Origin of the sequence: Enterococcus sp. 3H8_DIV0648 (assembly GCF_002140655.1) — a bacterium.
Taxonomy (GTDB): Bacteria; Bacillota; Bacilli; order Lactobacillales; family Enterococcaceae; genus Enterococcus_A; species Enterococcus_A hulanensis.
Map to the genome: position 1 here is coordinate 280,163 of NZ_NGLG01000001.1, position 57,671 is coordinate 337,833.

The window sequence follows — 57,671 nt, forward strand, 5'->3', positions numbered from 1 at the left end:
ATCCAGAAGAATACGATTCAGCAATAAAAATGAGAAGAATACTGAATCAAAAACTGGATTTTTATATTCCAGAAGGAGAGTTGAATTTTTTTACTTTATTTTTGCATTTGGCAAATAAGAATGAAGAAAAAAAAGTAGGAATAATTGCCCTCTCCCATGGTGAAAATATCGCTACTAGTATGTGCAAATTAGTTAATTCTTTTTTAAACACTGACTATGCTATTGGAATTGATGTCCCATTAGAAGAAAGCGTGGAAGCAGTATTGGATCAAACGATCGATCTCGTTCAAAAAATCGACAAAGGCAGAGGAGTATTGATTTTGTCGGACATGGGATCTTTGAGTCAATTTGCGGGGCTGGTTAAAGACAGAACAGGAATTGATACAAGAAATATTTCACCAATAAGCACACCATTGTTACTAGAAGCAACCAGCAAGATTATTAATACAAACATAGATTTAGAAACCTTATACAACTCACTTGATAGTGAGCTATCTAATAGTATGAATAGTGGAGAAGCAGTTCCTATGGATTATCGATTAATCGAGTATCTCCAACAGGTGCTGCTATTTCTTGATCCTAAAAAAACAGTAAATTTGTTGGATAAAGTATTCAGCCAAATATTGTTGGGGGCAGATATTATTGGTGACAACGGATTGTGGATTAAATTTATTTTTCATTGTTCTAGTATGATCGAACGAATAATGATGGGAGATGCATTGCCCTACAATGCGATAGAAACGTTAAAACAGACGCATAATAAACTGTTCACTATTATAAAGAAAGAATTTTACACCATTGAAGAAAGTTTCTTCATCACACTTCCTGATACAGAACTAGCTTATGTCTTAGAAATTTTTGATACACATTGATACACATCCTTCTGGTAGTTAAAAAAGAGTGATGAATCCTACGTTTTGGTACAAAAAGTAAATTGGCATGTCTTTTGCATTAGTAAAGGTAAGAAAGGAGGGACAGAGTTTGATTAGTATTATAGTTTTCACACATGGACCACTATCTGGGGCTTTAGTAGAGAGTTCAAAAATAATCTTAGGAGAGTTTGATAATGTTACCACCTTCTCTCTGTATTCAGGAGATAATATTTCTCAAATCAGTGAAGATGTGGAACAGGCTATTTCAGAAAAAGCATCAAATTCTAATGTCTTGTTACTAACTGATATCCCAGGAGGAAGTCCAACAAATATTTCTGCAGCAGTTTTGCAAAATGCCGACTTTGAATGTTTAACAGGAGTGAACTTGGCAATGCTGCTAGAAGCTATATTGTTAAAGGGAACGGTTTCTGATTTTAAGGAATACGTCAGTCAAGTGGAGGAAGCAGGAAAAAATGGAATACTAGATTTAAAAAAATTAATAGAAGCTACTTAATAAGAATTTAGTGTTGATTGAACCTCTGTTTCCAGACACTGCCTAAGTCGTGGATTAAAAGTTAGTAGTAACAAAGGGAGGACCAAACATGAAAGTAAAGACGGGAGTACTATTAGAAAAAAAGAATGCAGCCGTTCATGAAAGAGAATTGGGAGAAGTAGGAAGCAAGCAAGTCTTGGTCAAAATGGATACTTGTAACTTATGTACTACAGATTATCAACAATGGTTGGGGTTGAGGGAACATCAAGGGTATCCAATGGCAGGAGGACACGAGAACTCTGGAATAGTTGTAGAAATCGGTAGAGATGTGAAGAATGTTGCTATTGGAGACAGAGTGGCGTTTGGCTATAATTTTTGCGGTGAATGTCCGGAATGCCGAAAAGGAAATACTTATATGTGCTCAAATGCAAGTCCATTGGCAGAAACAGAAGATGGCTATCGCGGTTTCTTTGGCTATGCACAATACAAACTAGCCGAATCAAAGTACACCATCGTTTTGGATAAGGACGTAAAGCCTGAACATGCAGGTTTTGTGGAGCCTTTGGGGACAGTTTTACATGGATTAAACAAACTAGAATTGAAACCGCATTCAACTGTAGCGATCGTCGGCGCAGGAACAATGGGGTTGCTAAATGGGATTGCAGCTAAAACGTTTGGTGCAAGGGTCATTTTCAGTGAATTGAGTCAGAAAAAAATCCAACGAGCTCGAAATCTAGGTTTTGAGGTAGTTGATGCTACTGCCGTTGATCCAGCAGCTGAAATCATTAAGCTAACTAAAGGAAACGGTGCAGACATCGTCATTGGTGCAGTTGGTTCTACAAAAGCTTATGAACAATGTATTGCGATGTTGAAAAAACAAAAAGGGAAATTCTTAGTGTTTGCTGCGGGTTATCCCGAACCTGAATTAAAAGTCAGTCCTAATGAAGTCCACTATCGAGAAATTGAAATTATTGGAACAATGGGTGGAAACATTAGTGATTTTGAATTAGCAGCTGAGTATTTAAGTAAAGGAATTATTGACGTAAGCAGTTGTTTAGAAGACGTTAAAATCGGTTTAAAGGATATTCAAAAAGCTTTCGAAGTTGCTGCAACTCCAGACATGTATCGTGTAACGATTGATTGTCAGGATGTTTAAGAGCGAGTGAAATATTCACCGATTTCATTCAAAATACTGCTCCAATCAAAAAGAAAGGAGAGATTTATATGAGTAATGTGGCTTTGTTAAGGATTGATGATCGACTAGTTCATGGACAAGTCGTTACAAAATGGATTCAAGATTCAGGAGCAAATACAATCATTATTGTGGATGATTTTTTAGCTACGAATAGCTATTTAAGCAATGTATATAAGATGGCGGCACCAAAAGGCATAAATGTTTCTATCTATTCGGTGGAAGATTTCTGTACGAAAGAGGATGCAGGAGATTTTGCGGACTTAAAATTGTTGCTACTGTTTAAGAGTGTGGATTCTCTTGTTAAAACATTTGATTCAGGTTTTTTTACAGAAAAAGTTCAGATTGGCGGATTAGGAGCAAGTGCTGGGAAGAAGTTAGTTTATCGTACCATTGCATTATCAGAAGCCGAAGCAAAACAACTAGTTGATATTTTGAATAAAGGTGTGGAAATTTATTTCCAAGTTGTTCCAGACGATCGTCCTCAACCATTGGAAAGTATCGTTCAGAAAAAATTCAGCATCTTGAACTAGCGGAAAATAAAGTGATAAGGAGAATGAAAAATGAATTCTAATAGTATCACACTAATCCAAGCAATTCTCATTGGTTTATTTTACTGGTTTAAGGGAACCAGTTTAGGCTATACGTTTTCTGTTTTTCTTGGATTCTCTCCACTGCCTGCATCGTTATGGGTCGGAATTGTTTTAGGAGATATTCCTACAGCAATGATGGTGGGAGCTTCCTTACAGATGATGTATTTAGGACTATTGGCCCCAGGTGGAGCAGCGCCATCGGACCCTTGTATTGCTGCTTTGGTTGCCACGACGGTAACGATTGTGTCTGGAGTAGATATCAAAGCTGCAGTGGCTCTTGCTGTTCCAATCGGTTTATTGGGGATTCAACTGAATAATCTTGTGTTCATGATAAACGGCTTTTTTGCTCACTATACAGATAAGAAAGTAGAAGAAGCAGATACGAAGTCGTTGTTTAGAATAAATGTGATTTACTTGAATGCCATCAAGCTTTTATTCTATGCTCTTCCATTGACATTATTGTTATACCTAGGTGTTTCTAGCGTTTCTAATATCATGACAATCATTCCTGATTTCATACTGAAGGGATTAAGTTTAGCAGGCGCTATGTTACCAGCCTTGGGTTTTGCTATTATCGTTGGTCAAATCGGAAAGAAAAATTTATTGCCATATTTTTTAGCTGGATTTTTCCTAATTCAATATACAGGAATTCCAGTGATTGCGTTAGCTATGCTAGGGTTGTTTTTAACCTATTTACATGTCACTTTTACTGGGAATAAGACGGAGGAAGGAGTGTAAAAAATGGAGGAAACGACTGTAACACAGAAAGATAAAAAAATAATTACTCAAAAAGATTTAAATAAAGCTTGGTTAAAATGGTGGTGGACAGCAGAAACCTCCCATTCATTTGAAAGGTTAATGGGTGTGTCATTTGGTGTGAGTTTATCTTCGATCTTGAAAAAACTATACAAAAATAAAGATGATCTAATAAGTGCACTTAGGAGACATACACAGTTTTTCAATACTCAGGCAGTTTGGGGTTCTTTGATTCCCGGAATTGTAATTGCTATGGAAGAAAAAAAATCTCAAGGTTCTGATATTCCAGAAGAAATTATCATCGGGACTAAAACAGGCTTGATGGGAGCCATAGCCGGAATCGGCGATACGATTGATTGGGGAATGTGGCTGCCGATTATTTTGGGAATGTTTATTGGCGTAGCAGAGCAAGGAAGCTGGATTGGAGCCATTGCACCTTGGATTCTTTTCATGGTAATTACTTTGATAGAAAGTTACTTCTTCTTTATGCTAGGCTATCGCACAGGAGAATCATCGGTTGAGAAACTTCTATCTGGCGGTAGAATTCAAACGCTGATCACTGGAGCGAGTGTCATGGGTTTGTTTATTATGGGTGGATTGGCCGCTAGTTACATTAAAGTGACTACACCTATTGTGATCAATTCTGGCGGTGTGGAAAGTTTAAATATCCAGACAGCCATTTTAGATGCTATTTTACCAGGTATTATCCCTTTGCTGATTGTGACCGGTGTCTACTTATATCTGGAAAAAGTTAATCGAAATTTCACCTATGCCATGCTTTGGATCATTGGCATTTCAATAATCGCTGGAGGCTTCAATATACTGAAGTAAAGAAAGGGATGAGTGGTGGTAGTTATTTTAGGTGATACAGATGAAAAGTAAAGAAAGAATTTTACTATTGTTGGCGAATACGTTTTTATGGATGACCATTGGATTATACTTGCCGTTTTTAAGTGCCTATTTGTTATTACAAGGTTTGACGGCTCAAGAAGTTGGCTTAATTGTGGCACTGTTCCCGTTCATGTCTTTAATTGCTGTTCCCTTTTGGGGGAAGATTAGTGATAAAACAGAAAATTCCAAAAAGGTTATTATGTTTGCTTGCCTTGGCGTTGCCACATCAATCTGGTTGTTCTATTTAGCAGCTAATTTTTTTCAATATTTTTTATGTGCATCCCTAACGTCATTGTTTTTAGCCGCATTAACACCATTATTAGATTCACTTATTCTCTCCATTTGCAACGTAAAGGGAATGAATTTTTCACTTTTTCGAATCGGAGGGACGATTGGTTATGCAACGATTGTCTTGATTTATGGATTTGTTCTAAATCAGTTTCCAAAGCTTCAGTTTGTATCAATGTCTGTACTTTCATTGCTTTTATTGCTAACCGTGATGCAAATAACTGTTCCCGAAAAGAAAAGTATTTCTGTGCAACCAAAAAAGGGAAAGTTATTTACTTCAAACCAAGTTTATTTTGTCATCTTCGTTTCTACGCTTTCTATGTTTGGTGTGAATTATATCGGAAATTTTCTTGGGATTATTCTAATTGAAGCTAAAATATCTCGCTCTATGATTGGTGTATTAAATTTCGCTTCAGCATTTAGCGAGATACCAATTTTATTGACGATTGATAGTATTTTGAAGCGGATGGACACCAGGAAGATATTGGTCTTTTCGACTATCACGCTTGTGGTACGTTTGTTGCTGCTATCAACTGGAAATATCTTGTTCATGCTTCTCTCGCAGATTTTACAAAGTACGTCATACATGCTGGTATATTACTCAAGTATTCACTTTGTGATGCACCATACCTTCTCTGGAAAAGAGGCACAAGGAAACAGTTTACTATTCTCTATTCAAAACGGAGCGGGATCAATTTTTTCAAGCTTGATTGGTGGTTGGCTGATTGAGGCATTCAATGCAAGAGTAGGTACGATTATACTTGCCGCAGCAGTTTTTGTCATTTTGATAATATCTGTTTTGGTGAAAAAAGGAAGAACTAACACTTTTACTAGGAGGAATACTTAATGTTAATCAAAGTAAATGAATTACTAGATCATGCTACGAAAAATAAATACGGTGTTGCTGCAATTAATGTCATGAATTATGAAACAATTAAGTGTGCGATTAAAGCGGCGGAAATTGAAAGAGTTCCGATTATTATTCAGTTTTACCCAGGCTTTGACACATACATTCCTTTGACACATATTTCCTATATGGCAATTGATTTGGCTAAAAAAGCAACAGTTCCTGTAGCAGTTCATTTAGATCATTCTGCATCTTTTGAAATTGCAGTGGGGGGTATCAGGGACGGGTTTCCTTCGGTAATGGTTGATGGTTCATCATTGCCATTTGAGGAAAATGTGAAGCTGACAAGTGATGTAAAAAGAATTGCATCCGTTTTCGATATTGATATTGAAGCTGAGTTAGGTCATGTAGGAGATGCGAGCATTGAAGATGATATTATAAATGCCAACAAATATACAGATATTGACCAAGCCATTGAGTTTGTAGAAAGAACAAACTGTGATTCATTGGCTGTTGCAGTGGGTAATGCTCATGGTGCCTACATTACTGAACCTAATCTAGATTTTGACAGAATCAAAAAATTAAGAGATGTATTGGATATTCCCTTAGTTTTACATGGTGGTTCAGGTATTCCTGATGAACAAATGATGGAAGCAGTTAATTGCGGAATGAGTAAATTTAACATTGCGACAGAATATTTTAACGCTATGTTTGATACGCTTTCGGAAAAATCAAAGGAGACAGCTAATCGAGATGGTTTCAAACTGATGAATGATATAGAACAACCGATGATTGCTTTTGTAACAAAGAAAATCAAACTCTTAAATCCAAATAACGTCACAGTCTAAATAATAAATTTTGCTAAATCCGAAATTAAGTGAGGGAGATTATTGAATGAGATATAAAGAATTTAAAAATGCAGGATGTAAGGTCTCTGAATTAGCTGTAGGTACATGGGCGACTGGGGGACAGAATTACGGGAAAGTCAATTTTAAGGACAGCATCAGCGCAATTGTTGAAATGGTCGACAGAGGTGTAAACTTAATTGATACTGCACCAGTTTATGGGAATGGTACATCTGAAAAAGTAGTTGGAGAGGTTTTAAAATCTATTCAACGAGATAAAGTTCTTATTTCGACTAAAGCGGGTCTTATCACTGACATCTATACAAGAGACGCGGTGAAAGATGCAAGTTATCGAAATATCATGAGGGAAATTGATAGCTCGTTAAAGAATTTGAATACAGATTATATCGATTTTTACTTTGTTCATTGGCCAGATGCAACAACCCCAATATCTGAAACAATGGCAGCGTTAAATTATTTAAAGGATCAAGGATATATTAGATATATCGGCGTATCGAATTTTTCTCGGGAACAAATCATAGAAGCACAACAATATGCTCAAATCGATGTACAACAGCCGCCATTCTCAATGGTAAACATGAAAGAGATAGAACTTATTAAATGGGGACACGAGCAAGGAATCACTAGCATGTCATATGGATCACTGGGGGCAGGAATTCTGAGTGGTACTATTAGAGAAAATCCTAATTTGGCAAAAGATGACATTAGGATGACATTCTATGATTATTATCATGAGCCCAAATTTTCCAAGATACAACAACTACTTACTTTGCTTGATGAAATTGGTGAGAAGTATGGAAAATCAATTCCACAAATAGTGATTAATTGGTCAACACAACAGGAGTACATTGGGACTGCTCTAGTTGGTGTAAATACTGTTGAGCAAGCTATTGAAAATTGTTCAACATTTGACTGGAAACTAAATGAAGAGGATCTTAATAGGATTAGCCAGAAAATTCAAGAGTTAGAAATTTGATAATTTAGTATCTCTTTTTAGAAGGAAAACTATCAAGTTGCTCACCCAACTTTGTCAAAAACAATTAGTATAAGAACAGTCAGATTATAGAGAAGTCCAATTATGGGGTTATCAACAATCTGACTGTTTTTTTGTGACTACTTCTGCATTTTGTTGTTCGCAATTGTTGAAGTTTAATACTTTGAAAGAGCGTCTCTTTTTCCATATATATTTACAGAAAATTCTTGAAAATTAAAATGATTCTCTTTACATGCTCATGGAATTGTGGGAATATACTAATTAAATATTTATTATAAATTGAAGAGAGTTGGGTGAGGTTATGAATGGTGTTGTTCTATTAGTATTTGCTATTATTTGTTTTGTCGCGGCCTATTTTATTTATTCCCGTTGGTTGGAGAAAAAATGGGGGATTAATCCTAAGGCTGTAACGCCTGCGGTCGCTATGGAAGATGGCGATGATTATGTTCCTGAACCGGCTTTTGTGGTGTTTAGTCATCAGTTTTCATCGATCACTGGTGCAGGACCCGTGACAGGTCCGATCATCGCAGCGATGTTCGGCTGGTTGCCGGCATTTTTATGGATTTTATTTGGTGGAATTTTCTTCGGAGCTGTCCATGACTTTGGTGCGTTGTATGCTTCAGTCAAGAATGAAGGGAAATCAATCGGTCTGATTATTGAAAAATATATCGGAAAGCTTGGTAAAAAGCTGTTTCTATTGTTTTGCTGGTTATTTGCTCTTTTAGTTATCGCTGCGTTTGGCGATATCGTGGCGACAACTTTTAATGGTTTGACGCCAGATGTTCCGGCGGCAGTAAATACGGCAAATGCTTCAGCGGCTTCGATCTCGATGCTGTTCATCGTTTCTGCTGTGTTAGTCGGCTTTTTCATGAAAAAGGTTCATTTAAAAGGAATTGCTATGCATGTTTTTGGGATCGCGGTTTTATTAGTGACACTTGCTGTTGGCATTATGTTTCCGATTTTTGCAGATAAGCAGACTTGGTTATTGATCGTATTTGCTTATCTATTCTTAGCTTCGGTCATGCCGATTTGGTTATTGATGGCTCCTCGGGATTTTCTTAGTACTTATATGCTGCTGGGGATGATCATCGCTGCTGTTTTAGGGCTTTTAGTAGAAGCGCCTATGGTTGAGTTGAATGCCTTTAATGGTTTTGCTGTACAAGATGCGACTGGCAATGTGAAATATTTATTCCCGATTTTATTCATTACAGTTGCCTGCGGTGCGGTTTCTGGTTTCCATAGTTTGGTCTCTTCGGGAACATCATCAAAACAGGTAACGAATGAAAAGCATATGCGTCCGATTAGTTACGGAGCAATGATGTGTGAATGTGTGTTAGCGGTTGTAGCTTTGGTAGTTGCAGGTGCGGTTGCAAAAAATGGGCAATTGCCGGCAGGAACACCGTTTCAAATTTTTTCTGGTTCAGTTGCGGGCTTCTTAACAAAATTTGGTTTACCGTTGAACATTGCACAAGCCTTCATGACGATGTGTGTTTCAGCGTTGGCTTTGACTTCGCTGGATTCAGTTGCTCGTATCGGTCGGATGTCGCTGCAGGAATTCTTCTATGAAGAAGGCGTGGAGCAAAAAGGTTTGGCAAAATTACTAACGAATAAATATGTGGCGACCATAGTTACTTTAGGTGTAGGATTTGTTTTAGCGCTTGGCGGTTACAACAGCGTTTGGCCTTTATTCGGTTCAGCGAACCAATTGTTAGCTGCGATGGTGATGATCGCTGTAGCAGTGTATATGAAGACCTCTAAAAAATCTGGTGTCATGTTCTATATTCCGATGGGGATCATGTTAGCTGTGACCTTTACAGCGTTAGGGATGTCGATTTACGGATTAGTAACGAAGTTGATTAATGCAACGCAATATCTAGTAACCATTCCGGCAGTTCCAGCCGCAGGACAATTTGTCGTCTTATCAGATGGCTTGCAGCTAGTTTTCGCCTTCTTATTATTAGGTCTTGGACTAATGGTAGCGACTAAATGTTTACGTTCTTTATTTAATGTAGAAACTGAAAGTTCTGAAGAAGTTATCGCAGAATAAGCAATATAACGACTCTTAAAGGGGTCGTTTTTTTTGCCTTTTGACAAAGCGGGGAAAATATTTATGGAGCTTCTTGTTTATTCGAAACGGATGAAGGATACTAGATAAAAGTGCTTTAACGCTTACAAAAAAGGAAATGGAGAAAAGAATGAATATAGCTATCTGCGATGATAACCCCAAAATGGTCGGTCAAATTGAAAACCTATTATTATCGTTTTTTGAAAATGATCCCAATCAATTTAATTACGAAGCGTTTCTTTCTGGAGAATCACTAGTGGAACACTTAACTAACAGTGTGTCTTCGTTTCAAATCTATTTGTTAGATGTGGAAATGAAATCGTTAGATGGGTTTGATGTGGCGCGTGCGATTAGAGAAAAGGATCAGCAGGCAATCATCATCTTTATTACCAGTCATGTAGAGTTGATGCCTGAGGCTTTTGAAGTTAATGCTTTTCATTATCTGATCAAACCAGTAGACGAGATCAAGGTTAAACAAGTCTTAACAAAGGCCTTGGAGCAATTGACGTTACGGAAAATGATCCTCCAATTTACGATTCAGAAAAAAGTTCACACCGTTTATTTAGGAGAGGTCGAATATTTTGAGAGCATGAAGCGAAAAATGATCATTCATTTGAAGAGTGGGGAAGAATACGAATACTATGGAACGATGAAAGAGGTCATTGATAAAGTATCTCCGCAATTATTTACACAGATCCACAATTCTTTTGTGATCAACATGGATTATGTTCAAGTAAAGAGCGGAGAAACGATTGTGATGCAATCAGGACGAGAAATTGCCATCACTAAGAAATTCAATCAAACCTTTCAACGCGCCTATCGAAATTATGTATTGATGAGGACAAAATAATGACGTTTAGCGGATTATTCGAACTTATCAAATCAGTGAATGATATCTTTATTATGAGCGTGTTTTTTTCATGCTATTTGCCAGCACGATCCATTGACTATTGGCAGAAACACAAGTCAAAAGGTCTTTTCGCTGTATTAATTGTAATAACAGCATATCTAATAAGAAACATTAGTCCAATGTATTTGTCATTTGGCTCCTTTTATATGCTGGTTAACGTTGCGACATACATTTTTTTAATGTACAGCATTGGTTATTTCTTTTTTAAAGGACAAGCGGTGACAAAGCTATTATTGATTTTTCTTTCAATGATTCTGGTGCTGTTTTTTGATTTTCTGGTCTATTGGATCATTCAGAATCTTTTTGCGGTAAATTATTTTGCTTCGAATCAATTATCTTATGCTTATGGAGGAATATTTGCCAGTCAGTTTATCCAACTGATTGCGGTTTTTCTTTTACGGGCTAAACGGAAAGCTCCGATAGGTATCAACGGGAAAAACAGCTTCTATTTATTACAAGTTTTGATTCCTTTTATGACAAGCTTGTTCTTTATTATTTACCCGATTTTTGTTGAGCAGCAGGCACAAGATGATGATGTGCGTTTTTTCATGGTTGTCTTACTATTTACAGTGATCAATTTGGTTCATTTCCTCATTCTTGAAATTCACCAGAAGCTGGAAAAAGAAAACTACGAAAATCTTTTTCTAGTTCAGGAGTTTGCCCATCGCGAGGAATATTATCAGCAGATGGAAAATCATCAAACCAAAATACGTGCGATTCGTCATGATTTAAAGAATCAATTGCTGACACTGGTTGCTGACAGTCATGACTCGGAATCCCAGATCGAAAAATTATTAGGCGAAATTATCAAGGAAGAAGCCAGTCAGTTTACTCAAAATAGCGGCATCAATCAATTATTAAGCAATAAGTATCAGCGAGCACTGGAAAGTAATATCCAAACCAGCTTTGAAGTAAAGGTCCCCGCCGAGATGAATTTTGAAATGCGGGATTTAGGAGCGTTGATTGGAAATGCCATTGATAATGCGATCGAGGCTTGTCAAAGATCATCACAGGAACGGTGGATCGATTTGAAATTGATTTATTTTAATCATATGTTGTTGCTGGAAATCGAAAATAGTACGGCTGAACAGGTGACCGATTTTAAAACACAAAAGAAAAAGGCGTTTGAACATGGCTTTGGGGTTAAAAGTATTCAAGCGATCACAGAGAAATACCAAGGCGACATGCTTTATGAAGCAAAGAAAACCTCCTTTCGGTTAGAATTATCGATCTGGGAACCGAATTAGCTGCGAGTTGTTACACAAAAAAGGGTCATTCGTTACATTTTGCAAAGAAACTTCTTTTTTCCTCCTATACTAAAGTCAGTTAATAAATGACAGAAAAACAGGAGGAATAAAAACATGATGAAGAATACAGTATCAGTAGAAGAAAAAGGGTATAAGCCGGGGAAATTTTTTGGTTGGGTGTTTTTGATTACTTGGGGCAGTTGGTTGATTGCAGCATATCTAAGCTATAATCATCCTGATCCGAATTTTTACTCGATCTTTTTAATCCCGGGGTTGTTTGCACCAGTACTGGTTACGATCGCATTTATCGCGATGCCGAAAAATCGTTTGATTCGGAAAGATTTCTTTCAACGTCTTTTCGATATGAAGAAAATAAATCTAGCGCCATTAGTAAAAATTTGTTTGATCATGGGATCGTCTGTAGTAGCAGCTATTCTTATCTCAGTTCTATTCGGTGGTTCAATCAATCAGCTGCAATTGTCAGAGGACTTCAAGTTTTCAGCTGGCTCGATTCCCGTTTTGATGGTAATGATTATCGCGCCTGTACTAGAAGAAATTGGTTGGAGAGGTTACGGTGTTGATGCGTTGTTGAGTCGTTTTAATCTCCTTACTGGTTCTTTGATGTTCGGCTTCTTATGGTCAATTTGGCATTTGCCGCTAGTATTTGTTAAAAATTACTCGATGAATCTTTTGTTACAAGAAAATGTTTGGTTTGCAGTCAATTATTTTGTCAGTATCATTCCTTTGGGGATCATATTAAACTGGCTGTATGTTAAGAGCAACCGCAGCACGTTAGCGTTGATCATTTTCCATATCTTCTTGAATTTCATGCAGACATCAACGCAAATGACCGAATGGACGAGCTGTATTCAAACAGTGGTTATCATTAGTATTGCTGGCTTGATCGTTCTTACGAATACGGAACTCTTTTTCCCGAGCTTAAAGGTTTATTCAGAAATTGAAGCATAAGAAAAAAACATCGTCTGATTCCGACGATGATTTTTTTCTATGCAAGACTTTGGGCAAAATGCGCCATTGCAACTTTCACTTCATTTAATTTTTCAGGTTTGATCAGAGGGAATAGTTTTTCTTGGAGTTTTTTAAACTCTTGCAGACTCAGTGCCTCAGTTTCTTGATCCGCGAAACTTTTGACCAAAATCGCCTTTGCTTCCTCTTCTTTTCCTTCAATCGTGTTGTTTAGGAAAAAGTCTAAAAACTTTAATTGTCCTTCGAGCATGTTGTTCACTTCTTTCATTAGAATCATTTATTAGTATAAAAAATTAACGAGGAAGTTGCCATCAATAAGACTTGAAATCAGTGAGTTTGCTGTGTCGAATGATATTTCTCAGCGATTTCCTTCGTATTGCGGTGCACCAGCAGGTAATTAGTCAAAACCAATGCTGAGGTTGAGACAAAGACGCCGCGATAACCAAAGATCGATGAAACGCTGGAACCGATCATAGGACCAACAACATTTCCGGCTGCTTGGAAGGATTGATTATAGCTGAAAATTCTTCCGGCAGCTGCTTGCGGTGAATATTTTGTGATCAAGGCTTGAACAGCTGGTAAGAGACAAGCGTCAGAAATGCCGACTAAAAACCGTAAAAAGGCCAATTGCCAGACATTGGTCACAATTGCCATCGGCAAGAAGACCAGCATTGCAAAGATCAAACCGATACCTAAAACTTTTTCGCTGCCGATTCGGTCGCCGAGACGGCCAAAGCGTGGTGCCGCGATCAAGGTTGCAATACCAGGGATTGACGCGATGATGCCGCTGACTAACGTAATGTTGCCATGATTGTGCATCAATTGCCGGATATATAAGCTGATGATTGGACTAATCGAGTTATTCGAGGCTTGGATGATCAAGGTCGTAACGAACATACCGATGACTACGTGCGGATATTTTAAACTATGAAAAATTTCTTTTGCGGGAAGCATATCTTTCTTCTCAACAGGGGTAAACTCTTCGTGGACAAAGATCAAACTGAGCAGAAAAACTAAGAATAGAATACTGCCGGTGATAAAGAAAGTTAGACGGTAACCAAAAATCGAGGCGGTCACGCCGCCTACTAGAGGACCTAGCAAGTTGCCAGTTACTGCACCGGTCGCCAGAGTTCCGAGGACTTGTCCGCTTTTTTCTCGCGGGGTACCTGTCGCAACTAGAGCCGTCGCGTTGCTGATATAGCCGGAAAAAACACCTTGAAGCAAACGCAGACCAATCAATTGATACACATTTCCGACAGTGCCCATCAAACTAATAACAATCGCCATTCCAAGAGAAGCGCGCAGAAGCATCAGTTTGCGCCCTTTTTGATCGGCTAATCGACCCCATAAAGGAGAAACGATCGCGGTGATCAAGAAAGTGGAGGAAAAAGTAATCCCGCTCCAAAAGTTTAGCTGCTGATTACTGTAGCTGCCCAAAGTATCTATGTATAAGGACATAAATGGCATGACGAGACTAAAGCCGATACCAGCCATAAAAGTACCAAACCAAAGAACGATCAAATTCTTTTGCCAAGTGGGACGTGGTTGAAATAATTTATTCTTGATTTTACTCAAACTAAAAAAGGCCTTCTTTCAGAAAAAATGAAAATTTCAAAAAACAATTTTCATTATAACTCTCTTAAGGACCATGTAAAATTATGCCGCTTTGTGTTAGGATATTATTAAGAAAAAAGCAATATTTTTCTGCAAATTTTTTGCGGTTATCTAATTTTTTCTTGAACTTGTATCAGCCAGAAACAATTTTCTTGAATTTTTCTTTCATGATACTTATGATTGAGATGGAAAGAAGGGTAGCGGGATGTATCAAGTAATAACAATGTACGGTGATAATGAACCTTGGTGGTTCTTTGAAGAATGGCAAGACGATATCCAAGAGACCGCGGCTTTTGAAGATTTTGATGCGGCTGTAGCATATTATGAGCATCGTTGGAACGAGCTCCAAAAGACTAATACATATAGCAATGCAAAACATAACTATTTAAGCGCATTTTGGAAAGATCAGGATGAACGCTGGTGTGAAGAGTGTGATGACTATTTACAGCAGTATTGGGGTCTGGCGCTATTAAAGGACGAACAGCCGTTGACGGTTGACAGCAGAAAGGAATTTTATGAAACAGCTAATTATAGCGGAAAAGCCAAGCGTTGCAAGAGACTTGAGCAAGGTGCTTAACGCCAATCAAAAGAATAAAAATTATTTTGAAGGACCCAATGTTGTTGTGACTTGGGCCCTTGGTCATTTATTGAGCCTAAAAATGCCAGAGGATTTAAATAAGGAATGGCAGAGCTGGCAGATGGAAACATTGCCGATGATCCCAAAACACATCGGGATCAAACCGTTGCCAAAAACGCGCGGACAATTAAAATCGATTCAACAGTTAGCCAAACGCAAAGATATTTCAGAAGCGGTGATCGCGACAGATGCTGGGCGTGAAGGTGAATTAGTCGCACGTTGGATTTTAGAATATGTGAGATTTGAAAAGCCGGTCAAACGCTTATGGATCTCTTCGCAAACAAATAAGGCCATCAAAGACGGCTTCAAAAAGCTGAAGCCTGCCAAGGAGTATGACAATTTGTACTACTCTGCTTTGGCACGGGCAAAAGCTGACTGGCTTGTCGGCTTGAACGTTACTAGAGCGTTAACCGTAAAGTACGAAGACAGCTTATCCGCAGGCCGGGTGCAAACACCGACCCTTGCGATGGTACGTCAGCAAGAAAAGAAAATTGAAAAATTCCGTCCACAGAATTATTTCGTGATTTCTTTAGAAGTCGATGGACAAAAGGCCAAGCTGAATCAAAAAAATCCATATGGGATCACAGAGCGCGAGGCAGCTGAAAAATTAGTTAAAGAGCTGTCTCAGCAAAAAGGTACTGTGACTGAGATCACTGAAAAGGAAAAAACCGAACCAGCTCCGCTGCCTTATGATTTAACAGAAATTCAGCGAGAAGCCAATGCGCGTTATCAATTTTCAGCGAAGAAGACATTGTCGTTAGTCCAAAGCTTGTATGAAACGCACAAAATCGTCACGTATCCACGAACGGATAGTAAATATCTGACTAGTGATATGAAGGCGACTATGAAAGAGCGCCTGCAAGCCGTTAGTGATTTTGCACCAGAGGTAAAAACCTACATTAAAAATGGCGGGCAAGTAAAACAACAGCGGGTCTTCCAAGATAGTAAAGTGACGGATCACCATGCATTGATTCCAACTGAGCAACGGGCGCGCTTTGAAAAATTATCAACCGACGAACAACGCATCTACAATATGATCGTGACCCGTTTCTTAGGTTTATTTGCGGATGCTCACAAAGAAAGTCAGCAAAAAGTGACTGTGACATTCCAAAAGGAAACCTTTACCTTCCGTCAAAACAAGGTTCTAGTAGCCGGCTGGAAACCAGCTGAAGAAGCTAAAAAACCTGTTCAATGGTCAAATGGAATGAAGGTCGTACCGAATTTTACGATCGAAAAAGCTTTGACTTCGCCGCCGAAACCCTTGAATGAAGGAACATTGCTGGGTCAGATGGAAAAGCATAGTCTGGGAACACCGGCAACTCGTGCGGAGATTATCGAGAAATTGATCAAATCAGAATTGATGGAGCGGACGAATACAGGACTATTAGTTTCGCCAAAAGGCAAGCAATTACTAGAGCTGGTAAACCCATCGTTAGTGACCCCAGAATTAACAGAAAAATGGGAGAAGCAATTAGAAGCGATCGCCGATGGCAAATACAGCAGTAAACAATTCTTGCAAGAAATCGAAGCCGATACGAAGAAGCTAGTTAGCGAAGTCAAACATAGTGACAAAAAATATCAAGACTTCTCAATTACTGCCAAGAAATGTCCAGAGTGCGGCTCGCCATTACGAGAAAAGAATACGCGCGATGGTAAGATCTATATCTGTACCAATCCGGAATGTAACTATCGTCGTCGGAAAGATCCTAAAGTCTCAAATCACCGCTGTCCGCAATGCCACCGCAAGATGGAGATCATTGATGGAAAGAATGGATCTTACTTCCGTTGTAAATATGACGGGACAACAGAGAAGATGCTAGATAAGAAAGAACGTTCGAAAAAAATGACGAAGAACGAAGAACGTCGTCTATTGAAAAAAGTCAATTCTCAAGAAGAACCACAAGAAAGTCCTTTGGCTGCCGCACTCAAAGCAGCAATGGAAAACAAAGACTAATCCACAAGCCTGCTAAGATGTTCCGTCTTAGCAGGCTCTTTCATTTAGATCATTTATGAAGCTGAGGATGAAAGTCCTTGGCTTTTTTCATATTTCTCTTTAGCCGCCTGCAGCAACGAATCAAGTTTTGGACTTTTTTTGGTTTGATATTGTTCAAAATCAATGATTAATTGCTGCACTTCCTTGAAGTCCCCTTGAACCATTTGACTAATCGGTAGTCGATAATAGAGTGTGTAAAAAAGTTTGGAAAGTGCTGGATGCTGAAACAAAAAATTTTGTCCTTTAGGCAGTATTTCATGGCCGCTTGCTTCCAAACGTTCAGTACCTTCTTTTAATGCTTGCGGAAGCGTTGAAATTTCACCGCTTCTCCGAATGGCCTCAGCAGAAAAATCATAAAGGTATTCAAAAGAATTTTGTACCATGATCATAGTTGCATGGCTCTTCAGCCAATCGTCCATTTTTGCTTCATAGCGCCAGACATAATTTGTTCCATTAAATGCTGTATCTAGCATGTTTGTAATCTTAAAATCAGCTGTTAATGAACCAACCTTCAATTGTCCTTTCCCAAAACGTAAAATTGAGATTCCTTTGTCAGTTTTGATTCCGCCAGTCATTTGAAAGCCGAAATAGATAGCTTTTTGTTGTGTGCTTCTTTTCTGCAGCTCTTTTTCTAATCCAGCAGCGTTTAGCTGATTACCAATAAAGAGAATTGTTTGACTGCAGTTTTTTGCTAATGGTTCAATGATTGCTGGGAAATCGCTGTATTTCATCGTAACAAAAATCAAATCATACTTATCTTCCGGTCGAAGCTTCTCGATCACACGAATGTTGTCCTTGGTTAGTTTTCGCTGCAGCCTGTGGTACAATACGACACCGTCGCTCAACAGTTCTTCCTTTCTTTTTCCCCGTGCTAAGAGGGTGACTTGATTATCTCCCTTCATAAGCGAGTGGGCTAGATAGCTTCCCTGAATGCCTGCACCGTAAATTAGTATTCTCATAATGTCATTCCTTTCAAAATCAACAGGTGTTGATTAATCAACTTGTGTACAATATAATAAAGTGATATTTAATAAGTTTCAATCAACAAAAATGAGAGACTGTTGATAAATGAACAGTAATCAAATAATGATCGGAGCAGAGTGATGGATAGAAGAAAGCGAAAAACACAAACTACAATCACAGATGTGTTCTATCAACTTTTAAAGAGAAAAAGCTACGAAGAAATATCAGTGAGTCAGATTTGTCAGGTAGCCGATATTAATCGTGGGACCTTTTACCTTCATTTTATGGATAAAGATGATTTGCTGGAGAAAAGTATCGCTCATGAAATGCAGAAATTATTCAATTACTGCGATAGGTGTGAAGAATCGAGTGATCTAAAGAAGTTGGAAAAAACGTTTGAATATATTGCAGCGCATCGAGATCATTTGCGGCGATTGTTTCTTGCGGATAAGCAGGGATTCTTTGCCCGCTTCCAAATCAATTATTTAATGGAACAAATGACAGATCAACCACAGCTGACCAGTATCTTCTTCGCTCATGGATTTGTTGGTCTGTTGGAACATTACTTAGTGAATGATATTTCCGAAATAGAGATATCACAGGAAATAGAAAAAATTACTCATTCACTTCGTTAAAAAGGATTCGATTTTTTTCAAGAATATTTAGTAGAAATTCAAAAAGAAAAGGGTTACAATGTAAATGGTTTATACCAATTTCGGGAGGGATTTTTTTGAAATCAAGAAAAGACGAAGTATTAGAGGCATTGAGAGCAAATCCTAACGAACAGACGGCACAAGAACTGGCAGATCAGCTGGGGGTTGACCGCACAAACGTCAGCCGCTACTTGAATGAATTGACGAAAGACGGGACAGTCAAAAAAATTGATGGACGTCCGGTAAAGTTCCAAATCACTACTGTGTCAACAGAGGGACATATTAACTTTGATAATTTGATTGGCCGCGAGGATTCTCTGAAGAGTCAGATTCAAAAATCAAAAGCGGCTATTTTATATCCACCACGCGGATTACATACGATTATTTTTGGTGAGACCGGCACAGGGAAGACGATGTTTGCGGAATGTATGTATCGTTACGCTGTTTCGGCCAAAGTTTTAGATGAAAATGCGCCGTTCATCACATTCAACTGTGCAGATTATGCGCAAAATCCACAATTACTCTACGGACATATCTTTGGTGTGAAACGAGGCGCTTTTACTGGAGCTGAAGAGACACGCGCAGGATTAATGGAACAAGCGGACGGCGGTATTTTATTTCTGGATGAAATTCATCGCTTGCCTCCAGAAGGGCAGGAAATGCTTTTTACCTTCATCGATAAGGGAACTTTCCGTTCATTAGGGGATGGACAAGAAAAGCAGGCTTCGGTACAGATCATTGGAGCAACGACAGAGACTAGCTCTATGTTTTTATCGACCTTCAATCGGCGAATTCCGATGCAGATCGAACTGCCTTCTTTAGCGGAGCGTTCGTTGGATGAACGTTTAGCAATCATTAAGGAATTTCTTCAACAAGAGGCCAATCGGTTGATGCAGGAAATTGCGATTGATAAAAGAAGCCTGCTCGCGTTTCTTCTATATAATGCAGAAGGAAATATCGGGCAGTTAAAACGAGATTTAAAATTAGTTTGCGCTAAGGCGTTTCTTCATCACCAAACCAATAGCGAGTCAGAAAAATTAATGATTGTTGAAGAAGATCTGCCGTTAGTTGTGCAAAAGGGTTTATTACGGATGAATGAAGTCCAAGATAAATTAACCCCTTTTATGGATAAAAGAAATCTATATTTGACCTTAAAGCCCGGGACTGAAGAAGTGGTTTGGGGACAAGACCCGAATAAGGACATGGAGGTCTACCACTCAATCACTTATAAGTTAGAAAAATTAGGCCGTGAGAATTTATCGGAGATTGATTTGGAAGAATTGATTTCAGATGATGTGGATCAATATTTTGAGACATATGTTGAAGAGCTTTCCCACAGTAATGCGTATCGAGAAATTATTTCCGACGATCTATGGAAGCTGGTGAATGAACTTTATGATTTTGCTTCTGTTCAAATGAATCGAGAATACGACGAAAAGGTACGTTTCGCTTTTGCACTGCACATCAATTCAACGATCGAGCGAATTCGTGGCAATCAGTTTATTTCTCACCCTAATTTGAATGATATTCGCCGCAGCTACTCGAAGGAATTTCAGTTGGCGATTGAATTATCTAATCGAATCGAAGAAGCCTATAATATTATGATCCCGTTAGATGAGATCGGCTTTATCACGATGTTCTTGACGATGGATAATCAAGAACAACAAAAAGTAGATGAACGACAAGTCGCTGTTCTCGTTGTAATGCATGGAAAGTCAACGGCTTCAAGTATGTTAGAAACGGTGCAGGAACTCTTAGGAACCACTCATGGGATCGCCTTTAACATGCCCTTAACGTTGAATACTGAAAAGATGTATGGTCAGATCAAAAATTATATCCAAGGAAAACGGGAAGAGTTCTCAGAAGGGATCATTCTTTTGACGGATATGGGTTCACCAAATAATTTCGGTAATCTGATCTTCCATGAAATGGGCATCCGCACACGAGTAATCTCGATGACCAGTACGATGCTGGTGCTGGAAAGTATCCGTCTAGCAACGCTGGGCCGTTCATTAGAAGAAATCTACACTAGTGTGATTTCAATGTTCCAAACAATGGTCCGTCTAGAAGAACCGACGCAAAAGGATGAAAAGAAAGTAATCATCGTTGCCTGCTTTACCGGTGAAGGTGTCTCTAAACGTTTGAATGAAGTGGTCTCTCAGATCGTTAATTTGGATGAGTTCGAGGTCATTCAAATGCAATCATTAGAACGGGAAAGCTTCAAGCACCGCATCGACCAGCTAATCACACACAAGGATATCGTGGCGATCGTAGGAACTATGGAGATCCATTATCAAAAGATTCCGTTTATTCCGGCAATGAATTTATTCAAGCGGGATAAGATCTTAGAGTTTCAAGATTTATTAGGCAGTACGATTACGCTCCCTGAGATGGTCGATTCATTAACTAAGAACTTTTCACCTGAGCTAGATGTGAAAACACTCTTTTTACTGATTGATGATGTCTTGCAATTGATCCGTAAAGATCAAGAGCTGATTATCGAGAATACAGCGATGCAGGCGTTAAGTGTGCATATTGCTTTCTTGGTAGATAAAATCAAAAAAGGCGAAGAGCGGCCGGCATTTGAAAACGTGAAGTATTTCCATCAAGAGCATCTTCTACGTTTTAACCAAACCGCGGCCAGTCTATCATTGATTGAGAAACAGTTTGGTGTTCACTTTATCGAAGACGATATCGCTTACATCGTTAAAACACTTGAAGATAATCGAATTGAACTAGGATTGCACAGTGTGTAATCCTAGTTTTTTTGTGTGTAAGATGAAAACCTTATCACAACAGCTTCTGTGCGATGAAAAAGTTGGCACGGGACTTGCTTTATATAAAGTGTACAATAAAAAAATTAAGGAGTGTCAATTATGAAAAGAATTATGTTAGTTTGTGCAGCAGGAATGAGCACTAGTTTACTAGTAACAAAAATGGAAAAAGCAGCAGAAGCCCAAGGATTGGAATCAGATATCTTTGCAGTATCAGCATCAGAAGCAGATGCAAAATTAGAAGACGCAAGCAAACCAGTCGATGTTTTATTATTAGGCCCTCAAGTTCGTTTTATGAAAGGTCAATTTGAAACAAAATTAGCTGACAAAGGTATTCCAGTTGATGTAATCGACATGAAAGATTATGGCATGATGAACGGTGAAGCTGTTCTAAATACTGCACTTAATCTTATGAAATAAGAAGGAGAAGGGGAGCTAAGCAAATGAGCGAAACAATGAGTCAAGAACAATTGGAAGCGGTGATGGGGTTAATCATCAATGCCGGCAATGCAAAAAGCGATGCAATGGAAGCGATTCAGGCAGCTAAAGATGGCGACTTCGCCTTAGCTCAAGAAAAACTTGCTGCGGCAGATCAAGCTTTAGTGGAAGCACATCACTCTCAAACAGGGCTATTAACGGAAGAAGCAAGCGGCAACCCAATGACCGTGACACTTTTAGCGGTTCACAGTCAAGACCACTTGATGACTAGTATTACCTTTAACGATATGGCCAAAGAAGTAGTAGATGTTTACAAACGTTTGGGGAACGAATAGGAAGTGATCCCGTGAAATTAACTCGTGATCAAGAAACGTTGAAAGCGATCACAGGTTTAATTGAATACGCTTTTAGAAAGCAGCAAACAATCATCAATGATCCGCTCTTTTTATCTCGCTATGAACACGCAGATGTATACGGTGTTTATCAAGAAGATGAATTAACTAATTTAGTGATGGCGAATCATTTTGAGATTCAATTTTTTCAACAGAGAGTCAAAATGGCTGGTGTTGGTTATGTAGCCAGTTATCCAGAATATCGAGGTAAAGGCGGGGTCAGCAGCATCATGGCTGAACTTTTAACTGATCTTCATCAACAAGGAGTGGCGGTTTCACAACTTGCCCCTTTTTCCGAAGATTTTTATCGTCAATTTGGATACGAAGCTACTAGCCGAAGAAAAACATATCGCATTCCAGCACTAGCCTTTAATTATTTGACAAGTGAAAGAAGGGGGAATGTCAAACGTGGGACCTGGCAGCAGATGAAGCCAGTGATCCAATCAATTTATCAGCGCTTATTAAAACAGCAGCAAGTTGGCACGGTTGTTCGTGAAGATTGGTGGTGGGATCGTCTAAATGAGTATTATCCACACCGTTTTTACGCCGCAGCTTATGACGACACTGGTGAAGCGAAAGGATACATTATTTATCGAATGCAGGGCCGCGCATTAGTAGTAGATGAGCTTGCTTATGAAAACGAATTTGCACTGCGAAAATTATTAACGTACTTGAAATCCCATGTCTCATCATTTGAAGAATTTCTTTATCATGCGCCTGTCCATGAAATCATTGAAAAATGTTTTCGTGAACAAGAATATTTTACGATTACTTTAGAACCTTATATGATGAGTCGAATTATTGACATTGAGCAATTATTACCGAAACTTCCGCTTAACCAAAAAGAAATTATTATAGAAGTAACTGAAGATAAGGAATGTCCTTGGAATGTTGGTAGCTGGCTGATCAGTCAGGGGAATTGTCAAAAAGTACAACAAGCAGGCGATATTAAAGCTTCGATTCATGGGTGGAGCGAATTATTACTGGGAGAATTAACTTTAGCCGAAGGAATCTTCCTCGGAAAGGTCTCAACCTCAAAGGGTTTTGAGACAGAAATTTTCCTAAAAGGTCGACAAAGTTTTTACGATTATTTTTAAAATAGGGGGAACACAAAAAATGGATAAATTTATTGCTTTTATGGAAAAACACTTTATCCCGCATGCGTCAAAGATCGGTAACCAGCGTCATTTGATCGCAATTCGGGATGCCTTTACAGTAACTATGCCGTTAATGATTTTAGGGGCATTAGCGGTAATGATCAACAACTTACCGATTCCAGCTTTCCAAAATTTTATGAACGGAATTTTCGGTGGTGACAAATGGACAGGGTTCGGAGGAGCAGTCTGGAACGGAACATTTGGTGTCCTTTCAGTATTTATCGCTTTCTTAGTAGCCTATAACCTAGCGCATCACTATGGTAAAGATCCAATCGGAACAGGTGTTGTTTCCGTTGCTTCTTTCTTCACATTAGGTGCAGCAACTAGCGGAATGAACTCATCAGGTTTGTTCGTAGCTTTGATCGTAGGTATCGTAGTTGCAGAAATATTCACTCGTTTAGTTGGTAATGAAAAATTAATTGTTAAAATGCCAGATGGCGTACCGCCAGCAGTTGCGCGTTCATTCGCATCTTTATTCCCAGCAATGATCACTGTCTCACTCTTTGGTTTGATCGCAGCGATTATCGCCGGATTTGGTGTTGAAGATATGTTCGCTGAATTCTATGCACTAGTTCAAGAACCATTTATGGGATTAGCAAATTCTTACGGTTCAGCATTATTGATTGCCTTCATCACACCATTCCTATGGTTCTTTGGATTACATGGTGCCAACATGATCGACCCATTCATGCAAGCAATCAACGCACCAGCGATTGAAGCAAACAATGCGGCTCTTTCAGCTGGAAAAGCAGCTCCTTATATCGTTAACAAACCTTTCATTGATTCATTTGTAAATATGGGTGGTACTGGTGTAACGATTGGTTTAATCATCGCTATCTATTTAGTAGGACGTAAAAACAAACCATTTATGGTCGTAAACAACTTGGCTGCAGCTCCTGGTATCTTCAACATCAATGAACCATTGATGTTCGGATTGCCATTGGTATTGAACCCAATTATGTTTATCCCATTCATCTTGACACCAATGATTTGTGTTTCAACAGCGTACTTTGCAACGAGCGTTGGCTGGGTACCGGCAGCGACAGTTATGCCGCCATGGGTAACACCGCCAATCATCGGAGGATTCTTAGCAACTCAAAGCTTCTCGGGCGCAGTTTTAGCTGCTGTTAACGTAGTCATCTCAATCGCAATGTACGTACCATTCGTATCATTAGCGACTAGACAAGAACTGAAAAAAGTACAAGAGGCTTAAATAAACTAAAAGGGGGCTGAGACATTCCAATGTCCTAGCCCCCTTAAATATTTAATATGAATAGGGGATTCGATTTACAATGAAAACTTTTCCAAATAATTTCTGGTGGGGTGCAGCAACTTCTGGTCCACAAAGTGAAGGGCGCTTCAACAAAAAACACGCAAATGTCTTCGACTATCATTTTGAGATCGAACCGGAGAAATTCCATAATCAGGTAGGACCAGATGTCGCATCAAACTTTTACAACAGCTACAAAGAAGACATCCATATGATGCGCTCGATCGGCATGAACAGTTTACGGACGAGTATTCAATGGAGTCGTTTGATTGATGATTTGGAAACCAACACGGTCAATCAAGATGCGGTGGATTTTTATAATAATGTAATCGACACAATGCTGGCAGAAGGAATGACGCCGGTAATGAATCTGCACCATTTTGATTTACCTGTGGAATTGTATGACAAATACGGCGGCTGGGAATCGAAAAAGGTTGTGGAGCTATATGTTGGTTTTGCGGAAAAATGCTTTGAACTATTTGGCGATCGTGTAAAATTCTGGGCGACACACAATGAACCAATGGTTGTAGTAGAAGGTGAATACTTATTCCAATTCCATTATCCGAATATTGTAAATGGAAAAAAAGCGGTTCAAGTTGCCTATAATTTGAACTTGGCCTCTGCTAAAGCAATCCAAGCTTTCCGTAAATTGAATATCGCAGATGCGCAAATCGGTACAATTCTAAATCTAACTCCAACGTATGCTGCTTCTGATGCGCCTGAAGATCAAGAAGCTGCTCGGATTGCGGAGCTTTGGAACAACAAAATGTTCCTAGAACCGGCAGTTTATGGACATTTTCCTGCTGAATTGGAAGAGTTATTAACGAAAGACAAGGTTTTATGGGAAACAAGCGATGAGGAAAAAGAAATCTTGAAGAACAACACGGTTGATTTCTTAGGAGTGAATTTCTATCATCCAAATCGTGTGAAAGCACCAGATGTGGCACCAAATTCCGTTGGTGAATGGATGCCGGATCGTTATTATGATGCTTATGATATGCCAGGCCGTCGTGTGAATTTAGATCGCGGCTGGGAAATTTATCCTAAGGCACTTTATGATATTGCAGTTAACATCAAAGAAAATTACAAAAATATTCCATGGTACGTATCTGAAAATGGTATGGGTGTCTCAAATGAAGAGCGCTTCAAAAATTCTGCTGGAATGATCGAAGACGATTATCGTATTGATTTTGTGCAGGAGCATTTGGATTGGCTTCATAAGGGAATCGAAGAAGGTTCGAATTGCTTTGGCTACCATATGTGGACACCAATTGATTGCTGGTCTTGGTTGAATTCGTATAAGAACCGGTATGGTTTTATTTCAAACAATATCCACACTCAAATCAAAACGATTAAAAAATCTGGTTATTGGTTCAAAGAAGTAACTGAAAGAAATGGCTTAGAAGGTTAGTTCAGAAGGAGGAAAATCAGTGAAACGTGAATTAGGTATTTCGGTATATCCCGATCATAGTGATCCGCAGGCGGATCGTGATTACATCAAAAAGGCGGCAGAGCTTGGCTATACTAGAATTTTTATGAGTATGCTGGAGGTAACTGAGGGCAAAGAAAAGGTCGGCGAGAAATTTGGCAGTGTGATTCATTATGCAAAAGAGTTAGGCATGGAAACTGTGCTGGATATCGCGCCATCAATTTTTAACGACTTAGGGATTTCCTATGATGATCTAAGCTTTTTTGCGGAGCTGGGAGCTGAGGGAATTCGTTTGGATGAAGGGTTCGACGGAAACAAAGAAGCGATGTTGAGCTACAATCCTGAGGGGTTAGCGATTGAGTTGAATATGAGTAACAATGTTGCTTATCTTGATAATATCTTGTCCTACGAAGCCAATGAACCATTCATTTATGGCTGTCACAATTTCTATCCGCAAGAGGGTTCGGCTTTGCCTTATGACTTCTTTATCAGCTGCAGCGAACGCTTCAAAGGTCATGGAATCAAAACAGCAGCGTTTATTACAAGTCAAAGTGCTGAATACGGTCCGTGGGATGTGAATGATGGCTTGCCGACATTGGAAATGCACCGTCATTTGCCGATTGATTTACAGGCCCGCCATATGTTTGCGACGGGGTTGATTGATACGGTGATTATCGGAAATGCCTATGCTTCTGATGAAGAATTAGCAAAAGTCGCAGCAGTTGATCGTTATAAATTAAGCTTAGGAATCGAGTTTGTACCAGAAGCAACAGAAATCGAGCGGAAAATCGTCGCTGATAAAAAACATTTTCGTCGTGGAGATATTACATCAACCGCAGTACGTTCAACGATGGTTCGGGTGAAATATGCGGATGTTGCAAATCCTGTTCATGACAATACCCAAGAATTCCAAGTTGGGGATGTTGTCGTCGGCAATGATGATTTTGGCAAGTACAAAAATGAGCTGCAAGTTGTTTTAGAACCGCATAGTGATTCGCGGAAAAATTTAGTTGGTAAAATTCCGCAAGAAGAATTGATTATGTTAGACTTTTTGAAACCTTGGACGAAATTTCAGTTTGTTCCTAAAAACTAAATTTGAGACTGATGATAAAAAGATGAAGGTTCGTTATTGACAAACCCTTAAAAGGCGTGTAAAGTATGACTCAACTTAATCAAACGACAATGAAAAGAAGAGTAGCAGTTCATTTGTTCTCAGAGAGTCTCTGGTTGGTGAGAAGAGACAGCAATGATTTGTGAACCACATCTTTGAGTCGATCAGCTGAAATAAGTAGGCTGATCCGGGAGAGCCCGTTAGCGCAGAGGTCAGATTGACCAGTTGAGATCGTTCGTTGTGAGACGACGATGAAAAAAGGTGGAACCACGTAATTACGTCCTTTAGCCCTAGCGGCTAAAGGACTTTTTTTATTTCACTGATTGGACACTGACCCAAAGAGGTTCCTTTTGCGAGAAAGGAACAAAGATGAGGTGGAACCACGTATATAACGTCCTCTGGTAGAAATACCAGAGGGCTTTTTTTGCGAGTTACGCTTTTTGCAGTTTGTTTTGATGGGAGAATTGAGATTGGGGTTTTAAGAGAATCATGAATGGAGCTGTTTAGCGGAATCGTATGCGTACGAAAATAGAAATATTTTTCTCGTTTTTTAGAAAAATAATTTCCTTAACATTAAGTTAGCTGTCAGTTCTACTTCCTGCTTCAGCAGGTTAGTAGAATGATATGCGTGGCGAGAATCAAACAAACTTTTTCGTTTTTTGAAAAAGTTTGCTCCTAAGTACGAAATAGCAGCGAGTTACACTTTTCGCAGTTTATTTTGATGGGAGAATTGAGATGGGGGTTTGTTTAGCAGAATCATATGCCAAACTTATTTACCAAACGAACTAAGTCAAGATTAAGAACATTCGAAAGGCCGTACAACTTTCGATAACATGGAGGGATATTGGGATGAATTATTTGATCGAAGTCATGCCGCAATTATTACAAGGGGCAACGACAACACTGAAATTATTTGCTTATACGATATTAGGCTCATTGCCGCTGGGAATTTTACTCTCATTTGGTTTGTCGAGCCGTTTTAAACCACTGCAATGGATCTTGCGTTTTTACGTTTGGATCATGCGTGGCACACCGCTGCTGCTGCAATTGATTTTCGTTTTTTACGGGCTGCCGCTAGTCGGAATCATTTTTGACCGCTTCGAAGCTGCACTTTTCGCCTTTGTTTTGAACTATGCAGCGTACTATGCTGAAATTTTCCGCGGCGGAATTCAATCGATTCCATTAGGACAATATGAAGCATCGAAAGTTATTGGATTGACGCCTGTTCAAACGATTACGCGAATCATTATCCCGCAGGTTGTCAAAATCGTCTTGCCATCTGTTGGTAATGAAGTGATCAACTTGGTGAAGGATACATCGTTAGTATATATTCTTGGTCTATCCGATGTGATGCGGGCTGGTAAAATCGCGATGGAACGAGATACGACCTTACTGCCGTTATTCGGAGTAGCAATTATTTACTTGGCATTGACGGGGGTTACGTCAGTCATCTTGAAGCAATTAGAAAATCGTTTGAACTATTATCGTTAGGCAGGTGGAAAAAATGATCGAATTAAAAAATGTAAACAAATCTTTTGGCAATAAAAAAGTGATTGATAATTTAGACTTGGTAATTCCTGATGGACAAATCTTAGCGATCGTCGGACCATCCGGCGGCGGGAAAACCACATTGTTAAGAACCTTAGCTGGCTTAGAGACGTCAGATAGCGGGACGTTTTTATTAGATGGAAAACCTTTTGATCCGACGTCTTCGAAACAACAGGAACAAGTCGTCGGTGTGGTTTTCCAAGATTTTCAATTATTTCCACATTTGAGCGTATTGGATAATATCACGATCGGTCCGCGTTTAGTCTTAAAGCAAGACAAAGAAACCTATACGAACAAGGCAAAGCATTTAGCCAGCCTGTTAGGTATCGAAGAACTGCTGGATAACTATCCATACCAATTATCTGGTGGGCAAAAACAACGTCTGGCGATTGCTCGGGCGATGGCGATGAATCCTAAGGTGTTGGCGTATGATGAACCAACGAGTGCTTTAGACCCCGCGTTACGTCAACAAGTTGCTAGTTTAATTTTAGAGTTGAAGGCCGATGGTGTAACTCAGATCGTCGTGACCCATGATTTAGTTTTCGCGGAAGAAATTGGTGATCAGTTATTGAAGGTTGAACCTATCAAATAAAAAAAGAATACAGGAGGAGTAAGTATGAAATTGAAAAAAATTATTTTGGGAATGGCAGCTGTTTTAACTTTGGTAACGTTAACTGCCTGTGGTAAGAAAGAGGCCAGCGGTGACGACAGTTGGAAAACAATTGAGGAAGATAAAAAAGTAACGATTGGTTTAGATGATACGTTTGTTCCGATGGGCTTTAAGGATAAAGATGGAAAAATCGTTGGTTTTGACGTAGATCTTGCGAAAGCAGTCTTTAAAGAATATGGTATCAAAGCAGATTTTCAGCCAATCGACTGGTCAATGAAAGAAAATGAATTGGAAAATGGTACGATCGATTTGATTTGGAATGGTTACACAGTCACAAAATCTCGTGAGAAAAAAGTACTGTTTACTGATCCTTATGCTCAAAACGAACAAATTTTAGTCACTAAAAAGGACAGCGGGATTACGAGCTCTGAAGGTATGAAGGACAAAATTTTAGGTGCGCAGGAAGGTTCTTCCGGCTATGAAGCCTTCAACAACGAAACAAAAACTTTGAAGGATATCGTGAAGGAAAACGATGCGACTTTATATGCCAGCTTTAATGAAGCGATGATCGATTTGGAAAATGGACGGATCGATGGACTTTTGATCGATAAAGTATACGCAGATTACTATTTAAAGCAAGCAGGAAAATTAGATGCTTACAATATTTTTAGTGTCGGCTTCAAAAATGAAGACTTTGCGGTCGGTGCCCGCAAAGGCGATAAAGAGCTCGTTAAGAAGATCAATAGTGCCTTCAAAGAACTGCAAGACAACGGCAAATACGCTGAAATCTCGAAGAAATGGTTCGGCGAAGAATTATCGTTGCCAAAAGAGTAAGCAGCAGTTTTTATCCCTAAAAAATTTAAACTTTATTTAACCAAAAAGAAAAGGCGAGCAAAACTTTTGTTCGCCTTCTTTTTTTTGTATAATGGTACAGAATGGAAAGAGGGATAGTATGGCGCAGAAGAAGCGTACAAAGAAAAAAAGAAAAACAAAAAAACAAAAACAACTGCAAGAACAGCGCCTGATTATCGGGATTGGGCTTTTATTTATTTTATTTGCGGTCTTCGCCTTATTTAAACTGGGCTTTTTAGGAAATTTGATTGCTAACGTGCTGCGATTAGTTGGAGGAAATACCTACCAATTTCTAGCTGTACTTTTAGGATTATATGGTGGATTGCTTGTCGTAAAGAATACGAAGCTGCGTTTAACCAAACCGCGGCGCTGGGTCGGGATGGGTGTCTTTTATTTAGGGATTCTGCTGATTCTTCATGCACGCTTATTTGCGAATGTAGCAAATCAAGATCCGAATATCCTAAAAACGACATGGGACTTATTGATGACTGATTTCTTAGGCAATAGGATCACCCAAAATGTCGGCGGCGGGATGCTGGGCGGTATTCTTTATAGTTTGACGCACTTTTTAGTTTCCCAAGTCGGCAGCTATTTGATTGCCGGCCTGTTATTGATTCTCGGGGTCTTCTTGTTTAGTCTCCTAGAATTTAATCAAGTGGCCGATTATTTGGCAAATCTGATTGAAACAGCGCAAGAAAAATTCTCTGAATCAGACGAGAAAAAAGCTCTGCGGGCTGCAAAAAAAGAAGAACATCAGGCTCAAAAAGCGCAGGCTAAAGCTGAAAAACAAGCCGCCGAGAAAGCGAAGAAGGAAGCGGAACAGGCAGAGCGTGAAAAAAATAAGGTTCGTTCAATGACGCCAGGTGAGCAGTTGGCAAAAGAAAACCAAGAAAAACTGGTCAAAGAACCAGAGCAAATGACCTTAGTACCAATCGAAGGCTTTCAAGAAAATTTGGAGCCAACAGCGGTACCAGCACAAGCCAAAAAACCAGATCTTGATGAAGAAGAAATCGATGATCCCGGTGATTTGGAATTTGAGATCAATGCCGAACCGGAAGATCATGACTATCAATTACCACCTTCAACTTTATTAGACTCGATTCAAGCGGCGGATCAAAGTGATGAATACAAGAAAATCGAGCAAAACATCAAAGTGTTGGAAAAAACCTTCAACAGCTTTGGTGTAGATGCAAAAGTCGTCAAAGCCAGCTTGGGACCATCTGTTACTAAGTTTGAGGTCCAACCAGCAGTCGGCGTAAAGGTCAGCAAGATCGTTAACTTGACTGATGACATTGCCTTGGCGCTAGCGGCAAAAGACGTACGGATGGAAGCTCCAATTCCAGGGAAATCTTTGATCGGGATCGAAGTACCTAACAGCACCATCAGCACGGTTTCATTCCGAGACATCATTGAAGCTCAGCCAAATCATCCAGATAAATTACTGGAAGTACCTTTAGGTCGAGATATTTCAGGGATGGTCCAAACGGCTGATTTATCTAAAATGCCCCACTTGCTAGTTGCCGGTTCGACTGGGAGCGGGAAGTCCGTATCGATCAATGGGATCATCACCAGTATTTTGATGCGGGCAAAACCGAACGAAGTAAAACTAATGATGATCGACCCAAAAATGGTTGAATTGAATGTTTATAATGGGATACCCCATTTATTGACACCCGTTGTAACGAATCCGCGAAAAGCGGCGCAAGCCTTACAAAAGGTCGTTCAGGAAATGGAAGAACGTTACGAGAAATTTGCGGCTACGGGTGTACGGAATATTTCCGGCTTTAATGAATTAGTGATCCAGAAAAATCTGGAAGATGGACAAAATCGTCCGATCCTGCCATTTATCGTTGTGATCGTGGATGAATTAGCTGACTTGATGATGGTTGCCAGTAACGAGGTCGAAGATGCGATTACGCGTCTAGCGCAAATGGCTCGGGCAGCCGGAATCCATATGATTTTGGCTACCCAACGACCAAGTGTTGATGTTATCACCGGGATCATCAAAGCCAATGTACCATCGCGGATCGCCTTTGCGGTTTCGAGCGGGACAGACTCGCGAACGATTATCGACAGCAATGGTGCTGAAAAACTGCTAGGTCGCGGAGACATGCTGTTCTTACCGATGGGAGAAAATAAACCGATTCGTGTCCAAGGGGCCTTTATTTCGGACCATGAAGTCGAACGTGTCGTGGAATTTGTTTCGGATCAGCAAGAGGCTCATTACGAAGAAAAAATGATGCCGACAGAAGAAACAACCTCATCACCATCAGAAACACCGCAGGATGAGCTGTATGAGGAAGCCAAGGCCTTAGTGGTCGATATGCAGACAGCTAGTATTTCGCTGCTCCAGCGACGTTTCCGTATCGGATACAACCGAGCGGCTCGGATTGTCGATGAACTAGAAGAGCACGGTGTAATCGGACCATCAACAGGCAGCAAACCGCGAGAGGTCCTGTTAGAAAAAGTAGAAGAAGAACTAGAAAATCCATTAGATGAGTAAAACCATAAGAAAGCTTTGCCAGTTTTGGCAAGGCTTTTTTTCTGGTTTCTTGAGTTGCACATATGTGCAGAATCAAAACCAATTGAAGCGGATAGAAACAGTCTATTTCAGAAAAATACTTTTTCAGCTTCCAACTAGAAAAGTTGTTACCATAGGGTTTTAAACGTAATTACGACAATTCTTTTCGCTACAGCAACGGCAAAACGATTGAATTTCAACATTAATGTGTAACTTTTATGTGTTATACAATAGAAAAAGCCTGTGCTATCTTTTTGTTAGATTGATAAGCGCTTACAATTGGAGGAGTAAAAAATGAAAGGATTGAATCCACGGCAGAAAAAATTAATTTATTTACTTGTTCAGAATGAAAACTACTTGCCGGTGTCTTTCTACTCCGAGAAGTTAGAAAAATCAAGCCGGACGATTTATTCTGATTTGGATAAAATCCAAAAGTTATTACCAAAGGAACAACTTGTTTTAGAAAAGAAACCGCGAATCGGGATTCAATTAAGAGGAACCGTTGAAGCAAAGCTGCAATTTTTGGAACAAATCACTGGGATAAGCACGACGGCTGTCGCTGAATCGCAAGAACGTCAATGGCTGATCACCAAACAATTATTGATTGATGAAGAGACAGTGACCCAGAAAATGCTTGCGCAACAGTTTCATGTGAGTCCAAGTTCGATCGTGAGTGATTTGGATAAAATCATTGAAAAGTATCGTTTGGCTTTGGAGCCATCAAAACGAGGCACGAAAATGGTTGGCAGCGAGGAGGAAATTCAGAATAGTCTTTTTCGATTCTGTGAAGACTATTTGGATTATCACGGAATCAATCCGGAGGAGCTGTTTCAAGAGACAACACAGGAATTATTGTCCAAGCTCTTTACACCATCGTTAGTTAAAATGACGCTTCAACAAATCGAAGAATTAAAGCTGCAAACGGAGTTCTGTTTCCCCGAGCATTACGTAAAATCCTTGGTCATTCGTCTATTAGTTTTTTGCTTTCGCTTAAGCCGCGGTCAGCATATTGAAGAAAAAGACTTTCTATTTGATCAAATCAAGCTGATCGATACCTATCTGATCGCGAATGAATTATTGGAGAAGATAGCAAAGGTGCATGGTTTTGAATATAACGAGGAAGATATTTCTTATGTAAATCGGCAACTAGTCGGCTACGGTGTAAAGCCGAACACTAACGGTCAAAAAAACTATGAGAGATACGCCAGAACGATTCAAAAGATTTTAGAAAACATGAGTGAGATCATGGAGGTGGATTTTTTGGCGGATACACAATTAGCCGAACGGTTCGCCAGCCATTTTGTTCCAATGATCTATCGCTTAAAAATGGGGATCGCGATCACGAATCCATTAGTTGAGGAAATCAGGAGCCAATATGCAGTTACTTTTAGTGCAACCAGATATGCGTTAGCAAATACTGAAGAACAATTAAATGTTCAGTTCAACGATGAAGAGGTTGCTTTGGTGGCAATGTATTTTCAGGTCTCACTGGAAAAAAGTCAAAATGGCAAAAAGATTTTGATCGTCTGTCCCAATGGTGTGGGTACTTCAGAATTGATTTTCAATAAGATCAAACGAATTTTACCTGCACAGGATACCGCGGAGATAACGACGCTTGATAAACTTTATAGAAAGAATCTGAACAACGTTGACCTGATTATTTCTTCAGTTAAATTGGAAGCGATCCATAAACCGATTATCCAAGTCTCAACTTTAGTGACGCAAGAAGATATCAAGAATATTACCGCACTCTACTCAAATTTATTTTATTCGGAAGAATCCAATGAGGCGGAGATTTTAGAATTTCCTTTTTTAAAGAACGTAATTGATCTGGATTTTATTTACACACAAAAAAGATTTTCAGACAAGCAGACATGCTTAAACTGGCTGATCGATCGTCTGGAGAAAAAGAAAGTGGTCACTAAGGCTTTCCGCAAAGAGGTCTTTGCTCGGGAAGCGATCGGCGAGACGGCGCTTGCCACAGGAGTAGCGATTCCCCATGCATCTCCGCAAAATGTTTTGCAGACAAGGATCGCAATCGTTACCTTAGACCAGCCGATCATTTGGGATCAGCGGAAGGTTCACTATGTTTTGTTGATGTGTATCGCAAAAGAGGATCGCAACCTTGTTCGAGGTGTAATCACAGACATTCATAAAATCGTTCAATCAGAGAAACAATTAAAATGCTTCTTCGCAGAAAAAGATGCAATCGCAATTTATAACGACATTAGCAGGAGGTAGAAAAATGCAAGTGATTAATGAAGAATTAGTCGATCTGGCGATTGATGCAGATTCAAAGATGAGCGCCATCAATATCTTAGCCGATCGAATCAATCAAGCGGGACGGTTACATAACCATGCAGGATACGTTGAAAGTGTTGTAGAGCGGGAGAATTTGACAACGACAGGGATCGGCTTTGGAATCGCGATTCCTCATGGGAAAAGTCCTCATGTCAAAGAAACGACTGTAGCTTTTGGACGCCTGAACAATAAAATTGATTGGCAGAGTCTGGATGGTGAAAATGTTGGTTTAGTCTTTTTATTGGCTGTTCCAGAAGCATGTCAGGGAGATCAGCATTTAAAAATCATTGCCGGTCTTTCAAGAAAATTAGTCCATCAGGAGTTCCGCGATACTTTAGAACAAGCTGCAAGTGATCGGGAAATTGTCGATTTACTAAACGACAGCTTAGCAGGTGTCGTTGCCTAGCTAGTTTAAAACAAATTGAAGAATGAAGGAGAAAAAAATTATGAAATTAGTTGCTGTAACAGCATGTCCATCAGGAGTTGCTCATACCTATCTTGCCGCTGAAAGCTTAGAGGTGGCGGCGAAAAAGAATAACGTAGAAATTCATGTCGAGACTCAAGGTTCGATCGGGATCGAAAATGAATTATCAATGGATCTGATCAATGAGGCGGATGCAGTGATTTTGACCAATAATATTGGAATCAAAAATGAAGATCGCTTCAAGGGCAAGCCGGTCGTCCGGGTGAGTGCTGGGGATTGCATCAACAAGGGAGAAACGATCGTCAAAAAGCTCCAGCAGAAATTAGCGAAATAGGAGGAACCGCAATGATTGAATTATTAAAGAATACAAGAAAAAATATGATGACCGGCGTTTCATACATGATTCCTTTTGTCGTTGCCGGCGGAATTTTGTTGGCATTGAGTGTTTTGCTGTCGGGAAATGCGTCAGTGCCGGATAAAGGCTGGTTGGCGGATATTGCGAATATCGGGATTACCGGGCTCGGGATGATGGTACCGATCTTATCTGGTTATATCGCCTTCTCAATGGTGGATCGTCCGGGTTTGGCGCCGGGAATTATTGGCGGATTGATCGCTAGTAATATTGGTGCTGGTTTTCTAGGCGGGATTTTATCAGGGATTTTGGCAGGAGTAGTGGTCTTTTATCTAAAGAAAATCAAATTGCCATCAAGCCTGCGTTCGTTAGGGCCAATCTTTATTATTCCATTATTTGGAACCTTGCTCGTCGGGGTCTTGATGTATTGGGTGATTGGACAGCCGATTGCGGCATTAATGACGGCCTTAACAAAATGGCTGGAGTCAATGGGAACTGGAAATTTAGTGGTACTTGGCTTGATTTTGGGAGCGATGATCGCTTCTGATATGGGCGGACCAATCAATAAAGTTGCCTTTAGTTTTGGTTCTGCGATGGTAGGAACGATCAATCCTGTGACTGGTTTGCCAAGCGATACGGCATTGACGATCATGGCGGGGATCGGAGCAGCGATTTGTATTCCACCCCTTGCCATGGGATTAGCGACTATCGTTGCACCTAAGAAGTTTACAGTCGAAGAGAGAAATTCTGGAAAAGCTGCGATTGTGATGGGAATGGTCGGGATTTCAGAAGGTGCGATTCCGTTCGCAGCGGCTGATCCATTGCGTTGTATTCCGGCGAATATGATCGGCAGCGCCATTGGAGCAGCTATCGCGATGGTATTAGGCGCTGGGAATCCAGCACCTTGGGGCGGCTGGATCGTTGCTCCGGTAGCGCAGAATCCGTTAGTTTATATTCTTGGAACAGTGATCGGTTCAGTAATCACTGCCGGCATCGTCATTGCTTTGAAGAAGCCGGTCGTTGAGGAGGAATCCCAAGCGATCGATCTGGATGATGACTTTGATTTAGATATCGAGATTATGTAATAAAAAAGATGTGCCGTGAAAAATTTCGGCACATCTTTTTTAAACCAAAATCAATTTTGCATAAGCACTGATCATCCGCTCATAATCTAACGGCAGACCTTTGCTGGTAATGACAACATCGATTTCAGACCAAGGAGCGACTTGGACAAGAGAAGTTTTTTCAAATTTCGTGTGATCCAGCAGCACGATTTTTTTTGTCGCTTTTTTAAGCATCCGCCGTTTTGCTTCGGCATCGATCAGAGAAGAGGTGCAAAAGCCTTTACGATTTTTGACACCGCTGGAGCCGAAGAAGCATAAGTCGAACTGAATATCGGGATACATCTCGCCGCCGCTATTGCGAAAGGCCATGTCGGCAGGAGAATATTCGCCGCCGAAGCAAAAAAGTTTATGCTGACTGTTCGCCAGTTGAGAAATAGCGGCAAGCGAGCTGGTAAAGATTTGCTTTTTTTCCAAGGGTACAATCTTTTTAGCAAGCAGAGCCAAAGTACTTCCTTGATCTAAGCCGATCGTGTAATCCTCAGCAGTAATAAAATTTAAGGCGGCTTGCGTAATTTTATCCTTTTCTGCAAATTGGGAGGTTCGGCGAAAAACCGGGGCCAATTCTTTTTCTTGTACCAGGCGGGCTTTGCCGTGGTGTTTTTCTAAAATGCCTTCTTCAGCTAAATAAGTTAAGTCTTTACGAATGGTTTCATCAGAGACGTGAAACTTTTTCACTAGCTCTTGGACCTTCATTTCGTTTTGCTGATATAAAAGTTCGGTAATTTCTTTGCGGCGTTGTGCAATTTCAGCGGCCTTCATAAAGCAACCTCCTTCTTTTGCTCTAAGGTAGCATGAGATTCCAACAAAAACAATTGAAAACTTGGGAAAAAGTGAACAAATCCAACTTTTTACTTGTATTTCAAAGAAATCGATAGTTTCACCCGGAAAATATTCCTATACTAAGAGTGAACAGAAGTGAAAAAAGGAGTGAACAAAATGGGAACGGGAGTAATCAATCAGGAAAAAAATATTGCCAATGTAGTGGTCAAAGGAAATCCCCGCATTCAAAGGATGAAAGATCATTTATTCAAGGAGAAACGGCAAATATCGCTGGAGCGAGCATTGCTTTATACGGAAAGCTATCGTCAGACTGAAGGCGAGCCTACGATCATTCGGCGAGCAAAAGCAGTGGCACATATTTTAGCGAATGTTGAGATCAGTATTCGTGAAGGAGAATTATTAGTCGGCAATCGAACGGTTCGTCCGCGTTCTGGGATTCTTTCACCGGAGATGGACCCTTATTGGATCATGCAGGAGATCGATACGATCGCTACACGTCCGCAGGATCAATTTGAATTCACAGAAGCAGATAAAAAGATCTATCGCGAGGAATTATACCCTTACTGGGAGAAGCGCTCAATGAAGGATTTTATCAATGGCGAGTTGACTGACGAAGTAAAAACAGCCTTGAAAGATGAAGTCTTCAAATTGAACCAAACGGATAAAGGACAGGGCCATATCATTATGGACTTCACCGGAATACTAGCGCGAGGAATCGGCAACTACCTTGAACAATTAGATAAGAAAATCAGGGAAGAGTCGGACAATCACTTTTATCAAGCTGGAAAAATCGTTTTTACTGCGATGCGCGATCATTTTTTACGCTATGCTGAATTAGCCGAAGCGATGAACAAACATGAAAAAGAGAACCAGCGCCAACAAGAGTTGCAGCAGATTGGAAAAATGTGCCGCAAGCTAAGTACAGAAAAGCCTGACTCGTTTTACGAGGCACTGCAATTATTATGGATGACCAGTATTGTCGGGCAATATGAATCAAATGCTTCTTCACTTTCGTTAGGTCGAATGGATCAATATTTGTATCCATTTTATGAAGCATCCATAAAAGCTGGGATCGATAAAAATTTTCTATATGAAGTTTTAGGCGACTTTTATATTAAGACCAATGATGTGGTGCTTTTGCGTTCCGAGAGCAGTGCCAAGTGTTTCGCAGGATTTCCAACGGGCTACACGGTTGTTTTAGGCGGACTTGATGAGTTAGGTCATACTTCGGTGAATCCGCTGTCGTTTGTGATGTTGGAGCTTTACCATGAGATATTATTGCCGCAGCCCAATCTATCAGTGCGGATGAATGAATTGATCCCCCGCCGCTTTTTACTTAAAACGGTGGAGACGATTCGTTTAGGCACGGGAATTCCTCAATTATTTAACGACGAGGTTTGTGTGCCAGCCTTTTTAAGCAAAGGCGTCTCACTGGATGATGCGCGGGACTATGCGACAGTGGGGTGTGTAGAAACATCGATTCCGGGTAAAACTTATGGTTTGCACGACATTGCCCTCTTCAATTTATTACGAATTATGGAATTGAGCATGTATGAGTTAAGGGATGAGTCTGGACTAACTTATGACCGATTAGTTGAAACAATTGAGCAGAAGATCGATTATTATGTGGAGCTGGTGGTCAAGGGTTCGAACATTGTAGATTTGGGGCATCGGCATTATGCGCCGACGCCGTTTCTATCTGTCTTGATTGATGACTGTTTGGAAAATGGCAAGGACGTAACCGAAGGCGGTGCGCGCTACAATTTTTCTGGTGTACAAGGTATCGGAGAGGCCAACCTAAGCGACTCACTGTATGTCATTAAAAAGATGATCTTCGAAAATAAAGAAATGAGCTTCAGCAAATTGGTGGATGCGTTAGAGTCGAATTTCACCGGAGAATACGCTGAGCTGCAGCAGCATGTGATCCAAGACTTTGAAAAATTCGGCAACGATGATGAGGAATTGGATATCATTGCGGCAAAATTATTCCGTCACTACGCCAAAGAATTGGAGCAATATAAAAATGTTCGCGGCGGGCAATTTATCCCCGGAGCCTACACGGTATCCGCCCACATCCCATTAGGTGAAGCGGTTGGAGCGACACCAGATGGTCGAAAGGCCCAAGAGCAATTAGCCGATGGCGGCTTATCTCCAATGGTAGGACGGGATCATTTAGGCCCGACTGCTGTGTTAAAATCTGTCAGCAAGCTAGACAACTACTTAACGGTCAACGGCAGCTTATTGAATTTGAAGTTTCAGCCGAATACGTTGAAAGGACAACAAGGTCTAAATAAATTTGCTGATTTCTTGTTAGCTTTTACCAAATTAAAAATTCAGCATGTTCAATTCAATGTTCAATCGAAGGAAACACTGCTAGAAGCTCAGAAGCATCCAGAAAAATATTCAGGCCTCTTAGTTCGTGTAGCCGGATATAGTGCCTTCTTCGTTGATTTGAATAAACAAATTCAAGACGATATTATCGCGCGTGTTGAACACCAATTGTAGGATGAGGGATAAAAATGGATCAAGGATTAGTTTTCAATATTCAACGCTATTCCGTTCACGACGGTGGGGGAATCCGAACGCTGATATTTTTGAAGGGTTGTCCGTTGCGTTGTCCGTGGTGTTCCAATCCAGAATCACGAAAAAAGGTTGAACCGACGACTTGGAAAAAGAACGGCAAAACGGAGCAGATCGGAGCTTGGCGCTCAATCGATGAGCTGTTGGATGAAGTGCTGAAGGATGAAATTTTTTATCGTACATCAGGCGGCGGTGTGACATTATCAGGCGGCGAGGTCTTGATGCAGTCCGAATTTGCCAGTGCGTTCTTGCAGGAGCTGAAAAAGCTTGGAATCCATACAGCAATTGAAACAACTGGCTGCTTTCCAGTAGAGCGGATCAAAAGGCTAACCCCGTATGTTGATCAAGTGCTGTTTGATTTGAAAATCATGGATCGCTCTGAAGCTAAAAAAGTCATCGGAGTTGATCCTGAAACTGTCAGAGAAAATTTTGAGTATCTGTTAACGCAAGAGCAAATTCAAGTGATCCCGCGCATTCCGCTGATTCCAGAATATACAACGAATGAAAAAAATATTCAGCAGCTTATCGATTTTTTGACAGCACGAAAAATAGGCGAAGTTCATTTACTGCCCTTCCATCAATACGGCAGCAGCAAATATGATTATCTGGGCTGGGAATACAGGATGAAGGATGTTCAAACGTTGACACGGACAGAAATAGACACAATCAAAGCAAAATTTGAACGAGCAGGAATCCGTGCGAATATTGACGGTTTGGAATGAGAGGCCTCGTGCCTCTCTTTTTCTGTAAATAAGCTTGTGAAATCATTTCTTTTTTTCAAAGTTGATTGTTTTCTCTTTGTGAATCGGTTATAGTATGTAGCGAATGTTTCCAGTTTTCTTCCTATTTAGGATGATAAGAAAATTGGATTGCGTACGAAGAAAAGAGAAATTTTATAAAGATTTCTTACCTTATTAATAAGGATATAGTAGGAGGTAACACTTTGGAAAAACCCTCAATTTACGGTTTAAAAAGAGAAGAATTAGTTGAATGGTTTCTAGAACACGGGGAGAAAAAATTCCGTGCGACACAAGTTTGGGAATGGCTTTATCGCAGCCGCGTAACTGAATTTGCGGAAATGAGCAACCTTTCGAAAAAAACGATCGCTCTGTTAGAAGAAAATTTTATTATCAATCCATTAAAGCAATTGGTTGTACAAGAAGCGAATGATGGTACGGTCAAATATTTATTTGAACTGCCGGATCATTTGATGATCGAGACGGTGTTGATGCGGCAAGAGTACGGCTTGTCCGTTTGTGTAACGACTCAAGTTGGCTGTAATATCGGCTGCACCTTTTGTGCGTCAGGCTTATTAAAGAAGCAGCGTGATTTGACTGCTGGCGAAATCGTCGCGCAAATTATGTTGGTTCAACATTATTTTGATGAACGCGGTGAAGAAGAACGAGTTTCCCATGTCGTTGTGATGGGAATCGGCGAACCCTTTGATAATTACAATAATGTAATGAACTTCCTTAACGTTATCAATGATGATAAAGGAATGGCGATCGGGGCACGCCATATCACTGTTTCAACAAGTGGTTTAGTTCCGAAGATCAAAAAATTCGCAGAAAATGGCTTGCAGGTCAACTTAGCAATTTCCTTGCATGCGCCAAATAATGAAGTTCGTTCATCCATCATGCGAATCAACCGTAGTTTCCCAATCGAAAAATTGATGGATGCTGTCGACTATTATATAGAAGAAACCAATCGTCGGGTAACGTTTGAATATATCATGCTATCAGGTGTGAATGATCGTCCGGATCATGCACAAGAGCTGGCGGATTTAATGAAGAACAAGAAAAAATTGGTTTACGTGAACTTGATTCCATATAATCCAGTCAGTGAACATGACCAATACTCTCGCAGCAGCAAAGCAGATGTTTTACGTTTTTACGATGTTTTGAAGAAGAACGGCATCAATTGCGTCATTCGAAAAGAACATGGTACGGATATCGATGCGGCCTGCGGACAATTACGCAGTAAACAAATGAAAAAAGTTGCAACTAAATAAATGGTTGAATCCCTCATCTTATTGAGGGATTTTTTTGACTATAAAGAAAGTATAAAATCTTTACATGAATAAATCGCTTTGTAGCGGGTATATCTATGTCTGGCTTCACGAACTAGCTTTATCGGCAATAAGCAAAAATATTTCGAAATTTGAGAAGCAATTTAGAAATATTTTGGTCTTATTGCTCAAAAGCTGAGCGAGTTCGCAAAGCCTTTCTTATAAAATGAATCACGCAAGAAGCAGGTTCAGACCATTATATATGCGAAAATATGTTCCCTTGTACTAATCAGCTATGATACACTTAAAAGAAAAATGCAGTTGAGGTGAAAGTCATGAATGAAGCAGACATTCAAACATTTTTAGATCATCGCTACGATCAAGGCTGGGATTATTGGACAACTGAAGATAAGCGTTTAAGCAAGGGGGCGCCTTTTTCTTGTTTAGAATCAGCAGAATATTTGTTGGAATTGGGGATGGACCCGCAAGCAGAGATATTGCAAAAGATCGCTGAGCTTTTGTGGGAAAGCTGGCGTGAACCCGGCGAGTTCAAGCTTTATCCTAAAGGGGCGGTCTTTCCTTGCCAAACGATTCCAGCGGCAATACTGTTAGTTCGATTAGGCCACGGCGATGATCCGCGCATGATCCAGACGATGGAGCATTTATTAGCAACACGCTACGAAGATGGCGGCTGGTGGTGCAAGAAATTTTATTTTGGAAAAGGACCAGAAACAGAATTCTCAAATCCATTACCGACATTGAATGCGTTGGAATTGTTTCGTCGGACAAACTTTGTCGAAGAAGCCGAATTAGATGATGCCGTAGAATTTCTATTGAAACATTGGGAGACTAAATTGCCGCTGGGCCCTTGTCATTATGGCATCGGAACATTGTTCATGCAGGTGGAATATCCGTTTCGCGGCTATGGCCTATTTTATTATCTCTATGTGCTGTCCTGCTATGAAAAAGCTCGCAATGATTCGCGTTTCAAGGAAGCGTTTGAGGCATTAAAGGAAAAAACCTTAGAAGATCAAATTGTAGTAGAACGGGTCGTTCCTAAATTGCGTAAATTGAATTTCTGTAAAAAGGATCAAGTCAGCGTGTTAGCGACCGAACGCTATCAGGAAATTCTTGCTAATCTAGCGAAATAAGAGTCCTCATATTTTTTTTGCGTATCTTTTTAAAAAATAAGGAGGCGCGCAATGAAATTAATCGATGTAAAAAGAAAGTATGGACTGAATCAAAATACGTTTTATGGGTGGTTGAGAGAAAATCAGCTGATCGTCAAGGAAATAACTGGCTATGTCGTTGGTCCCAATGCTCTGGAAGGGATGGAGACAAGCACCAATAAACGGGTGAATGAGGATGGCGAAGTTTTGATCACGACGCAGGTGACAATTGATAATCAAAAGGTCCCACAGCTTTTAGAACGCTATGAGACCTCAGGATTGCCGAAGCTGTATTCTCAGCAAAAGCAAAACGATGAACAAGAAAAGATGTCTATTATTGATGTAGCAAAGCGACTCACAATTCTTGAAAAACAGGTGTATATTCTAACAGAGCAATTAGCAATAACTATGAAGCAAAACAGTCGAGAACACGAATAGTGTGTTCCCGACTGTTTTTTACTGTATAGAAAGTATAAAATTTCAAAAGTGAAAACATTGAATCCACAGCTTTAACGATGTCCAGCTTCACGAACTAGCTTTTCTACACAACGGTGTGACCCAGCCAGTTGCTGCTAAATTAGCATTAAGCAGAACTAGCATATCGCGAGTAAGAAAATTTTGTTAAGTCTGAGAAACGCCAAGTAGGAATAATCGCCATCAGCTCCTAAAGATCGCTGTGTTTCTTGACAACTTATAAAAATTTTAGTCTTATTGCTGTGAGACACAGCGATCGGTTTTTGGAGCTGATGTGGAACAGTACCTACTTGGTGCTCAAAAGCTGAGCGAGTTCGCGAAGCCTTTCTAATCATGCTACAATCGTTCCGACTGGAAAGATTCTTCTGAAAATTTTCCGAACAAGGGGGCCGGCAATGAGTAGTTGAAAAGGCAGCGCCATAACAAGATTTTTCAAAATATTCGTCCCCCAAATAACAAACAGCAAGTTCCATTCTTGTGTCTGGCTTAAGACCTCAAGCGTACCATAAAGGGACATGAAGAAGACCATTGGTAAAACCATACAGCTGGAAACGGTCAGAACTTTGCGTAAAGGACTGGCAAAGGTCGGTAAAATCTTAAATGCGACTTTTTTGGCAGGTCCTGAAACAACAAACCAATCTAAAAACAACGCACAGCAATACCCCAACGGCAATCCGAGCCAGGCAGTTTTAAGAACCTCTAAAGTGAGAGTACCGGAATGCAAATAAATATTGTACAAACTCATCCAGAACACCATCACAAAACACATCATTATCGTATAAACAAAACTTTCTCTTTTATTTCTTGGCATAAAAATCCTCCTAATTTTTGAATACAGCTAATTTGATTCATGTATCCATCTTATAATTTAATAAACTGCAAAAAGCAGAACTCACAAAAAAGTGGCAATCGTATAACTCGCTACGATTGCCACTTGGGATCTTCACTGCGTTATGGAAAGACATTTTTTGCTTTTTCCATTATATACAGATTTTTGTCTTTCATGTAAGTAAAACTTTTATTTTTTTTCACCGATCTCATCTTTTAAGCGATAAATCTTTGAAGGACGGCCAATTCCGACAGGACGTTCACCGATCTCGTCGAAGTATTGCAGCATGGCTTTTTTGAAATTCGAGTGATCGACTGTTTTAAAATCAACCCCTAGAAATTTCGCAAACACCTTGCGTGCTTCTGTGATCGTGAATTCTTCACCTAAGACCTGCAGAATTAAGGGTTCATGATCCATTTTATTAACGACCCGATTGAAGGCCTTACGAATGATCTCGTTGTGGTCAAAGGCCAAGGTATCTTTGCCAAGTGATTTTCCCGTTTCCAAATCGATCTCGATGGAGATATCGTCGTCACTAGTTAGATAGATTGTCTCGCCGCGACGTTCCATGTTGAACCAGCGGGCGTCTTGAGTATCATCACCAGCAGTCGGCGGCACTTGACCAATAAAGGCTAAATAGCTGACTGTAATCACCCAGCCGCGAGGATCACGATTTGGTGAACTGAAGGTATGCAGCTGTTCGACATTTTTTCTGCCGATGACTAATCCTGTCTCTTCGGCTGTTTCGCGACGAACGCTGTCATTCGTTGATTCATTACGCTCAACGAAACCGCCCGGCAAAGCCCAAGAATTACGATACGGGTTTCCGCGACGTTGAATCAGTAAAATTTTCAGTTGATCTTCTTCTTTGTTATAGCCCATGATAACGATATCGACAGTGACAGAAGGTTTGTCATATTCGGGCTGATCTTGTTCCTTATACCAAGCGATGAATTCAGCTTCATCCGCTTCGTGTTCATAATAATCTTTTTCTGCTTCTTTAGAGGCAAATTTTTTCATGCTTTGTTCACCCATCTTCTTATTATAAGTATTCGCCACTTTATTGTAGCATGAATAATCAAAAAAGGGGAACTCCGCTAGGAATTCCCCTTTTGATTAATTCAAATTATTTCGTTGATTCGGTTGTTGCTTTTTCACTTGAATTAGTAGTTAAGAAATCAGATAAGATGTTTTCGAATGAATCATCTTTGATTTTCACGTTAGCTTTCTTCAATTCTTTTGAGATAACTTCAGAAGAGAAGGTTTGGTCAGCCATTTTTGTATCTTCGGCGATTTGTTTCAATTCTTTTTTGTATTTGTCCATGTCATTGCCTTTAGAAGAAGTTTTCTCCATTTTGACAATGTAATAGCTTGATTGGTAAGTAGATGAATCCATTGCTGTGATCACATCAGAAACTTCACCGTCTTTTAATTTGAAGGCTGCTTCTTTTACTTCAGTTGGAACAGTCGTTGATTGAGAATCAAATTTGATTTCTCCGCCATCTTCCTTCGTTGTTGAATCTTGTGATTTTTCTTTTGCGATTTTAGCGAAATCACCTTTGTCATCTAATTGCTTCTTGATTTCTTTTGCTTCGTCTTCACTGCTTGCTAAGATAATGCGGGCAGTTACTTCTGGATGGAATGAATCCCAAGCAGCTTTTATATCTTTATCGGTAATCTTCACATGAGCTTTCAAACCTTCTTGGAAAGCTAAAGATTGTTTCAGATATTCTTTATAAGATTTTTTCGTATAGCCAGCAGACTGCAATTGGCTTTCGAAACTGTCGCCTAATTGTTTTGCTTGCTTGTCGTACTCTTTATCGACTTGTTTCTCCGTCACTTTATCACCATAAGCATTTTCAAAAACTTTATAGATGATCATATTACGAACTAAACTTTGGTTCGTTTGTTCTTTTTTCGCTTCGGTATAAAAATCTTCGACGGTAATTTTGCCGCCTTTCATTGTTGCGATGTCTTGATTAGAACTTCCTGAACAAGCCCCCAGTACAATTACGCTAAGTAAGCCAGTAGTGGCTAAGAGAATCTTTTTTTTCATTTCTTTGCTACAACTCCTAAAATTATATTTACATACGTTTGTTATTCCTTTTCAACTATAACACACCTAAAAATGCAAAGGAAAGGGGGTTAAAAATAGTTTCCGAGAAAATTCACAATAAAGGCACAATTATTTAAGTGAAACAAGTTAATTATTACTTTTCATCAGCAGGACGCTCTAAAGAGAAACGGCCTTTTTTGATGACTGTCTTTTCTTCCGTTTGCGGTAATGCTTGATTGATTTTATCTAACTGCGCTTGGATCTGCTGGATACGAGGTTCAGCTTGAAAGCGGAACTCCTCAACATCCTTTTCGACTCCAGACTTGAAGGCCGGTACTAAAGTATCAAAGGTTCCTTTCAAAGTAACCAAAGATTCACGGAAGTCTGCCAAATTATCATTTAACTCATCAGTTAATAATACTAACTCTCGTGTATTAGTAATTAGTTTTTCTCGTGTTTCTTCGCCTTTGCGAGGGGCTAATAGAAGTCCGCCTAGTGTCCCAAGTCCGGCACCAAATAGAATTCCTTTAAAAAAGCTCATTTATTTCACCTGCTCCTTGATCTTATCAGCGATTGCCTGCATTTCTTCGGGTGTTTGCTGATCGGTATGATTGCCGAAGTGAATCGAGAAGTCATCGTTTTTACTGTAACGAGGAACTAAGTGTATATGAGAATGGAAAACCGATTGGTAAGCTAATTCTTTATTATTATTTAAAATATTTAATCCATCCATTTCAGGAAAAGCTTTCTCGATAGCACGGGCAATTTTTGGAATACGAGCAAAGACATCTGCTGCCAAGGTATCATCGTATTCAAAAATATCCGTCACGTGTTGTTTGGGAACAACTAGTGTATGTCCCTTTGTTGCTTGTGAGATGTCTAAAAAGGCATAGACTTTTTCATCCTCATAAATTTTGTAGCTAGGGATTTCTTGGTCGATGATTTTACAAAAAATACAATTTTCCATTGCAAACATCCTTTCTGATCATTCATGATGGTTTTATTTTATGGCGACGACTGCTGAAAGAAAATCAGAAGCGGTCGTAAAAGCTCCTTTTACTTTACCATAACTTGTTATACTTGTGCTGGAAAAGGTCAGGAGAAGATTAAATATTTGTGGGATTCTGCTATAATACTAACTAATGATATTGGAGGGGAAAAGATGAGCTTAACAATTCAGCATGTTACAGGCGGTTATGGACACTTGCCTGTTTTAAAAGATATTAATTTTGAAGTCAAAAATGGAGAGATGATTGGTTTGATCGGCTTGAATGGTGCAGGAAAATCCACCACGATCAAAAATATTATCGGGTTATTGACGCCGCAAAAAGGAACGATCACAGTTGATGAACTGACTTTACAACAAGATCCAGAGAATTACCGAAAAATAATCGGCTATATCCCTGAAACACCTTCCTTATATGAAGAGCTGACTTTACGGGAGCACATCGAAGTGACTGCTATGGCCTATGGTATTCAAAAAGAAGAAGCGATGAAACGAGCGGAGTCGCTGCTAAAAACGTTTCGTTTAGAAAATCGTTTGGATTGGTTTCCTGTGAATTTTTCTAAAGGAATGAAACAAAAGGTGATGGTCCTATGCGCCTTTTTGATTCAGCCAAGTTTGTACATCATCGATGAACCATTTCTCGGATTAGATCCACTGGCGATCAATGCTTTATTGGAATTAATGGTAGCAATGAAAGAACAAGGGGCCGCGATTCTGATGTCGACACATATTTTAGCGACAGCAGAAAAGTATTGCGATCGTTTTGTTGTTTTACACGAAGGAGAAGTACGAGCCCAAGGGACCTTGCAGGATTTGCAAACAGAATTTGATTTACCGGGCTCTTCTTTAGATGAAATCTATATTGCACTGACAAAGGAGAAAGAACATGCATGATTTTTTTCTATTAAGGCGACAACGCCATCAGAAAAAAATGATGAAGTACATGCGCTATGTGTTGAATGATCATTTTGTCTTGGTGTGCTTGTTCTTAGTTGGCGGACTAGCCTTTTATTACTCAAATTTATTAAAACAATTACCGCCGGATTTTCCTTGGAGTTTGCCGATTGTTGGCCTTGTGTGGTGGATGATTTTACCGTTTGGTAAATTAGCAACACTGGTCGAGCCGGCCGATATGACCTTCTTATTACCCAAGGAAAAAGAGATGGGTGACTATTTATCTCGCGGGTTACGTCATTCGCTGGCGTTTCCGTTTGTTGTCGAGTTGCTTATTTGCGGAGCCTTGCTGCCATTAGTAGTTTTGGCTAAGCAGATCAGTTTCACAAATTTCTTCTTCTATTTATTAATGCTGTGGGGATTGAAATTTTCTCATTTGCGGTTGCAGCGCTTGGCTTGTTACCAGAAAACACAAGAACAAACCCAGCGATTACTAATATTGTGGTTTATCGTTAGCGGAGCGACTATTTTTATCAGTCTGTATATTACGGCTTGGATTGGGACGGTGCTGGCTTTAGCGGTAACTATTGCCTTTATTTCATTAACACAAGAAAAGGAACAACTATTAGATTGGAGCAAAATGATTGATCGCGAAAATGCGCGTTTGCATCGGATCTATCAGTTCATTAATCTATTTACGGATGTGCCGGAGGTTGAAGCCAAGGTTCGGCGGCGGAAATATCTGGATGGCTTGTTAGCTAGGATTTCATTCAAACAAGAAAATACTTACCTATATTTATTTGCTCGCGGTGCACTGCGAGGGGCTGAGTTTGGCGGCTTGTTTTTCCGATTGTTGATTGTCGGCGGAGTATTATTGTTTTCACTAAATGATTTTCGCTTTGCGACAGGCGTAAGTCTGCTGTTTATTTACTTGATCGGATTTCAAATGATTCCTTTATATAATCAGTTTGATTACATTAGTGCGACGCAGCTTTATCCGGTACCAACTAAATATAAGAAAGCAGCCTTGCAACGATTGATGGTACTTCTTTTGTTTGCGGCGGCGATTATTTTTACTTTATGCAGTCTGGTTCATTTGTCAGTCGTGGAAAGTTTAGTTTTATTTGCAGTGCTTTTAATCGAAATCGGTTTGTTTGCCTGGTTCTATCTTCCGGCAAGAATAAAGAAAATGGAGGTTTAGTAAATGAAGGTATTATGGAATGAAAAAATCGTAGATGAATCAGAAGTGAAGATTGATCTTGAAGATCGCGGCTATCAATTTGGCGATGGTATTTATGAAGTGATCCGTATCTATGATGGCTATATGTATATGGAAAAAGAACATTTAGACCGTTTATGGGTTAGTGCAGAAAAAATCCGCATGACTCTTCCTTTTACGAAAGAAGAATTAAGTCAGCGACTACACCGCTTAGCGGATGAAGTCGGGCTGGAAAATGCGCGTGTCTATTTTCAAGTCACTCGTGGAACAGCAAAACCGCGGTTGCATAATTTTCCAGATCCAAAAGAGGTTCCACCAGTTTTAATGGCTGATATCCAACCTGCTTCACGCCCAACCTCTAAACAAAATATCGGGATTCGAGCTGGATTCGTTGAAGATAAACGCTGGTTACATTGTGATATCAAATCCATCAGTTTATTAGGAAATATTCTCGCTTTAGATGAAGCGCAGCAAAACGGTTATGATGAAGCTGTTTTAGTTCGTGATGGCAACGTGACTGAGGCATCCGCTTCAAATCTATGGATGGTAAAAGATGGTGTGATTTACACACACCCTGATGGTAATTTAGTTCTGCCGGGGATTGCGAAGATCAAAATTCGTGAATTGGCAAATGCTTTAGGGCTTGAGCTGCGAGAAGAAACATTCACTAAAAAAGAACTATTAGCGGCAGATGAATGCTTCAAGACTAGTTCAGTAGCAGAAATCATGCCGATTATTGAAATCGATGATCAAAAAATCGGTGATGGAATGCCCGGAAAGGTTACGAAAAAAGTTCTTAATGCTTATATTGAAGCAGTGAATTTAGCTGTTCAAGCACATCGCGATGAAAAATAAGCAAAGAAGAACATACATGCTCTTGACGAAGTGCCTTTCCCCGACTAAAATAGTAATTACGTTTAAAATGCTAGGGGAGGGCCTTGGGAATGGAGTTTCAGTTGGATAGTGACTGGCGTGTGCAGCCGATCAAAGGCGATACGGGAAAAACGTATATCGGCTATCGAGACGAAGATCGCGTCTTCATTAAACGAAATACCACTCCAATGTTGGCAGCCTTATCCCGTGAAGGAATCGCGCCAAAGCTTGTCTGGATCAAACGGACAGGGAATGGTGATACGTTGACCGCACAAGAATGGTTGGATGGGAGACTTCTTGAACCAGAAGAAATCCCTCGTCGGAATGACGTAGTGGATGTGTTATATCATCTTCATCATTCGCCGTCGTTGAAAGTGATGCTAAAGAAAATGGGTGGACGGCAAGTTTCTCCGCAGCAGCTGCTGGCGGATTATGAAGCTAACTTACCAACCATGATCGAACAAAATGGGTTTATCGAATTAGTTTACGATTATTTGAAAAAAAATATTCCCACATATGCTAAGAAAAATTACACCGTTGTCCATGGTGATGTGAATCATCGCAACTGGTTGGTGTGTTCTAATTATTTATATCTAGTTGATTGGGACTCGGTTATGTTTGCTGATCCGGCACTAGATATTGGAACTATTTTAGGTAATTATGTGCCGTTATCCAGTTGGAGTAAATGGCTTGTGAGATACGGTATTCGGCCAACGGATGAGAATATGGAGCGAGTTTATTGGTATGGTTTGATGAGTCTGCTTCTAGAAATCGCTCGCCAATACAAACGGAACGAGTATCATCATATGAATCAATCAATTTTACAATTAAAACGAATTTTTGCTGGAAGCTGAACGTTTTGTTCAGTTTTCTTTTTGCGAATCCAACCTTTTACAGCTTCGTTAAGTTGAGCTGAGGTTATAAATTGAACAGTATGTACCATGGGAAATGTAGTAAAGTGAATGATTAATAGAATTTTTTTGGAGGAAAACAATGCGAGTAAGAAATCGTCCAGGCGCCGCTGAAATGCTGGCGGCTCGACCTGAATATGTAGTACAAGATCCCGAGGCATGGAAAGGCCGCTGGTCCGAACGTTTCGGTAATGATCATCCGATCCACATTGAAATCGGAATGGGAAAAGGTCAATTTATTACTGGGATGGCAGCCGCGCATCCAGAAATCAATTATATTGGTGTAGAGATGCAGGTTAGTGTGATTTCTCTTGCATTAGATAGACTAGTTGAAGCAGAATTGCCGAATTTGCAGCTATTGCATGTCGACGGATCAGAATTAACCAATTACTTTGCGGATAGTGAAGTTGATCAAATATATCTGAATTTTTCCGATCCTTGGCCGAAAAAGAAACACGAGAAGCGTCGCTTAACGTCACCAAGCTTTTTAGCTGTAGATGAAGAAATTTTACGTCCAGCTGGTGAGATCCATTTCAAAACGGATAACCAAGGGTTATTCGAATATTCTCTAAGCAGTTTTTCAAAATATGGTATGACTCTTGAACAAGTGTGGTTGGATTTACACGAGAGCTCCTATGAGGGAAATATTATGACTGAATACGAAGAAAAATTTTCGAATAGAGGCCAGCGTATTTATCGTGTAGAGGCGCGTTTCCAAGATAAAACCTAAAAATAAAAATATGTAATTTACGAAGATGAATCTTTTTTTGATTCATCTTCTTTTTTTTGAAGTCAGCAGATTTTTTTACGTATATTATTTGTGAGGTGAAAGGAATGGAGATTGAAAAGCTTTCAGACGAATTGATCCAGTACGGTTTCGAGCATCAGATGCAAGATTTATATTTATTACCTCAGGGAGAGAAGTACCGTTGCTTCTTTCGCCGAGGACCCTTCTATGAGCGCGAAGAATCAAATCTAACTAATCCTAAAAATGAATTGTGTGTAGTTACCGCCTTGCAGCTGATTAATCGTTTCAAGTATCTGGGTCAGATGGATGTCAGTGAAAAACGAAAAGCTCAATTGGGTGCGATCTCCTATTCCTTACCTCATGGTACTCAAAGGTTGAGGCTTTCCACTGTAGGAGATTATCTACAGCGCGAAAGTCTAGTTATTCGGTTTTTACACCAATTTGGCCGTAGTAGGGAAGTTTATCATATACCCGAACAGTTAGGCATAATTCAGGAACATACTCGAAAGAGAGGGCTCTATTTGTTTTGCGGTCCTGTGGGCTCAGGGAAAACGACATTGATGTATAAGCTGGCTCGGGAAATGGACGGACGAGTGCTGACGATTGAAGATCCAGTAGAAATTGAAGAACCTAATTTTTTACAGCTGCAGGTAAATGAAAAAATCTATCAGAGCTATGATGAGTTGATCAAATTATCCTTACGGCATCATCCAGATGCGTTGATTATCGGGGAAATACGAGATACAAAGACGATTCAAGGGGCCATCAGAGCAGCTCTGACAGGTCATTGCGTTTACGCAACTTTGCATGCGGCCAGTTTGGAATCGGCACATGCGAGGATTTTTGAATTAGGCGGTGAAGCTTCATTACTCAAGGAATGCTTACAGGGCATCATTTATCAAGAACTTTTACCGGTTAATGAAACGATCGGATTATTGACTAGTTATCGTTTTTATCAGGATGATTTGCTATTTACTTGGGAAGAAGGGTTGAAGGCATGTGGAACAGATCTAGATTAACTAGAAAGCAGAGAATTGATTTTGTACATTTACTAGGTGATTTATTGGAGAATGGCTTCAGTTTGCAGCAAGCATTTGATTTTTTTATCAATGCCAATCTTTTTCTTCCCTCAATTTTAGCCGATGTACAACAAGAGCTTCATCAGGGAAACAGCTTAGCGATGAGCTTTAGTCAATTGGATTATTCAAACGATCAGGTTTTACAAATTAAATTGGCCGAATCTCATGGTGATCTCGCGAAAACATTATTGGGTATTGCAGAACAAATGAGACTGGTCCAGCGCCAAAGAGAAAATTTTCTCAAAGCAATCTCTTATCCGCTGCTTCTATTATTTTTTTTGATCGTGATTTTATTAGGCATGCGCTTTTTTCTATTACCGCAATTATTGGCTAGCGGAATGATTCGAGCAGAAGACTTTTCAGTTCAGCTAATCAAATCAGTACCAGTATTTGGTTTGGGATTGATTATTTTTTTACTATTCCTTCTTTTAGGCTGGCGATCTTTTGGAAAACGCCACACTTTTTTAACTCGATTTCGTTATTTAGCAAGAATTCCTTTAATTGGAACATTATTCAGCAACTATTATTCTGCTTATTTTGCTTTAGAATGGGGAAAGCTTTTTCAACAAGGTCTAGAATTGAACCAAATAATCGAATGCTTATTGGTTATTGAAGGAAAATCTTTAATGCAGGAATTGGCTGCTGAGCTGAAAATACGCTTAGCACAAGGAAATACCTTAGCTGAGGAATTAAAAAGATATCCTTTTTTGACAAAGGAATTTAGCCGCATTGTTTTCCAAGGAGAAGCTCGCGGGAATTTAGCTAAAGAATTATTGACTTACAGCGAATTAGTCTGGCGCCGTTTTTTTAATCAATTGGAGTTTATGTGTTCTTGGTTGCAGCCCTTTGTATTCTTGATTGTCGCGCTTTTAATCGTCAGTTTGTACTTAACGATGCTCCTGCCTTTAACAAATTTGGAGGGAATCTTGTGAAAAAGAAATTGTCAGGTTTTACATTATTAGAAATGTTAGTTGTACTTTTCGTTATTAGTTTGCTGTTGTTACTGTTTGTACCTAAGCTGATCAATCAAAAAGACAGTGCGACAAAAAAAAGTGATGCAGCCATTGCAAAAGTTGTCGAGACTCAGATTGAAGTATTTGAATTAGATCATGGTCGAGCACCGAATAAGCAGGAATTGATTGATCAAGGCTATGTTAAGGAGAAACAATATGAAGCCTATGAACGCAACAAGGGAAAAGACTAATGCCGGTTTTACTTTAATTGAGATACTAATCGTGTTAATAGTGGTGTGCAGCTTTGTTTTGCTGCCAACGATTGCGCTTAAAAGTTGGCAGCATCAATTAGAGAAAACCTTTTTCTACTATCAATTTGAAAAATCGATTTTACATCTTCAGCAAGTCGCGATCACGGATTATCGTGGGACTCGGATCGAACTTCATAAAGATCAGCAAGTGATTATTTTTTATACGATTCATACAGAATTGCCATGGAAACAACTTAATGTTCCTCAGTCGATTCAACTAGAAAGCAAGGGGACTGTCTTTTTTAGTGCAGGAAAAGGAAATATTTCTACTGATCAGCCGGGAAATGGGAATATTCCCAAAGTCGTTTTTTCTGATGAAGGCCAAGTAGTTTATCAATTTCAAATGGGAAGTGGACGTTTTGAAAGAAAATAAGGGATATATCTTGTTAGAGAGCTTGATTAGTTTAGCAATTTTAGTAGTGATCGTCTCAAGTTACATAGAGGTGACGGTTGAGCTGCAAAAGGAGAGCCGGCAACGTTTAAGCGAATTATCCAATTATCGTGATCTCTATAATGAAACTCGCCGTTGTCGTCTGCATTCTGCTAGTTCAACTAAATCGCAGATTGAAATTATTTTAGAACAAGGATTAGCCTCAAATCGACAAGGAGGAATTCTGATTGTTAAAAAGTAACGGTTTTACGTTGTTAGAAAGTTTAGTCGCACTCTTGATGCTCAGCGGAATTCTTTTGCTGCTATCAGGGTTAATTCAACATGCACATAGAATGGAGCAGGCTTTAAGCGGGTATCATCAGTTAGAGTGGGAAGTATTTTTGCTTCAGTTAGATAATGAATTAGATGATGCAGAGTACATAACAACCACGCATAATGAAATTTCAACTAAAGTAGAAGATAAAGGCAAGATGGTTCCTTTGATCATACAGAAAGTTAATAAAAAAATTATTAAACGACAATCTGGCGGGAATCAACCATTATTGACAGGAGTGGATCAATTTGTTTGCCAAGAAAAAAATCATGGAGTGGATTTTGTTGTTACGTTCACTGATGGAAAACAGAAAGAAGGTACGTGGATTTTCAAATAGCCAAGGCGGAGTTTTGCTCTCCGTGCTATTGGCTATTTTTTTGTTTAGTTTTTTATTGCTGAATTTAACTACGAGCTACCATCAAACAGCAGATTTAGTTTCACGCACCGAACAGTTGTATCAGGCCAAAATTGCGAAGGAACTTTTTTTAGCGGATTATCCTGATTTGGACGCAAAAAATGGTACGTGGATGTTTAATTTAGGAGAATTAATTTATGAAACGGAACAAAATCAAGTGAAGATCACAGTGAAAATTAAAAAGAAAACATATCATTTTTATGAAAAAAATAGCACATCAAATTCTTCAGATTGATATAGCCTGCGGGATCGAGCAAATATAGCCGGATATATTGTAAAAGATACTTTTATGTTGAATTAGAAAAACAATGATAAAAGAAAGAAAGCGATTGATTAATTGGAACATGTCCGCTAAAATAGAACAGGTATCGTGAGTGTTATATTAGTTAGTGGGGTGCAAGATGAATCCAGAAAAAATCGAGACAGCTTTTCCTTTAATGGAAGAAGCGATCATCGCATTGCAACGTTCACTAGGAACTTCTTTTTTTGACGCTTACATCGAAAATACGGAGAACTTAGTTGACAATGCAAAAGTACGTGTACTTGATCAACAGCCAGATGAAGCCACTGTGAAAAAAGTAGAGGCGCTTTATCAAAAACTTTTGGACTTAAAGTTAGAGAAAGAAGATTGGCGCAAGCTAACACAATTGATTTTACTTAAAGGATCAAAAACTGAAAGCATACAGCCCAATCATCAATTGACGCCTGATAGTATTGGTTTTTTATTTGTCTTTTTGATCGAACAGTTGACATTAAAAAAAGAACAGCCATTGGAAATTTTAGATATCACCGTTGGCATGGGCAATCTTTTATTGACGACACTGATCAATTTGCAGGCGGCAAACTATTCTGTTAAAGGTGTCGGCGTGGATAACGATGAGACTTTACTAGCCGTTACTGCTGCGGATAGTATATTAGTGGATGAGGACATTAAATTATTCCACCAAGATAGTCTGCAAGACCTGCTAGTCGATCCAGCTGATTATGTTATCGGTGATCTGCCAGTTGGCTATTATCCAAATGATCAGCAGGCTAAAAAGTTTGTAACGCATTCAGAAAAGGAACACAGTTATGCACATCATCTATTGATGGAGCAGGCGATGAACTATTTGAAACCAGACGGCTTTGGGATATTTTTAGTGCCAAGCAACTTTCTTGAGACGGAGCAAGGGCCGCTGCTGCAAAAATGGTTTAAGGATGAAGTATTTTTGCAGGGGATTATTCAACTGCCAAATGATTTATTCATGTCTGAGCATTCGCGAAAAAGTATTATACTGTTGCAGAAAAAAAGTGAAATGACCGAACAAGCAGAAAAAGTATTGTTGGTTCACTTACCGTCATTAAAAGATCCGAATCAAGTAACAGAGTTTTTCAAAAAATTCGAGGACTGGAAGTCTTCTAATTTATAAACTGCTCAAATGAGCGAAAAGCATTTCAATTATAAAGGAGAGTTAAAATGTCAAAAACAATTGCAATCAATGCAGGTAGTTCAAGTCTA

59 protein-coding genes and 1 other annotated feature (1 of these 60 cut by a window edge) are annotated in these 57,671 nt (G+C 39.6%); of the genes, 50 read left to right on the forward strand and 9 right to left on the reverse strand.

All coding sequences use genetic code 11. The features are described from left to right. The 13 genes from A5875_RS23500 to A5875_RS01345 form a co-directional block, all read left to right on the forward strand. On the forward strand, positions 1 to 872 hold an 872-nt coding region (locus A5875_RS23500), incomplete at its 5' end, for a PRD domain-containing protein (protein WP_176244588.1). A 109-nt stretch (positions 873 to 981) separates the two neighbouring features. Then, positions 982 to 1,386, forward strand: a complete 405-nt coding sequence (locus A5875_RS01290) for a PTS sugar transporter subunit IIA (protein WP_176244589.1) — start codon at positions 982 to 984, stop codon at positions 1,384 to 1,386. Between the two features lie 88 nt (positions 1,387 to 1,474). Further along, positions 1,475 to 2,521 (forward strand): zinc-dependent alcohol dehydrogenase, encoded by a 1,047-nt coding sequence (locus A5875_RS01295; protein WP_088931934.1) that lies wholly within the window; start codon positions 1,475 to 1,477, stop codon positions 2,519 to 2,521. Between the two features lie 68 nt (positions 2,522 to 2,589). Then, on the forward strand, positions 2,590 to 3,090 hold the full coding sequence (locus tag A5875_RS01300) for a PTS sugar transporter subunit IIB (RefSeq protein ID WP_088931935.1): 501 nt from the start codon (positions 2,590 to 2,592) through the stop codon (positions 3,088 to 3,090). Between the two features lie 30 nt (positions 3,091 to 3,120). After that, entirely contained in the window at positions 3,121 to 3,888 is a 768-nt protein-coding gene (locus A5875_RS01305; RefSeq protein ID WP_088931936.1) for a PTS mannose/fructose/sorbose/N-acetylgalactosamine transporter subunit IIC, read from the forward strand. Positions 3,889 to 3,891: 3 nt separating this feature from the next. Then, on the forward strand, positions 3,892 to 4,737 hold the full coding sequence (locus A5875_RS01310; protein WP_088931937.1) for a PTS system mannose/fructose/sorbose family transporter subunit IID: 846 nt from the start codon (positions 3,892 to 3,894) through the stop codon (positions 4,735 to 4,737). A gap of 40 nt (positions 4,738 to 4,777) precedes the next feature. Next, entirely contained in the window at positions 4,778 to 5,932 is a 1,155-nt protein-coding gene (locus tag A5875_RS01315) for an MFS transporter (RefSeq protein WP_088931938.1), read from the forward strand. Then, positions 5,932 to 6,780 carry a class II fructose-bisphosphate aldolase gene (locus A5875_RS01320; RefSeq protein WP_088931939.1) on the forward strand — a complete coding sequence of 283 codons (849 nt, stop codon included), beginning with the start codon at positions 5,932 to 5,934 and terminating at the stop codon, positions 6,778 to 6,780. Before A5875_RS01315 ends, A5875_RS01320 begins: the two co-directional genes overlap by 1 nt. 46 nt (positions 6,781 to 6,826) lie before the next feature. Then, complete coding sequence (locus tag A5875_RS01325) at positions 6,827 to 7,774, forward strand: aldo/keto reductase (protein WP_088931940.1); 948 nt, start codon at positions 6,827 to 6,829, stop codon at positions 7,772 to 7,774. A 319-nt stretch (positions 7,775 to 8,093) separates the two neighbouring features. After that, positions 8,094 to 9,839, forward strand: coding sequence for a carbon starvation CstA family protein (locus A5875_RS01330; RefSeq protein ID WP_088931941.1), 1,746 nt, complete (start codon positions 8,094 to 8,096; stop codon positions 9,837 to 9,839). A gap of 148 nt (positions 9,840 to 9,987) precedes the next feature. Next, positions 9,988 to 10,707 carry a LytR/AlgR family response regulator transcription factor gene (locus A5875_RS01335; protein WP_176244590.1) on the forward strand — a complete coding sequence of 240 codons (720 nt, stop codon included), beginning with the start codon at positions 9,988 to 9,990 and terminating at the stop codon, positions 10,705 to 10,707. Positions 10,708 to 10,985: 278 nt separating this feature from the next. Next, positions 10,986 to 12,014 (forward strand): ATP-binding protein, encoded by a 1,029-nt coding sequence (locus A5875_RS01340; protein WP_176244591.1) that lies wholly within the window; start codon positions 10,986 to 10,988, stop codon positions 12,012 to 12,014. Positions 12,015 to 12,128: 114 nt separating this feature from the next. Continuing rightward, complete coding sequence (locus A5875_RS01345) at positions 12,129 to 12,983, forward strand: CPBP family intramembrane glutamic endopeptidase (protein WP_088931944.1); 855 nt, start codon at positions 12,129 to 12,131, stop codon at positions 12,981 to 12,983. Positions 12,984 to 13,020: 37 nt separating this feature from the next. Here the strand turns inward: A5875_RS01345 and A5875_RS01350 are convergent, their stop codons facing one another. Together A5875_RS01350 and A5875_RS01355 are read right to left on the reverse strand one after the other, a co-directional pair. Continuing rightward, positions 13,021 to 13,251 (reverse strand): hypothetical protein, encoded by a 231-nt coding sequence (locus A5875_RS01350; protein WP_088931945.1) that lies wholly within the window; start codon positions 13,249 to 13,251, stop codon positions 13,021 to 13,023. 77 nt (positions 13,252 to 13,328) lie between these two features. Then, complete coding sequence (locus A5875_RS01355) at positions 13,329 to 14,576, reverse strand: multidrug efflux MFS transporter (protein WP_088931946.1); 1,248 nt, start codon at positions 14,574 to 14,576, stop codon at positions 13,329 to 13,331. A gap of 244 nt (positions 14,577 to 14,820) precedes the next feature. Here A5875_RS01355 and A5875_RS01360 point away from each other — a divergent pair, with 244 nt between their 5' ends. Beyond that, positions 14,821 to 15,192 (forward strand): DUF1033 family protein, encoded by a 372-nt coding sequence (locus A5875_RS01360; protein WP_088931947.1) that lies wholly within the window; start codon positions 14,821 to 14,823, stop codon positions 15,190 to 15,192. Next, complete coding sequence (locus A5875_RS01365) at positions 15,131 to 17,206, forward strand: DNA topoisomerase III (RefSeq protein WP_088931948.1); 2,076 nt, start codon at positions 15,131 to 15,133, stop codon at positions 17,204 to 17,206. Before A5875_RS01360 ends, A5875_RS01365 begins: the two co-directional genes overlap by 62 nt. Before the next feature lie 53 nt (positions 17,207 to 17,259). Here the strand turns inward: A5875_RS01365 and A5875_RS01370 are convergent, their stop codons facing one another. Beyond that, positions 17,260 to 18,204 (reverse strand): ketopantoate reductase family protein, encoded by a 945-nt coding sequence (locus A5875_RS01370; RefSeq protein WP_088931949.1) that lies wholly within the window; start codon positions 18,202 to 18,204, stop codon positions 17,260 to 17,262. 144 nt (positions 18,205 to 18,348) lie between these two features. On the opposite strand from A5875_RS01370, the gene A5875_RS01375 reads away from it, so the two are divergent. The 16 genes from A5875_RS01375 to A5875_RS01450 all read left to right on the forward strand — a co-directional run bounded on the left by A5875_RS01375 (position 18,349) and on the right by A5875_RS01450 (position 37,125). Continuing rightward, on the forward strand, positions 18,349 to 18,843 hold the full coding sequence (locus A5875_RS01375) for a TetR/AcrR family transcriptional regulator (protein WP_088931950.1): 495 nt from the start codon (positions 18,349 to 18,351) through the stop codon (positions 18,841 to 18,843). A gap of 95 nt (positions 18,844 to 18,938) precedes the next feature. Continuing rightward, the gene (locus tag A5875_RS01380; RefSeq protein ID WP_088931951.1) at positions 18,939 to 21,617 is read left to right on the forward strand and encodes a sigma-54-dependent transcriptional regulator; all 2,679 of its coding nucleotides are present in this window, start codon (positions 18,939 to 18,941) and stop codon (positions 21,615 to 21,617) included. 120 nt (positions 21,618 to 21,737) lie between these two features. Beyond that, the gene (locus tag A5875_RS01385; RefSeq protein WP_088931952.1) at positions 21,738 to 22,055 is read left to right on the forward strand and encodes a PTS sugar transporter subunit IIB; all 318 of its coding nucleotides are present in this window, start codon (positions 21,738 to 21,740) and stop codon (positions 22,053 to 22,055) included. A gap of 23 nt (positions 22,056 to 22,078) precedes the next feature. After that, positions 22,079 to 22,408, forward strand: a complete 330-nt coding sequence (locus A5875_RS01390) for a PTS lactose/cellobiose transporter subunit IIA (protein WP_088931953.1) — start codon at positions 22,079 to 22,081, stop codon at positions 22,406 to 22,408. A gap of 11 nt (positions 22,409 to 22,419) precedes the next feature. Beyond that, positions 22,420 to 23,562 carry a GNAT family N-acetyltransferase gene (locus A5875_RS01395; protein ID WP_088931954.1) on the forward strand — a complete coding sequence of 381 codons (1,143 nt, stop codon included), beginning with the start codon at positions 22,420 to 22,422 and terminating at the stop codon, positions 23,560 to 23,562. A gap of 19 nt (positions 23,563 to 23,581) precedes the next feature. Further along, positions 23,582 to 24,835 carry a PTS sugar transporter subunit IIC gene (locus tag A5875_RS01400; protein ID WP_088931955.1) on the forward strand — a complete coding sequence of 418 codons (1,254 nt, stop codon included), beginning with the start codon at positions 23,582 to 23,584 and terminating at the stop codon, positions 24,833 to 24,835. Positions 24,836 to 24,914: 79 nt separating this feature from the next. Beyond that, positions 24,915 to 26,303 carry a glycoside hydrolase family 1 protein gene (locus A5875_RS01405; RefSeq protein ID WP_088931956.1) on the forward strand — a complete coding sequence of 463 codons (1,389 nt, stop codon included), beginning with the start codon at positions 24,915 to 24,917 and terminating at the stop codon, positions 26,301 to 26,303. A 19-nt stretch (positions 26,304 to 26,322) separates the two neighbouring features. Beyond that, the gene (locus A5875_RS01410) at positions 26,323 to 27,414 is read left to right on the forward strand and encodes a DUF871 domain-containing protein (protein WP_088931957.1); all 1,092 of its coding nucleotides are present in this window, start codon (positions 26,323 to 26,325) and stop codon (positions 27,412 to 27,414) included. Between the two features lie 80 nt (positions 27,415 to 27,494). Further along, positions 27,495 to 27,720, forward strand: a binding site (T-box leader). Between the two features lie 561 nt (positions 27,721 to 28,281). Next, positions 28,282 to 28,923, forward strand: coding sequence for an amino acid ABC transporter permease (locus A5875_RS01415; RefSeq protein WP_088931958.1), 642 nt, complete (start codon positions 28,282 to 28,284; stop codon positions 28,921 to 28,923). A 13-nt stretch (positions 28,924 to 28,936) separates the two neighbouring features. Then, positions 28,937 to 29,572 carry an amino acid ABC transporter ATP-binding protein gene (locus A5875_RS01420; RefSeq protein WP_088931959.1) on the forward strand — a complete coding sequence of 212 codons (636 nt, stop codon included), beginning with the start codon at positions 28,937 to 28,939 and terminating at the stop codon, positions 29,570 to 29,572. A 24-nt stretch (positions 29,573 to 29,596) separates the two neighbouring features. Further along, positions 29,597 to 30,424 carry an amino acid ABC transporter substrate-binding protein gene (locus A5875_RS01425; RefSeq protein ID WP_088931960.1) on the forward strand — a complete coding sequence of 276 codons (828 nt, stop codon included), beginning with the start codon at positions 29,597 to 29,599 and terminating at the stop codon, positions 30,422 to 30,424. 118 nt (positions 30,425 to 30,542) lie between these two features. Further along, positions 30,543 to 32,945, forward strand: coding sequence for a DNA translocase FtsK (locus tag A5875_RS01430; protein ID WP_088931961.1), 2,403 nt, complete (start codon positions 30,543 to 30,545; stop codon positions 32,943 to 32,945). A 312-nt stretch (positions 32,946 to 33,257) separates the two neighbouring features. Beyond that, entirely contained in the window at positions 33,258 to 35,204 is a 1,947-nt protein-coding gene (locus A5875_RS01435; protein WP_088931962.1) for a BglG family transcription antiterminator, read from the forward strand. Positions 35,205 to 35,208: 4 nt separating this feature from the next. Beyond that, positions 35,209 to 35,670, forward strand: a complete 462-nt coding sequence (locus A5875_RS01440; RefSeq protein ID WP_088931963.1) for a PTS sugar transporter subunit IIA — start codon at positions 35,209 to 35,211, stop codon at positions 35,668 to 35,670. Positions 35,671 to 35,710: 40 nt separating this feature from the next. Then, positions 35,711 to 36,022 carry a PTS fructose-like transporter subunit IIB gene (locus tag A5875_RS01445; RefSeq protein ID WP_088931964.1) on the forward strand — a complete coding sequence of 104 codons (312 nt, stop codon included), beginning with the start codon at positions 35,711 to 35,713 and terminating at the stop codon, positions 36,020 to 36,022. An 11-nt stretch (positions 36,023 to 36,033) separates the two neighbouring features. Beyond that, complete coding sequence (locus A5875_RS01450; RefSeq protein WP_088931965.1) at positions 36,034 to 37,125, forward strand: PTS fructose transporter subunit EIIC; 1,092 nt, start codon at positions 36,034 to 36,036, stop codon at positions 37,123 to 37,125. Positions 37,126 to 37,164: 39 nt separating this feature from the next. On the opposite strand, the gene A5875_RS01455 is transcribed toward A5875_RS01450, so the two are convergent. After that, positions 37,165 to 37,923, reverse strand: coding sequence for a DeoR/GlpR family DNA-binding transcription regulator (locus A5875_RS01455; RefSeq protein WP_088931966.1), 759 nt, complete (start codon positions 37,921 to 37,923; stop codon positions 37,165 to 37,167). A gap of 177 nt (positions 37,924 to 38,100) precedes the next feature. Between A5875_RS01455 and A5875_RS01460 the strand changes: the two genes are divergently transcribed. The 5 genes from A5875_RS01460 to A5875_RS01480 all read left to right on the forward strand — a co-directional run bounded on the left by A5875_RS01460 (position 38,101) and on the right by A5875_RS01480 (position 44,139). Then, positions 38,101 to 40,449, forward strand: a complete 2,349-nt coding sequence (locus A5875_RS01460; RefSeq protein WP_088931967.1) for a formate C-acetyltransferase — start codon at positions 38,101 to 38,103, stop codon at positions 40,447 to 40,449. Between the two features lie 14 nt (positions 40,450 to 40,463). Then, positions 40,464 to 41,246: a glycyl-radical enzyme activating protein gene (locus A5875_RS01465; RefSeq protein WP_088931968.1), complete on the forward strand. Its 783-nt coding sequence runs from the start codon at positions 40,464 to 40,466 to the stop codon at positions 41,244 to 41,246. Positions 41,247 to 41,467: 221 nt separating this feature from the next. Continuing rightward, a complete protein-coding gene (rlmN, locus tag A5875_RS01470) occupies positions 41,468 to 42,535 on the forward strand; it encodes a 23S rRNA (adenine(2503)-C(2))-methyltransferase RlmN (RefSeq protein WP_088931969.1) in 1,068 nt (355 codons plus the stop codon). Between the two features lie 332 nt (positions 42,536 to 42,867). Beyond that, entirely contained in the window at positions 42,868 to 43,683 is an 816-nt protein-coding gene (locus A5875_RS01475; protein WP_088931970.1) for a prenyltransferase, read from the forward strand. Between the two features lie 51 nt (positions 43,684 to 43,734). Further along, positions 43,735 to 44,139 carry a hypothetical protein gene (locus A5875_RS01480; RefSeq protein WP_088931971.1) on the forward strand — a complete coding sequence of 135 codons (405 nt, stop codon included), beginning with the start codon at positions 43,735 to 43,737 and terminating at the stop codon, positions 44,137 to 44,139. Between the two features lie 367 nt (positions 44,140 to 44,506). Here A5875_RS01480 and A5875_RS01485 read toward each other — a convergent pair whose 3' ends face one another. The 5 genes from A5875_RS01485 to A5875_RS01505 all read right to left on the reverse strand — a co-directional run bounded on the left by A5875_RS01485 (position 44,507) and on the right by A5875_RS01505 (position 48,027). Next, entirely contained in the window at positions 44,507 to 44,986 is a 480-nt protein-coding gene (locus A5875_RS01485) for a DUF2798 domain-containing protein (RefSeq protein WP_088931972.1), read from the reverse strand. A 207-nt stretch (positions 44,987 to 45,193) separates the two neighbouring features. After that, positions 45,194 to 46,024 carry an NUDIX hydrolase gene (locus A5875_RS01490; protein WP_088931973.1) on the reverse strand — a complete coding sequence of 277 codons (831 nt, stop codon included), beginning with the start codon at positions 46,022 to 46,024 and terminating at the stop codon, positions 45,194 to 45,196. Positions 46,025 to 46,130: 106 nt separating this feature from the next. After that, entirely contained in the window at positions 46,131 to 47,060 is a 930-nt protein-coding gene (locus A5875_RS01495) for a peptidylprolyl isomerase (protein ID WP_088931974.1), read from the reverse strand. A 154-nt stretch (positions 47,061 to 47,214) separates the two neighbouring features. Next, the gene (locus A5875_RS01500; protein WP_088931975.1) at positions 47,215 to 47,601 is read right to left on the reverse strand and encodes a YtxH domain-containing protein; all 387 of its coding nucleotides are present in this window, start codon (positions 47,599 to 47,601) and stop codon (positions 47,215 to 47,217) included. Further along, complete coding sequence (locus A5875_RS01505) at positions 47,602 to 48,027, reverse strand: HIT family protein (protein ID WP_088931976.1); 426 nt, start codon at positions 48,025 to 48,027, stop codon at positions 47,602 to 47,604. A 195-nt stretch (positions 48,028 to 48,222) separates the two neighbouring features. Here A5875_RS01505 and A5875_RS01510 point away from each other — a divergent pair, with 195 nt between their 5' ends. From A5875_RS01510 to A5875_RS01575, 14 genes are all read left to right on the forward strand, one after another. Continuing rightward, entirely contained in the window at positions 48,223 to 48,960 is a 738-nt protein-coding gene (locus A5875_RS01510; RefSeq protein WP_088931977.1) for an ABC transporter ATP-binding protein, read from the forward strand. Then, a complete protein-coding gene (locus A5875_RS01515; protein WP_088931978.1) occupies positions 48,953 to 50,161 on the forward strand; it encodes an ABC transporter permease in 1,209 nt (402 codons plus the stop codon). Before A5875_RS01510 ends, A5875_RS01515 begins: the two co-directional genes overlap by 8 nt. Positions 50,162 to 50,164: 3 nt before the next feature. After that, the gene (gene dat, locus A5875_RS01520; RefSeq protein ID WP_088931979.1) at positions 50,165 to 51,034 is read left to right on the forward strand and encodes a D-amino-acid transaminase; all 870 of its coding nucleotides are present in this window, start codon (positions 50,165 to 50,167) and stop codon (positions 51,032 to 51,034) included. 89 nt (positions 51,035 to 51,123) lie between these two features. Continuing rightward, positions 51,124 to 51,906, forward strand: coding sequence for a phosphotransferase family protein (locus A5875_RS01525; protein WP_088931980.1), 783 nt, complete (start codon positions 51,124 to 51,126; stop codon positions 51,904 to 51,906). A gap of 139 nt (positions 51,907 to 52,045) precedes the next feature. Further along, positions 52,046 to 52,693: a tRNA (guanosine(46)-N7)-methyltransferase TrmB gene (gene trmB / locus A5875_RS01530; RefSeq protein ID WP_088931981.1), complete on the forward strand. Its 648-nt coding sequence runs from the start codon at positions 52,046 to 52,048 to the stop codon at positions 52,691 to 52,693. A gap of 104 nt (positions 52,694 to 52,797) precedes the next feature. Further along, entirely contained in the window at positions 52,798 to 53,730 is a 933-nt protein-coding gene (comGA, locus tag A5875_RS01535) for a competence type IV pilus ATPase ComGA (protein WP_088931982.1), read from the forward strand. Then, the gene (comGB, locus tag A5875_RS01540) at positions 53,709 to 54,722 is read left to right on the forward strand and encodes a competence type IV pilus assembly protein ComGB (protein ID WP_088931983.1); all 1,014 of its coding nucleotides are present in this window, start codon (positions 53,709 to 53,711) and stop codon (positions 54,720 to 54,722) included. The genes comGA and comGB overlap by 22 nt, the downstream gene beginning before the upstream one ends. Then, entirely contained in the window at positions 54,719 to 54,994 is a 276-nt protein-coding gene (gene comGC / locus A5875_RS01545; protein ID WP_088931984.1) for a competence type IV pilus major pilin ComGC, read from the forward strand. The genes comGB and comGC overlap by 4 nt, the downstream gene beginning before the upstream one ends. Then, on the forward strand, positions 54,960 to 55,427 hold the full coding sequence (gene comGD, locus A5875_RS01550; protein WP_088931985.1) for a competence type IV pilus minor pilin ComGD: 468 nt from the start codon (positions 54,960 to 54,962) through the stop codon (positions 55,425 to 55,427). Before comGC ends, comGD begins: the two co-directional genes overlap by 35 nt. Further along, on the forward strand, positions 55,405 to 55,686 hold the full coding sequence (comGE, locus tag A5875_RS01555; protein ID WP_254911835.1) for a competence type IV pilus minor pilin ComGE: 282 nt from the start codon (positions 55,405 to 55,407) through the stop codon (positions 55,684 to 55,686). The genes comGD and comGE overlap by 23 nt, the downstream gene beginning before the upstream one ends. Next, on the forward strand, positions 55,673 to 56,095 hold the full coding sequence (gene comGF, locus A5875_RS01560) for a competence type IV pilus minor pilin ComGF (RefSeq protein ID WP_088931987.1): 423 nt from the start codon (positions 55,673 to 55,675) through the stop codon (positions 56,093 to 56,095). The genes comGE and comGF overlap by 14 nt, the downstream gene beginning before the upstream one ends. A 22-nt stretch (positions 56,096 to 56,117) precedes the next feature. Next, positions 56,118 to 56,408, forward strand: coding sequence for a competence type IV pilus minor pilin ComGG (comGG, locus tag A5875_RS01565; protein ID WP_249355035.1), 291 nt, complete (start codon positions 56,118 to 56,120; stop codon positions 56,406 to 56,408). Positions 56,409 to 56,574: 166 nt separating this feature from the next. After that, positions 56,575 to 57,582 carry a class I SAM-dependent methyltransferase gene (locus A5875_RS01570; RefSeq protein WP_088931989.1) on the forward strand — a complete coding sequence of 336 codons (1,008 nt, stop codon included), beginning with the start codon at positions 56,575 to 56,577 and terminating at the stop codon, positions 57,580 to 57,582. A 47-nt stretch (positions 57,583 to 57,629) separates the two neighbouring features. After that, a protein-coding gene (locus A5875_RS01575; RefSeq protein ID WP_088931990.1) for an acetate kinase crosses the window boundary here: on the forward strand, positions 57,630 to 57,671 show its 5' portion. The gene runs 1,155 nt beyond the window's last position; 42 of the gene's 1,197 nt are visible here — the first part of the coding sequence; it begins with the start codon at positions 57,630 to 57,632; its stop codon lies off the right edge, out of view.

What these genes read in the sequence shown, in the direction of transcription:
- A5875_RS01485 (WP_088931972.1), bottom strand. Translation starts at nt 44,986, where the DNA reads ATGCCAAGAAATAAAAGAGAAAGTTTTGTTTATACGATAATGATGTGT.
- A5875_RS01305 (WP_088931936.1), top strand. Translation starts at nt 3,121, where the DNA reads ATGAATTCTAATAGTATCACACTAATCCAAGCAATTCTCATTGGTTTA.
- A5875_RS01385 (WP_088931952.1), top strand. Translation starts at nt 21,738, where the DNA reads ATGAAAAGAATTATGTTAGTTTGTGCAGCAGGAATGAGCACTAGTTTA.
- comGB (WP_088931983.1), top strand. Translation starts at nt 53,709, where the DNA reads ATGTGGAACAGATCTAGATTAACTAGAAAGCAGAGAATTGATTTTGTA.
- A5875_RS01425 (WP_088931960.1), top strand. Translation starts at nt 29,597, where the DNA reads ATGAAATTGAAAAAAATTATTTTGGGAATGGCAGCTGTTTTAACTTTG.
- A5875_RS01415 (WP_088931958.1), top strand. Translation starts at nt 28,282, where the DNA reads ATGAATTATTTGATCGAAGTCATGCCGCAATTATTACAAGGGGCAACG.
- A5875_RS01500 (WP_088931975.1), bottom strand. Translation starts at nt 47,601, where the DNA reads ATGAGCTTTTTTAAAGGAATTCTATTTGGTGCCGGACTTGGGACACTA.
- A5875_RS01320 (WP_088931939.1), top strand. Translation starts at nt 5,932, where the DNA reads ATGTTAATCAAAGTAAATGAATTACTAGATCATGCTACGAAAAATAAA.
- A5875_RS01455 (WP_088931966.1), bottom strand. Translation starts at nt 37,923, where the DNA reads ATGAAGGCCGCTGAAATTGCACAACGCCGCAAAGAAATTACCGAACTT.
- A5875_RS01465 (WP_088931968.1), top strand. Translation starts at nt 40,464, where the DNA reads ATGGATCAAGGATTAGTTTTCAATATTCAACGCTATTCCGTTCACGAC.
- A5875_RS01495 (WP_088931974.1), bottom strand. Translation starts at nt 47,060, where the DNA reads ATGAAAAAAAAGATTCTCTTAGCCACTACTGGCTTACTTAGCGTAATT.
- A5875_RS01405 (WP_088931956.1), top strand. Translation starts at nt 24,915, where the DNA reads ATGAAAACTTTTCCAAATAATTTCTGGTGGGGTGCAGCAACTTCTGGT.
- comGD (WP_088931985.1), top strand. Translation starts at nt 54,960, where the DNA reads ATGAAGCCTATGAACGCAACAAGGGAAAAGACTAATGCCGGTTTTACT.
- A5875_RS01420 (WP_088931959.1), top strand. Translation starts at nt 28,937, where the DNA reads ATGATCGAATTAAAAAATGTAAACAAATCTTTTGGCAATAAAAAAGTG.
- A5875_RS01365 (WP_088931948.1), top strand. Translation starts at nt 15,131, where the DNA reads ATGAAACAGCTAATTATAGCGGAAAAGCCAAGCGTTGCAAGAGACTTG.
- A5875_RS01480 (WP_088931971.1), top strand. Translation starts at nt 43,735, where the DNA reads ATGAAATTAATCGATGTAAAAAGAAAGTATGGACTGAATCAAAATACG.
- A5875_RS01300 (WP_088931935.1), top strand. Translation starts at nt 2,590, where the DNA reads ATGAGTAATGTGGCTTTGTTAAGGATTGATGATCGACTAGTTCATGGA.
- A5875_RS01490 (WP_088931973.1), bottom strand. Translation starts at nt 46,024, where the DNA reads ATGAAAAAATTTGCCTCTAAAGAAGCAGAAAAAGATTATTATGAACAC.
- A5875_RS01400 (WP_088931955.1), top strand. Translation starts at nt 23,582, where the DNA reads ATGGATAAATTTATTGCTTTTATGGAAAAACACTTTATCCCGCATGCG.
- A5875_RS01505 (WP_088931976.1), bottom strand. Translation starts at nt 48,027, where the DNA reads ATGGAAAATTGTATTTTTTGTAAAATCATCGACCAAGAAATCCCTAGC.
- A5875_RS01445 (WP_088931964.1), top strand. Translation starts at nt 35,711, where the DNA reads ATGAAATTAGTTGCTGTAACAGCATGTCCATCAGGAGTTGCTCATACC.
- trmB (WP_088931981.1), top strand. Translation starts at nt 52,046, where the DNA reads ATGCGAGTAAGAAATCGTCCAGGCGCCGCTGAAATGCTGGCGGCTCGA.
- A5875_RS01440 (WP_088931963.1), top strand. Translation starts at nt 35,209, where the DNA reads ATGCAAGTGATTAATGAAGAATTAGTCGATCTGGCGATTGATGCAGAT.
- A5875_RS01315 (WP_088931938.1), top strand. Translation starts at nt 4,778, where the DNA reads ATGAAAAGTAAAGAAAGAATTTTACTATTGTTGGCGAATACGTTTTTA.
- A5875_RS01295 (WP_088931934.1), top strand. Translation starts at nt 1,475, where the DNA reads ATGAAAGTAAAGACGGGAGTACTATTAGAAAAAAAGAATGCAGCCGTT.
- comGA (WP_088931982.1), top strand. Translation starts at nt 52,798, where the DNA reads ATGGAGATTGAAAAGCTTTCAGACGAATTGATCCAGTACGGTTTCGAG.
- A5875_RS01430 (WP_088931961.1), top strand. Translation starts at nt 30,543, where the DNA reads ATGGCGCAGAAGAAGCGTACAAAGAAAAAAAGAAAAACAAAAAAACAA.
- A5875_RS01570 (WP_088931989.1), top strand. Translation starts at nt 56,575, where the DNA reads ATGAATCCAGAAAAAATCGAGACAGCTTTTCCTTTAATGGAAGAAGCG.
- A5875_RS01390 (WP_088931953.1), top strand. Translation starts at nt 22,079, where the DNA reads ATGAGCGAAACAATGAGTCAAGAACAATTGGAAGCGGTGATGGGGTTA.
- A5875_RS01370 (WP_088931949.1), bottom strand. Translation starts at nt 18,204, where the DNA reads ATGAGAATACTAATTTACGGTGCAGGCATTCAGGGAAGCTATCTAGCC.
- A5875_RS01330 (WP_088931941.1), top strand. Translation starts at nt 8,094, where the DNA reads ATGAATGGTGTTGTTCTATTAGTATTTGCTATTATTTGTTTTGTCGCG.
- A5875_RS01335 (WP_176244590.1), top strand. Translation starts at nt 9,988, where the DNA reads ATGAATATAGCTATCTGCGATGATAACCCCAAAATGGTCGGTCAAATT.
- A5875_RS01525 (WP_088931980.1), top strand. Translation starts at nt 51,124, where the DNA reads ATGGAGTTTCAGTTGGATAGTGACTGGCGTGTGCAGCCGATCAAAGGC.
- A5875_RS01435 (WP_088931962.1), top strand. Translation starts at nt 33,258, where the DNA reads ATGAAAGGATTGAATCCACGGCAGAAAAAATTAATTTATTTACTTGTT.
- dat (WP_088931979.1), top strand. Translation starts at nt 50,165, where the DNA reads ATGAAGGTATTATGGAATGAAAAAATCGTAGATGAATCAGAAGTGAAG.
- A5875_RS01310 (WP_088931937.1), top strand. Translation starts at nt 3,892, where the DNA reads ATGGAGGAAACGACTGTAACACAGAAAGATAAAAAAATAATTACTCAA.
- A5875_RS01515 (WP_088931978.1), top strand. Translation starts at nt 48,953, where the DNA reads ATGCATGATTTTTTTCTATTAAGGCGACAACGCCATCAGAAAAAAATG.
- A5875_RS01345 (WP_088931944.1), top strand. Translation starts at nt 12,129, where the DNA reads ATGATGAAGAATACAGTATCAGTAGAAGAAAAAGGGTATAAGCCGGGG.
- A5875_RS01450 (WP_088931965.1), top strand. Translation starts at nt 36,034, where the DNA reads ATGATTGAATTATTAAAGAATACAAGAAAAAATATGATGACCGGCGTT.
- A5875_RS01460 (WP_088931967.1), top strand. Translation starts at nt 38,101, where the DNA reads ATGGGAACGGGAGTAATCAATCAGGAAAAAAATATTGCCAATGTAGTG.
- A5875_RS01360 (WP_088931947.1), top strand. Translation starts at nt 14,821, where the DNA reads ATGTATCAAGTAATAACAATGTACGGTGATAATGAACCTTGGTGGTTC.
- A5875_RS01375 (WP_088931950.1), top strand. Translation starts at nt 18,349, where the DNA reads ATGGATAGAAGAAAGCGAAAAACACAAACTACAATCACAGATGTGTTC.
- A5875_RS01475 (WP_088931970.1), top strand. Translation starts at nt 42,868, where the DNA reads ATGAATGAAGCAGACATTCAAACATTTTTAGATCATCGCTACGATCAA.
- A5875_RS01325 (WP_088931940.1), top strand. Translation starts at nt 6,827, where the DNA reads ATGAGATATAAAGAATTTAAAAATGCAGGATGTAAGGTCTCTGAATTA.
- A5875_RS01350 (WP_088931945.1), bottom strand. Translation starts at nt 13,251, where the DNA reads ATGCTCGAAGGACAATTAAAGTTTTTAGACTTTTTCCTAAACAACACG.
- A5875_RS01510 (WP_088931977.1), top strand. Translation starts at nt 48,223, where the DNA reads ATGAGCTTAACAATTCAGCATGTTACAGGCGGTTATGGACACTTGCCT.